This window comes from Pseudomonas turukhanskensis (assembly GCF_027922365.1).
Lineage (GTDB): Bacteria > Pseudomonadota > Gammaproteobacteria > Pseudomonadales > Pseudomonadaceae > Aquipseudomonas > Aquipseudomonas turukhanskensis.
The window spans coordinates 1-56617 of the sequence record NZ_BSFN01000023.1; the positions used below are offsets into that span (position 1 = coordinate 1).

Genomic DNA, 56617 nt, shown 5'->3' on the forward strand with positions numbered 1-56617 from the left:
TATGGCCTAAGGGTGTGCCCGGCTTTCAAACCCTCCCCCGATGATCAGTCGGAGACTATCTCCTCTTTCGAGGAGGAGTCGAGATACAAGGGTGTGCGTTGCGCACCATTGCGATCCCCGGAGAAATCGCCCGGTGGGCGGAGCACACCCTACGTCGAGGTAGGGCTTAAGCGGTCGGTTTGCCGGCGAGAACGCGCAGAATCGCGTTCAGCAACACGCCATACAACGGCACAAACAGCAGCAGGCTGATGGTGAGTTTTACCCCGTAGTCGACCGTGGCGATTTCTACCCAGTGCTCGGCCATAAACGGGTTGCTGCTGTGCCAGAAGGCCACGGCAAAGAACACGAAGGTGTCCAGAAGGTTGCCGAAAATGGTCGATACCGTTGGCGCAATCCACCATTGGCGCAAACGCCGCAGACGGTCGAACACCTGGATATCGAGAATCTGCCCGAAGGCGTAGGCCAGGAAGCTGGCCAGGGAAATGCGCAGCACAAACTCATTGAAGTGCAGCAACGCATCGACGCCGCGAAAGCTGGCTTCCTGGAACAGCACCGAGACGATGTACGACACCAGCAGCGCCGGCACCATCACCTGGGCGATGACCAGGCGTGCCGGGCCCTTGCCGAGCAGGCGTACGGTGAGGTCGGTGGCCAGGAAAATAAACGGGAAGCTGAACGCGCCCCAGGTGGTATGCCAGCCGAACAGGGTGATGGGCAACTGCACCAGGTAGTTGCTGGCAATGATGATCAGGATATGGAACAGCACAAGGAACGTCAGCGCCACGCGGCGACGTTCGGGAGTAATCAGGGACATGGCAGGGCCTTTTTGATCGATGGGGTTAGGGAACCCATGGAAACGGCGCGCATTCTACCTGTTGCGGGCAAACAAAGTCACAGTGCTCTGCCCCCCTCTCCCGCGTGCGGGAGAGGGGCCGGGGGTGAGGGCAAACAGGCAGCCGGTATCCCCGCCGGTGATATCGCCGTCTGGATTAAGGCTAGCGAATATCCTTGTGATCAATCTCCACCGTATGCCCCGGCCCCAGTTCCAGCAGCACGTAAAACCCGCCGTCGGGGCGGGCGAAGGTAAAGCTGGAGTCGTCCCCCAACTTGCCGGCCAGCAGCGTGTTGTCGTCATAGCCGACGACGTCCAGAGTGGCGCCGGGCAGGGCGGTGCCATCGGACATTCCGCCATTGCAACGGATTTGTTCGCCACCGATGGCCTGGCACTGGCAATACAAACCGTGGGCCGTTACCTGAGTGCTGGCGGCCAGGGCCAAGGTGGCGAGCACGAGGGAGAAAACACGGTTCATGGGCGAGCTCCGGGTTGGCGTTCAAGCCAGCTGATCAGCGAGGGCGAGGCGTTGGCCAGGGGGATGGCGGTGTGGTGCACGCTGCCGTCCCAGCCTTCGACGGTCAGCCACAGGTCGCTGGCGGCCGTGGTGTTCTGGGGTACGACTACTTCGGCCATCAGCCGGTACGGGCTGCCGGACAGCAAGGCGCCGGCGGTGCGCAGGTTGCGGGGTTTGCCAATGCGCAGGTAAGCGGCCTTCACCTTGGGCAGGCAGGCTTCGCATAGGGCTACGGCGAACTCCTTCATATTGCCGGCTTTGCCTTCAGCCTCGGGGTCGCCCACATGCCATTCGGCCACTCGAGCGCTCCAGGGGCCGACTGTGAACTCACCAATCTCGCGCTCACCCAAACCGAGGGTGCCGCGGAACATCGCCGCGTTCTCGAAGTACGCCGGCATAAAGCCCAGGGGAATCGCCAGCATGGCGATATTCAGGTGGAAGCGGTACCTGTGCCACAAGCGCTGGGCGGTGGTCTGCGGTGCTGCGATGGCCTTGCTCATGGCTGACCCTCCGAAACAATTGTCGCGGCGTGCTGCGGTTTCACCCGCTGCGCGCGCCTGGTCAGGTTGGCGGTGGCCTGCACCGTGCGTTTACTCCAGATCAGCAGGCCGCTGAGCACCATCATGCTCAGCACCAGGCCGAAGAAGGCCCAGATCAGCTTGATCCACAGGCCACCGAAATCGCCGGTGTGCAGCGGGCGCATCGACTCGGTGACGAACTCCAGCGTGCTGCGATTACTCAGCAGATTGGCGCCGGCTACCGCGCCGGTGTAGGGGTTGATTTCGGCGGTCTGGAACATCAGCGGGTACCAGCCACGGCCGCCGATGCCGTAGTGGCTGAAAGCGTCTTCGGGCAGGGTAATAAAGCTCACCTCCAGGCCGGGAATCTTCTCGGCGGCAATGGCGGTGATCTGGTCCAGGCCCAGGCGCGGCGGCGCCAGACCGTCGGCGGTTATCGGCACCTCGTGGCGTGCAACGAAGGAGGGCGGGCCTTCGGTGGAAATCGAGATATGGAAGTCCGACAGCAGCGCCTCGATCAGAAACCAGGTGCCGGTGATGGAGATCACCGCGATAAACCAGATCGACCAGATGCCGCTCAGGCGATGGAAGTCGCCCCAGAAAACCCGCGCGCCCTGGGTAACGCGCAGGCGCGGGGTAAAAAAGCCTTTCCAGAAGCGCTTGTAGACCACCAGGCCCGTGATCAACGACACCAATAGCGGCAGGCCCAGCAACGACACCAAATACCAGCCCCAGCTGTAGCCATTGGTAAACGGCACCAGCCACCAGCCATGCAAGGCGCGGGTAAAGGCGCTGAAGTCGAAGGTGGGGCTTACGCCCTGAATCGCGCCGCTGTAGGGGTTGATGTACAGCCGATAGCTGCCGCCGCCCGGCTCGCTGACGCTGGCCGTGAGGGCGAAGTGCGATTCTTCCGGGCTTGATAGCCATTCCACCGCCAACTCTGGGCGTTCTTTGTGGATGGCGGCCAGCACCTGGCCATAGCTCAGCGGTTGGGCATCGTCATCGGGTTGGCTGGCACGAATTTCCGGGTTGGCCAGCCAGACAATCTCCTGACTGACTACCGCCAGGGTGCCAGTGACACACACGATCAGCAGGAAAAACCAGATGGGCAAGGCCAGCCAGCTGTGCACAAGGAACCAGGTTTTGGCGCGGTTTTTCTTAGACATGGGTTTGGACATAAACAAGAGGGCTTAAATAGCGAAATAAACCAGCGCAAAGGCAGGCGCGCAGGACAAGGCGAGGCGAAACTTTTCCAGGTTTCAACGTCTCTACCTACAAGACGGATAGCTGCGGCAAAACCCGCACCGGCAGATGCAAGGAAATGTTTCCAGCAAGCGGCTGCGACGGCCAGGGCAAAAAAATCACCGCTCGTGCAAATTCTTTTGCGGTTTTTTGTCTGCTCATCCGTCTTGTTAGTAAGGCGCCAAATTTTCAACGAGCGCCGTGGTCAAGGAGTTGCACATGAACACACTGATTCAACCGGGCCAGGGCAGGGCAGCTCCGGGTCTGGCAAGCGTGCAAGGCGGCTGCGCCGAGGTGGCGTCGGCAACTGTCTCAAACGCGGAGGTGCGGATATGAACCAACCACAGATGCTGCGCTTGAGTGGCTTGCCTGCTCAGCATGGCAACCAGCGTTTCAAACGAATTCTCGGTGCGGTCGGCCTCAAGTGCAGCCAGCCGCGGTTAAAAATTCTCGACGTGTTGTGCGAATGCAGCGAAACCGGCGAAGCCCTGACCCTGCAGCAAATGCATGCGCGGTTAACCGATGCCGACGTGCCTATTTCCCAGCTGTGCCTGAGCCAGGCGTTGCGCCGGATGTGGCAGGGTGGGTTGGTGTGGCGCAATGAAGCGCATGCGTATGCGCTGGTGCCGGGTGTGTTGGATATGGCGGAGCAGCGCCGGGCGGGCTAGCGCTTGTAGGGTGTGCTGTGCGCACCATTGCGGTGTATGCAAGATCGCTTGGTGCGCATAGCACACCCTACAAAAGCGCAACAAAAGGCGAGTCGTTGTTTGAGCCATAAAAAAAAGGGATGCCATTGGCATCCCTTTTTCACATCCGAAGATTTAAACGAGCGGCTTGCTCTCGTTTTTGTCTTCTTCTTTTTCAGCTTCGGTTTTCTCGGCGGCTTCTTCCGGCGCAGCCACTTCTGCGGCGCTGGTTTCTTCTACCTTGATTTCTTCGACGCTAACTTCTTCAGCGATCACAGCCGGCTCAGCCACTTGCACTGGAGCGGGTTCAGCCGCGTCTTCCTGCTTGGCCTTTTCGGCTTCAACGGTGTGCTCTACATCGGCAACCGCGTGGGCGGTAACGCCAACTGGTTCAGCAGCAACCACCGCTTCAACCACGGCAGCTGAGGCTTCTTCAGCTTCCTTGGCCAGGCGCTCGGCTTCACGCTGACGGCGACGCACTTCACGTGGGTCGTTCGGCGCGCGGCCATTGCTCGCTACAACCGGAGCAGGCTCGGCCACCACTTCAGCAACCACGGCGACTTCAGCAACTTCCACAACCGGAGTTGGCTCAGCAACAACCGGTGCAGCTTCAACCACGGCTTCTGGAGCCGGCGAGGCTTCAACAGCCGGAGCAGCTTCAACCACAGCCGGTGCTTCTTCGAAAGCAGGCGCAGCCTCTACAACAGCCGGTGCTTCGACGGCAGGGCTGGTTTCGGCAACGGGTTCAGCAACAACAGCTTCAATCGCAGGGGCAGCTGGTTCGTTGTACTCACCTACCGGCGCGGCCACGGGCTCGCTGGCAGGCTGGCTTTCAACGGTCTCGCTGGCCTGGGTTTGGGCAACGATTTCGCTCACGACTGCGGCGGTGGTTGCCGCAACAGCAATGGTAGCTTCGGCGTTGGCTGCTGGAGTTTCGGCGTTGCCGGTGGACTCTTCGCTGCTGCCTTCTTCGCTGCCTTCGATAATGTTGCCGTTGGCATCGCGTTGACGCTCACGACGGTTGCTGCGACGACGCTGACCACGGGAACGGCGACGTGGACGATCACCGCCCTCGGCGTTCTCTTGCTCTTCGTCGTGCTGCTCTTCGGCGTTCAGCAGTTCTTCTTCATTGCCATTGGCATCGGCAACTGGGCGCAGTTGACGCTCTTCACGCGGGGCGCGTGGTTGACGCTCTTCGCGCGGCTTGCGCTCGGCACGCTCTTCGCTCGGGGCTTCCTGGCCCTGGGCGCCCAGCGGCTCACGCAGTTCGCGTTGCGGGCGGTCTTCACGTGGGGCGCGATCTTCACGCGGTGCACGTGGCTCGCGTGGTTTGCGTTCTTCACGCGGAGCACGTGGCGCACGTTCTTCGCGCGGGGCACGTTCTTCACGTGGCGCTGCATCTTCACGCGGCTCGCGGGCTTCACGAGGGGCGCGCTCTTCACGCGGCTCGCGCGGTGCACGTTCTTCACGTGGGCCACGGTCTTCGCGCGGTTTGCGCTCTTCGCTGTCGCGACGACCACCACGGTTGCGATTCTGCTGACGACCGTTACGACGCTCGTCGCTGCGCTGTGGGCGCTCGCTGGTGGTTTTCTTCTCGACCACGACTGGCTTTTCTTCTTCCTTGCCGGCGAACAGGCTGACCAGCGACTTCACCAGGCCTTTGAACAGGCTTGGTTCGGCTGCCGGGGCAGGTTGTTCGGCAGCAGCGGCCGGAGTCGGCGCAGCGCGTTGCGGGGTGGCCTTGATGGCGGCTTCCTGGCGAACCAGGGTGCGGGTAGCGGTGGTTTGTGCCACTTCCTCCACTTCGGCGGCAGCCATTTCGTAGCTCGACTGCGAGGTCTGGGCTTCCGGGCTGTCGTCACGGATACGCTGCACTTCGAAGTGCGGGGTTTCCAGGTGGTCGTTCGGCAGAATCACGATACGGGCACGAGTACGCAGTTCGATCTTGGTGATCGAGTTACGTTTTTCGTTGAGCAGGAACGCAGCAACCGGAATCGGCACCTGGGCGCGTACTTCGGCGGTGCGGTCTTTCAGGGCTTCTTCTTCAATCAGACGCAGAATGGCCAGCGACAGCGATTCCACATCACGGATGATGCCTTGACCGTTGCAGCGTGGGCAGACAATGCCGCTGCCTTCAGCCAGGGAAGGGCGCAGACGCTGACGGGACATTTCCAGCAAGCCGAAACGCGAGATGCGGCCTACTTGAACGCGGGCACGGTCGGCTTCCAGGCTTTCGCGGACTTTTTCTTCCACGGCGCGCTGGTTCTTGGCCGGGGTCATGTCGATGAAGTCGATCACGATCAGGCCGCCGATATCACGCAGGCGCAGTTGGCGGGCAATTTCTTCGGCCGCTTCGAGGTTGGTTTGCAGCGCGGTTTCTTCGATATCGCTGCCTTTGGTGGCGCGCGCCGAGTTGATGTCGATGGACACCAGGGCTTCGGTCGGGTCGATAACGATGGAGCCACCGGACGGCAGCTTCACTTCACGCTGAAACGCGGTTTCGATCTGGCTTTCGATCTGGAAACGGTTGAACAGCGGCACGCTGTCTTCGTACAGCTTGATCTTGCTGGCGTACTGCGGCATCACCTGGCGGATAAAGCTCAGGGCTTCTTCCTGGGCTTCAACGCTGTCGACCAGTACTTCGCCGATGTCCTGGCGCAGGTAGTCGCGGATGGCGCGGATGATGACGTTGCTTTCCTGGTAGATCAGGAAAGGGGCCGCGCGGTCCAGGGACGCTTCTTTGATGGCGCTCCACAGTTGCAGCAGGTAATCGAGGTCCCACTGCATTTCTTCGCTGCTACGGCCAAGGCCGGCAGTGCGCACGATCAGGCCCATGTCGCTAGGAGCAACCAGACCGTTCAGTGCTTCACGCAGTTCGTTACGCTCTTCGCCTTCGATGCGGCGTGAGATGCCACCGGCGCGAGGGTTGTTGGGCATCAGTACCAGGTAGCGACCAGCCAGGCTGATGAAAGTGGTGAGGGCGGCGCCCTTGTTACCACGTTCTTCTTTTTCGACCTGAACGATAACTTCCTGGCCTTCGCTCAACACTTCTTTGATGTTGACGCGGCCTTCAGGGGCTTTCTTGAAGTATTCGCGGGAAATTTCTTTGAGGGGCAAGAAGCCGTGGCGTTCGGAGCCGAAATCAACAAAAGCGGCTTCAAGGCTAGGTTCGATGCGGGTGATTTTGCCTTTGTAGATGTTGGCTTTTTTCTGCTCACGGGCACCCGATTCAATATCGAGGTCGTAGAGTTTCTGGCCATCTACCAGCGCGACACGCAACTCTTCAGGTTGAGTTGCGTTAATCAGCATTCTTTTCATGTAGTACCGTCGGTTTCCGGGCTGCCGGAAACGGCGTTCGGCACACACGACTCTCAGGGTCGGTGTCAGGGCTCGTCAGAAACGGTTGTAAGTCGTTCCATGTCTAACAACGCCAGCCAACGGGGCTGGGGTGGCGACGGACGTCTCCTGCTTGCTGTAGTGAAACAAGCACTTGGTCAGGAGGAGGAATCAACCAGCGGTAGCGGACGAGATAACACGTCTTCTAAAGCTACGCCTGCCGCGGTTGTGCATCTCCACCCTACACGTATCGCTGAAAATCGGGTGCCGCTCGCAGAATCTGCAGCGGGTTGGCATTTACCGCTAACTCCCCCGAGGGTAGCCAGCGCGTCATGGCTCAAGGCGTTATTTCCGGGATGTTCGTGGCCCTTTTCAGCCATCTATCGTTGAACAATCCCGTCGGACGGCCTTACGTCCTGAATCACGTTGCACACGGAAGGGGCTTGCAAATTGGCAAACGTCCACAACCGGGCCACTTTTGGCGGCGTTCGGGACTATAGCAGCAATGATTAAGTGCTTCAAATCAATAAAAAATTGTTATCATCGCGGCCATGACAGAACCCACCCCTCCGACCTCCGGCGTCCAGTTGCTCGAGGTTGAACCGGAACTTGCCGGCCAACGAATCGATAATTTTCTCCGCACTCGTCTCAAAGGTGTGCCCAAGACCTTGATTTACCGAATTTTGCGTAAAGGCGAAGTTCGCGTGAACAAGGGGCGGATCAAACCCGAGTACAAGTTGCAGGCCGGCGACATCGTGCGCGTGCCGCCGCTGCGCCTGTCCGAGCCGGACGAAGAAGTGCCGCTGGCCCAGGGCCTGCTCGAACGCCTCGAAGCCTCGATCGTTTTCGAAGACAAAGCCCTTATCGTCATCAACAAGCCGGCGGGTATCGCCGTGCATGGCGGCAGCGGCCTGAATTACGGCGTGATTGAAGCGTTTCGCCAGCTGCGTCCGGATTGCAAGGACCTTGAGCTTGTGCACCGTTTGGATCGCGATACCTCCGGCCTGCTGATGATCGCCAAAAAACGCAGCATGCTTCGCCATCTGCACGAAGCACTCCGCAAAGACGGCGTGGACAAGCGCTATATGGCGTTGGTACGCGGCCATTGGGCGACGGCCAAGAAGCAAGTGAACGCGCCGTTGCTCAAAAGCAACCTGCGCTCGGGCGAGCGCATGGTGGAGATCAATGAAGAGGGCAAAGAAGCGCTGACCTTGTTCCGCGTGCTGCGCCGCTTTGGCGAGTTCGCCACGTTAGTTGAAGCCAAGCCAGTAACCGGTCGTACGCACCAGATTCGCGTGCACGCCAAACATGCCGGGCATTGCATCGCTGGTGACCCCAAGTATGGCGACGATGATTTCACCGCTGAAATCCGTGGGCTGGGCGGCAAGCGTCTGTTCCTGCACGCCTATGAGTTGCATGTGCCACTGCCCGAAGGCGGTGTGTTGAAGGTTGAAGCGCCGGTGGATGATATGTGGCGCAAGACGGTGGAGCGTTTGAGTGCGGGCTGATTACGATCTGTTGATTTTTGACTGGGACGGCACGCTGGTTAATTCCATTGGTCGCATCGTCGCCGCGCTGCACATGGCAGCGCGCGAGTGCGATCTGCCGCCGCGCAGTGATACCGAACTCAAAGCCATTATTGGTCTGGGGTTGCCGGAAGTGGTGGTCGCTCTATATCCCGACCTTGATGACGTCGAGCTGGCGCACCGCTATTGCCGTGCGTACAGCGAGCAATATCTGTTGCTGGAGGGCACGCCTTCCCAGCTATTCCCTGGCGTCGCTGAGTCGATGGCGGCCTTTCGTGCCGCGGGCTACCAGTTGGCGGTGGCGACCGGCAAGGGTCGTCACGGGCTGAACCGGGTGTTGGCGGACCAGGGCTGGAGTGAGTTCTTCGATATCACCCGCTGTGCCGATGAAACGGCGAGCAAGCCTGAGCCGTTGATGCTTGAGCAGATCATCGAGTTCTGTGGCGTATCGGCTGACCGCGCCCTGATGGTCGGCGACTCCGTCTTCGATTTGCAGATGGCGCGCAACGCCGGCATGGACTCCGTGGCGGTGGGGTATGGCGCGCAATCGCTGGAGACGTTGAAAACCTGTGGTCCGCGCTTGATGGTCGAACATTTTTCCGAGTTGCGCGCCTGGCTCGAAGCGCGCGCGGCTCAACCAATGCTAGGGATAAGTGAACATGTCGAACGAGTCGAATGACGACAAAAGCTGGAAGTTGCTGGAAAAGACCCTGCTCGCCAGTGTGCAGGAGCAGCGCCGGTCACGTCGCTGGGGCATTTTTTTCAAGGTTCTGACCTTTATCTACCTATTTGGCGCGATTGCGGTGTTTTCGCCGGCGCTGAATTTCTCCAAGAATGCATCGCGCGGCGCCGCCCATACGGCGGTGATCGAAATCAACGGCATGATCGCCGACAAGGAAGCGGCCAGCGCGGACAACGTCGTCGGCAGCCTGCGTGCGGCCTTTGAGGACAAGAGCACCAAAGGTGTGGTGCTGCGCATCAACAGCCCGGGCGGCAGCCCGGTGCAGTCGGGCTATATCTACGATGAGATTCGTCGGTTGCGTGCTGAGCATGCGGACATCAAGGTGTATGCCGTGATTTCCGATCTGGGTGCTTCGGGTGCCTATTACATCGCCAGCGCGGCGGACGCGATCTACGCCGACAAGGCCAGTCTGGTGGGTTCCATTGGTGTGACGGCGGCGACCTTCGGTTTTGTCGGCACCATGGAAAAGCTGGGTGTGGATCGCCGGGTGTACACCTCGGGTGAGCACAAGGCGTTTCTCGATCCGTTCCAGCCGCAGAAGGCGGATGAAACCGAATTCTGGCAAAGCGTGCTCAACACCACGCACAAGCAGTTTATTGCCGCCGTCAAGCAAGGTCGGGGTGATCGCCTGAAGGATGCTGAGCATCCCGAGCTGTTTTCCGGCCTGATCTGGACCGGCGAGCAGGCTCTGGAACTGGGGCTGGTTGATGGTCTGGGCAGCACCAGTTCGGTGGCGCGTGATGTGATCGGCGAGAAAGAGCTGGTGGATTACACCGTGCAGGAATCGCCATTTGATCGTTTCGCCAAAAAGATCGGCGCCAGCGTGGCCGAGCATGCAGCGATGTGGATGGGCTTTTCGGGGCCGACCCTGCGCTGATCGAGGTGGTGTCAAAAGGCCCGGCTAATGCCGGGCTTTTTGTTGGCGCTATATAAAGGCGGGGTTTTACGGAATCTCCACGCCTTCGCGCAGCAACATATCCACCAGGCGAATCAGCGGCAAGCCGACCAGGCTGGTGGCATCGCTGCCCTCGGTGGCGCGAAACAGGCTGACGCCCAGGCCTTCGGCCTTGAAGCTGCCGGCGCAGTCATAAGGTTTCTCGGCGTGTAGATAGCGCGCGATGCGCTCACTGCTCAGCTCACGAAAGTGCACGGTGAACGGCACACAGTCGACTTGGCAGTGGCCGCTCGTCGTGTTGAGTAGGGTCAAACCGGTCAGAAATGTCACGCTGGTGCTGCTGGCATTGCTTAGCTGGCGATGGGCGCGCTCAAAATCATGGGGTTTGCCGAGAATCTGCTCGCCCAGCACGGCGACCTGGTCGGAGCCGATGATCAGATGCTGCGGATAGGCGGCGCAGAGGGCGCGGGCTTTTTGTTCGGCCAGGCGGCGTACCAGCGCTTGGGCTGATTCGCCCGGCAGGCGGCTTTCGTCGATATCCGGGCTCGCGCATGTGAAGGGTAGGCGCAAGCGGCTCAACAATTCGCGGCGATAGGCGGAGCTCGAGGCCAGGAGTAGAGGCAACATATTGATTCCTTTATAGTCGCTGGCGATTCTAACCAGCGTGCTGCTTGGCGCCCAGGCAGAATTTCCCTTTGACAGAGGCAGGGTGCATCCCTAGAATGCTGCGCCTATGTTGAATGGCCCGATTCCTCCTCACGTTGATCCGCGCAAACTGGCTGATCGTGGTGCCACCCTTGAAGGTGAGCTGCCCCTAGCCGATTTGCAGCGTCTCTGCGACCCGCTTGCCGACAATGTCGGTGTCGTCCGTGCGAAGTTTGTTTTCGAACGCGATGAGCGCAGATCGCCAGTGATGCACAGCACGATCGACGTTGAGGTCAAGATGGTTTGTCAGCGTTGTCTGGAGCTGGTCGCCCTGCCTATCCACAGCGAGTGTAGTTACGCTGTGGTGAAAGAAGGTGCGAATACCCAGTCTGTGCCGCAAGGCTACGACGTGCTGGAATTGGGTGAGGATCCATTGGATCTGCCGGCGTTGATCGAGGAGGAGCTGTTGCTCGCCTTGCCCATCGTCCCTCTGCATGATCCAGAAGATTGCCAGCAACCGGCGGGCCTTGAAGAGCCTGAACCGAGCGAGGACGAGGTATCGCGGTCCAACCCGTTCAGTGTATTGGCACAGTTAAAGCGTGACCCAAACGTTTAGGAGTTAATTAATTATGGCTGTTCAGCAGAACAAAAAATCCCGCTCCGCTCGCGACATGCGCCGTTCCCACGACGCTCTCGAGTCTGCAACTCTGTCGGTTGAGAAGAGCACCGGTGAAGTTCACCTGCGTCACCACGTATCGCCAGAAGGCGTATACCGTGGCCGTAAAGTGATCGACAAGGGCGCTGACGAGTAACTCTTGTCCGCTCCGATCATCGCGATTGACGCAATGGGTGGGGACTTCGGTCCCCACAGCATTGTTCCAGCCTGCATTGCTTGCCTGGCTGAATTCCCTTCGTTGCACCTGGTCCTTGTCGGCCAAATCTCCTTACTGAACGAACTGATTGCCCGCCACTCCGGTGTCGATCGCGCGCGTCTGCATCTTGAGCAGGCCAGCGAAGTGATCGCCATGGATGATCGTCCCGCGCAGGCCCTGCGCAGCAAACCCGATTCCTCGATGCGCGTAGCGCTGGAACTGGTACGCGACGGTCGCGCTCAAGCCTGCGTCAGCTCGGGCAATACCGGCGCCCTGATGGCGCTGTCCCGCTATTTGCTGAAGACCCTGCCTGGCATCGATCGCCCCGCGATGATGACGGCTATTCCCACCGAGCGTGGCCATTGCCAATTGCTGGATCTGGGCGCCAACGTCGATTGCAGCGCCGAGCATCTCTACCAGTTCGCCGTGATGGGCTCAGTTGCGGCTGAAGCGCTGGGTGTAGCGCGGCCGCGCATCGCGCTGTTGAATGTCGGCACTGAGGATGTAAAAGGCAATCAGCAAGTCAAATTGGCGGCCAGCTTGCTGCAGCCGGTCAGTGAGTTGAATTACATCGGGTTTATCGAAGGTGATGGCCTGTATCGTGGCGAAGCGGACGTGGTGGTGTGCGACGGGTTTGTGGGAAATATTCTGCTCAAGTCCAGCGAGGGCCTAGCGTCGATGATTTCGGCGCGCATGGAGGCGCTGTTCAAGCAGAACCTCGGCTCGCGGTTGATTGGCTCCCTTGCATTGGCGGTACTGAAGCGTTTGCAGGGTGAATTGGCGCCAGCACGGCATAACGGTGCCAGTTTTCTTGGCTTGCAAGCCATTGTGGTTAAGAGTCATGGCGCGGCGAGGCCGGAAGGTTTTCAGAGCGCTATTCGCCGGGCGGTCATGGAAGTACGCGAAGATCTACCGCAACGCTTGCACGGCCGTCTCGAACATCTGTTGCTGTAATGCGTGTGCCGCCGATGTGACTGCATTCGGTGGCCTGTCATCCAACTGTCAGTTTGTTGCGCTCGACTGACTCGAGCGTGATCCTCCCGACGATAAGACCATTAGGGACCGTTCACATGTCTGCATCCCTCGCATTCGTCTTCCCAGGCCAAGGCTCACAGTCTCTGGGAATGCTTGCCGAGCACGGCGCACAGCACAAGCTGGTGCTTGATACCTTCGCCGAAGCGTCTGACGCTTTGGGTTACGACCTATGGGCGCTGACCCAGGCAGGTCCCGAAGAAACCCTGAATCAAACCGATAAAACCCAGCCAGCCATTCTCGCTGCCTCCATCGCGTTGTGGCGGCTGTGGCTGGCCGAGTCTGGCGCCCGCCCGGCATTCGTTGCTGGTCATAGTCTGGGCGAGTACTCGGCGCTGGTCGCCGCTGGCAGCCTGGGTTTTGCTGACGCGGTAAAACTGGTGGAGCGCCGCGGCCAACTGATGCAAAAAGCCGTGCCGGCCGGGCAGGGTGGTATGGCCGCGATTCTCGGCTTGGAAGATGCTGATGTGCTGGCCGCTTGTGCTGAGGCGGCGCAGGGCGATGTCGTCAGTGCGGTGAACTTCAACGCGCCGGGCCAGGTGGTAATCGCCGGCTCAGCCGCTGCCGTTGAGCGTGCTATCGAAGCCTGCAAAGCTCGCGGCGCCAAACGCGCCATGCCGTTGCCGGTGAGCGTGCCGTCGCATTGCGCGTTGATGCGCCCTGCGGCTGAGCAATTTGCTGAATCGGTAACTGCCATTGACTGGCAAGCGCCGCAAATTGCCCTGGTGCAGAACGTCAGCGCTGCGGTGGTCGAGGACCTCGAGGTGCTCAAGCGCGACCTGCTTGCCCAGCTCTACAACCCGGTTCGTTGGGTTGAGTCCATTGTGCGGTTGTCGGAATCGGGAGTAACCAGTCTGGTGGAGTGTGGCCCTGGCAAGGTGCTATCCGGTCTGAACAAGCGCTGCGTCAAAGGCATCAACACTTACAATCTCGACACCCCAGACGCCTATGCCGCCACCCGCGCGGCCCTGGCCTGATTAGGAGAAGCTTCCATGAGTCTGCAAGGAAAGGTTGCGCTGGTTACCGGCGCCAGTCGTGGTATTGGCCAGGCCATTGCCCTCGAATTGGGCCGCCAGGGCGCCACTGTCGTGGGTACCGCTACGTCCGCCTCGGGTGCGGAAAACATCACCCAGTACTTCAAGGCTACCAACATCGAAGGCGCAGGTTTTGTGCTGGACGTAGGCAGTGATGAGTCGGTAACCAGCGTGCTGGAAGCCATTTCGCAGCAGTTTGGTGCGCCACTGGTCGTAGTAAACAACGCTGGCATCACCCGCGATAACCTGATGCTGCGCATGAAAGATGAAGAGTGGCACGACGTCATCAACACCAACCTCAGCAGCCTGTACCGGGTCACCAAGGCTGTTTTGCGCGGCATGACCAAAGCCCGCTGGGGCAGAATTATCAATATCGGTTCGGTTGTGGGCGCCATGGGCAACGCCGGGCAGGTAAACTACGCGGCAGCCAAGGCCGGGCTGGAAGGTTTCAGCCGTGCCCTGGCGCGTGAAGTAGGTTCGCGGGCGATTACCGTTAACTCGGTGGCGCCAGGTTTTATCGATACCGATATGACCCGCGAGCTGCCCGAAGCGCAGCGTGAAGCGCTTCAGGCACAGATTCCGCTGGGTCGTCTGGGCCAGGCAGAAGAGATCGCCAATGTGGTTTCTTTCCTGGCTTCCGATGGCGCAGCTTACGTGACCGGGGCTACTATTCCCGTGAATGGCGGAATGTATATGAGTTGAATGTGACGTGGCCCTGCGGAAAACTGTCATACGAGCTGTCTAAAATCCGTTATAAAGCTGCAATTGGTTTATAGACATATCGTTGGAGTGATCCAGAGGGGCTACGGCATTCAGCTTGAAATGCGCAAAACCCTTTCTATACACTGACACAGACCAGCTGCCTGGATTTGTTCATTAGGAGTGAAAACAAGGTATGAGCACCATCGAAGAACGCGTCAAGAAAATCGTTGCCGAGCAACTGGGCGTCAAAGAAGAAGAAGTGACCAACAGCGCTTCCTTCGTTGAAGACCTGGGTGCCGACTCCCTTGACACCGTTGAACTGGTGATGGCTCTGGAAGAGGAATTCGAAACCGAAATCCCGGACGAGCAAGCCGAAAAAATCACCACCGTTCAGGAAGCTATCGATTACGTTACCGCTCACGCGTAATAACCCGTAATCGTCGACTCCCGACATGGAAAAACCGCACTGCCCACAAGGCGTGCGGTTTTTCTTTAAGCGCCTGTCGAGCGCTGTATAAAACGCATAAGAGGAGATTGCTGTGTCGCGTAGACGCGTCGTGGTCACCGGTATGGGCATGTTGTCGCCCCTGGGTACCGATGTTCCAAGCAGCTGGCAGGGTATTTTGGCCGGCCAAAGTGGTATTGGCCTAATCGAGCACACTGACCTTTCGGCCTTCACCACCCGCATCGGTGGTTCGGTGAAAGGCTTCAACGTCGAGGAGTATCTCTCGGCCAAAGACGCTCGCAAAATCGACCTGTTCATTCAGTACGGCCTTGCCGCCAGCTTTCAGGCTGTGCGTGACGCCGGGCTGGAAGTCACCGACGCCAACCGTGAACGCATTGGCGTGGCCATGGGTTCGGGCATTGGCGGTCTGACCAATATCGAAAACAACTGCAAAGCCCTGATCGAACAAGGCCCGCGGCGCATTTCGCCGTTCTTTGTGCCTGGCTCGATCATCAATATGATTTCCGGTTTTCTGTCGATCCATCTTGGTCTGCAGGGCCCCAACTACGCCATTGCCACCGCGTGCACCACCGGTACGCACTGCATCGGCATGGCCGCGCGCAACATCGCTTACGGCGAAGCGGACGTGATGATTGCCGGCGGCGCCGAAATGGCCGCCTGTGGCCTGGGCATTGGTGGTTTCGCCGCTGCCCGCGCGATGTCTACCCGCAATGACGATCCGACCCGCGCCAGCCGTCCTTGGGACAAAGGCCGCGACGGTTTCGTGCTGGCCGACGGTTCTGGCGCCCTGGTGCTGGAAGAGCTGGAACACGCCAAGGCGCGCGGCGCGCGCATCTATGCCGAGCTGATCGGTTTTGGCATGAGCGGCGACGCCTACCACATGACCTCGCCACCCGAAGACGGTGCCGGCGCTGCACGTTGCATCAAAAATGCCCTGCGCGATGCCAATGTGAACCCGGACCAGGTGCAATATATCAACGCCCACGGCACCTCGACGCCAACCGGCGACCTGGCTGAAGCCCAGGCGGTGAAGACAGTGTTCGGCGACCACGCGTATAAGCTGGCCGTGAGCTCTACCAAGTCCATGACCGGTCACCTGCTCGGTGCTGCCGGTGCGGTCGAGGCGATTTTCAGCGTGCTGGCTATCCGCGATCAGGTAGCACCGCCGACCATCAACCTGGAAGAGCCTGACGAAGGCTGCGACCTCGACTTCGTGGCCAACGAAGCGCGTAGCATGCCGATTGATGTTGTCGTGTCCAACTCGTTCGGTTTTGGCGGTACCAACGGCTCCCTGGTGTTCCGCCGGTTCGCCGAGTAATGCTGAGCTGGGTGGATGGTCGCCCGGCGCAGGCCGCGTCCCTCACGGATCGCGGCCTGGCTTATGGCGATGGGCTGTTTGAAACCATCGGCATCAAAGGCGGCCAACCCCAGCTGTTCGACCGTCATCTGGCCCGTCTTGCCGAGGGCTGTCAGCGTCTATCCATTCCTGCCGATCTGGCGTTGATACGCGCCGAGCTGTTGGCGTTCGCCGCCGAAGTCGGGGAGGGCGTGGCCAAGTTGATGCTTACCCGGGGTGACGGCTTGCGTGGTTATGCAGCGCCGGCCTCGGCAACTGCGCGCCGAATTCTCCTGGCCTCGCCATTTCCCGCTTACGCTGCCGCTAATGCGGAGCAGGGCGTGCGCCTGTTTCCCTGCGCCACCCGCCTGGCCGAACAGCCGTTGCTGGCAGGGCTCAAACACCTCAATCGCCTGGAGCAGGTGCTGGCCCGCGGCGAGTGGCGAGACAGCGACCACGCTGAAGGCCTGATGCTGGACGTATCCGGCCGCGTGATCGAAGGCGTTTTCAGCAATCTGTTTATCGTCCGCGATGGTCAGTTGATCACGCCCGAACTCGATCGCTGCGGAGTTGCCGGCGTGATGCGCGCCGAGCTTCTGGCGCAGGCCAAAACCCTCGCTATCCCGCTGTCGATTCAGCCCCTCAGCCTGGAGCAACTGCTGGCCGCCGATGAAGTCTTCGTCTGCAACAGCCTCTACGGCGTGTGGCCGGTCACCGCGCTGCAAGGCCACCGCTGGCCCGTTGGGCCGCTCACCCGTAAACTGCAAAGCATTGCCCGCGACCTACTGGACTGCTAATTCGTGATTCGTAAATTACTGCTGCTATTGGAAGGCGGAGTGCTGCTGGCTGGCCTGCTGCTGGCGATCTTCGTATGGCAGCAAAACGGCGCGCTTAAACAGCCGCTGAATGTGCCCGCCGGTTATGTGATGGAAGTGCCGGCTGGTGCCACCCCGGGTGGTGTGCTCAATCGGCTGGAAAGCGAAGGGGTATTGCACGATGCGTTCTGGCTGCGCCTGTACTGGCGCTTCAACTTGTCCGGTCAGGCGCTGCACAGCGGCGAATACCAGCTCAACCCTGGCGCCACCGCGCAAGACATGCTGACCCTCTGGCAGCGCGGCGACGTGGTGCAATACAGCCTAACGCTGGTGGAAGGCTGGAGCTTCCGCCAAGTGCGCGCTGCGCTGGCCAAGCAGGTCAAACTCGAACAGACCATTACCGACCTTACAGATGCCCAGATCATGGAGCGCATTGGTCAGCCCGGCGTATTTCCCGAAGGCCGTTTCTTTCCCGACACCTACCGCTACGTGCGCGGCATGAGCGACGTCGACCTGCTCAAGCAAGCCTTTGCCCGTCTGGCCGCGGTGCTGGACGAAGAGTGGCAGAAGCGCGACGCCAACCTGCCGTACAAGGAAGCCTACGACGCGCTGATCATGGCCTCGATGATCGAAAAGGAAACCGGCGTACCCCAGGAGCGTGGACAGATTGCCGGGGTGTTTGTGCGCCGTCTGCAACAGGGCATGCAATTGCAGACCGATCCCACCGTTATCTACGGCCTCGGCGAGCGCTACACCGGCAAACTGACCCGCGCCCACCTGCGCGAAGCTACGCCCTATAACACCTATGTGATCGCCGGCATGCCGCCCACGCCGATTGCCATGGTTGGCCGCGAAGCCATTCATGCGGCTGTGCACCCGGTCGACGGCAAGAGCCTGTATTTTGTCGCCCGTGGTGACGGCAGCCATGTATTCTCCGACGACCTCGACGCCCACAACCAAGCTGTTCGCGAGTTTCAACTCAAGCGACGCGCCGATTACCGCTCCAGCCCGGCGCCTGTGCCGGCTGTGCAATAAGCATTAAGGGACCGCCTGTGACTGGCCTGTTTATTACCCTCGAAGGCCCGGAAGGCGCCGGCAAAAGCACCAACCGCGAATACCTGGCCGAGCACCTGCGTGCCCAGGGCCTGGACGTGGTGCTGAGCCGCGAACCGGGTGGCACGCCGCTGGCCGAGCGCATTCGCGAATTGCTATTGGCGCCGAGCGACGAGCCGATGGCCGCCGATACCGAACTGCTGCTGGTGTTCGCCGCCCGCGCCCAGCACTTGGCGCAGGTCATCCGCCCGGCGTTGGCACGGGGCGCCGTAGTGTTATGTGATCGATTTACCGATGCTACCTACGCCTACCAGGGCGGTGGTCGTGGTCTGTCGCAGGAGCGCATCGCCACGCTGGAAAGCTTTGTCCAAGGCGAATTGCGCCCTGATCTGACACTGATCTTCGACTTGCCCGTCGAGGTCGGCCTGGCCCGTGCCAGCGCCCGTGGCCGTCTGGACCGTTTTGAACAAGAGGGGCGGGCGTTCTTTGACGCCGTGCGTCAAGCCTATCTACAACGGGCCGAAGCCGATCCACAGCGTTACCGCGTGGTAGATGCCGCGCAGTCGCTTGCTGAAGTGCAGGTGCAACTGGACGCTCTGTTGCCGGAATTGCTGGAGCGCGCCCGTGGCTGAAGTCTTCCCCTGGCAGGCAGCGCTCTGGCAAACCCTGGCCGGCCGTGCGCAACATGCCCACGCCTATCTGCTGCATGGTCCGGCCGGTATCGGCAAGCGTGCCATGGCGGAAAACCTTATGGCGGCGCTGCTGTGCCGTTCGCCGCAGGACCTCAAAGCCTGTGGTCAGTGCAAATCCTGCTTGCTGTTGGCAGCCGGCACGCACCCGGACAATTTCGTTCTGGAGCCTGAAGAAGCCGATAAAGCCATCAAGGTCGACCAGGTTCGAGAGCTGGTGAGTTTTGTGGTGCAGACCGCGCAGATGGGCGGACGCAAAGTGGTGCTGGTCGAACCGGCCGAATCCATGAATCTCAACGCCGCCAACGCGCTGCTGAAAAGTCTGGAAGAGCCGTCCGGCGATACCGTGCTCCTACTGGTTTGTCACCAGCCCAGCCGCCTGCTGCCCACGGTGAAAAGCCGCTGCGTACAACAAGCTTGCCCATTGCCCAGCGAGGCGCAGAGTTTGGCCTGGCTGGCGACCGCGCTCCCGCAAAGCAGCGAAGAGGAGCGTGTCGAGTTGCTGACCCTGGCTGCCGGCTCGCCACTCAACGCCGTCAAGCTCAACGCCCAGGGCGTGCGCGAACAGCGGGCCCAGGTGGTCGATGGCGTAAAGAAATTGCTGAAACAGCAGGTTGCCGCCAGCCAATTGGCCGAAGGCTGGAACAGTATTCCGCTGCTGCAATTGTTCGATTGGTTCTGCGAATGGGCGCAACTGACGCTGCGTTACCAACTCACGAAGGACGAAGAGGGGCTGGGCCTGGCCGATATGCGCAAGGTCGTGCAGTACCTGGCCGACAAGTCGGGGCAGGGCAAAGTGTTGGCGATTCAGGAGTGGTTGCTGGCGCAACGGCAAAAAGTGTTGGGCAAAGCCAACTTGAATCGTGTTTTGCTACTCGAAGCACTCCTTGTGCAGTGGGCAAGTCTGCCCGGACAAGGCTAGAATCAGCCCTTGAATCAGTAAGCTAGGAATGCAGCATGAGCATGCCACCGAATCTTGGCCCGCGTAACGGAATCCTGTCCCTGACGATCAAGGACAAATCCGTGCTCTATGCCGCATACATGCCCTTTATCAAAAACGGCGGTTTGTTCATCCCCACCAACAAAAGCTACAAGTTGGGCGACGAGGTGTTCATGCTGCTGAACCTGATGGACGAACCGGAAAAAATCCCGGTCGCCGGCAAAGTCGTCTGGATCACTCCCAAAGGTGCGCAAGGCAACCGCGCAGCCGGTGTAGGTGTGCAGTTCAACGACGGCGACAACACCGCCCGCAACAAGATCGAAACCTACCTGGCCGGTGCACTGACCTCCGATCGCCCAACCCACACGATGTAAGCCCGCCGCACATGCTTGTCGACTCCCACTGTCACCTCGATCGCCTGGACCTCGCCGTTCACGGCGGCTCTCTGGATGCCGCACTGGACGCCGCGCGCGCCCGGGGTGTCGGCCATTTTCTGTGCATAGGCGTCAGCGCCGATAACGCCGCCGCCGTCAAAGGCCTGGCCGAGCGTTACGCCGACGTTGACTGCTCGGTAGGCGTGCACCCGCTTGACCTCGAACCCGGCGCCGCCCCCGCGCTGGACTGGCTGCTGGGCGAACTCAACCACCCACGTGTGGTGGCCATCGGCGAAACCGGCCTGGACTACCACTACGAACCCGAAGCCGCCGAGTTGCAGCGCGAAGCCTTCCGCCTGCACCTTGAGGCCGCCAAAATCACTGGCAAGCCCGTCATCGTCCACACCCGAGAAGCCCGCGCCGACACATTGGAACTGTTGCGCGACGCCGCACTGCCAACTGCCGGCGTGTTGCACTGCTTCACCGAAGACTGGCCGATGGCCAAGGCCGCGCTGGACCTGGGCTTCTACATTTCCCTATCCGGTATCGTCACCTTCCGCAACGCCGACGCACTGCGCGAAGTCGCCCGCCAGGTTCCGGCCGACCGGCTGTTAGTCGAAACCGACGCACCGTATCTCGCCCCGATTCCCTTCCGCGGCAAACCCAACCTGCCGCAATACGTCCGCGAAGTCGCCGAATTCCTCGCCCAGCACCGCGGCGTCGACTACGAAGCCTTTGCCGCACAGACCACCGAAAACTTCAAACGCCTGTTCCCGCTGGCGCATGTAGCCAGTTAACGGCCGTTACCCTTTAGTGCGACTCGGCGGATATCCGCTTTGCGGATATTCGCCCTACGCCTAACCAGCGTATCGGAAAAATCGGCCGGCGAGCCTCGGAGTGCCAAACGCTCGAGGCTAAAGCCTCTCCTGCAAAGACCGATCTCTGGCCAGCGAAGCGAAGCCGCTCTTGATCTTGATCTTCCCGGCGTACTTGAGAATTCGGATTTTTGAGCGTCGCGAGCGAAGGTCAGGCAAGGCGGAGGTAGGGCGAGAAAGCGGAGTTGGCTCTAGCCAATGAGCATTTCGATCCCTGCCGCCAACGCAGCATGGCCGAGCGCAGCAGCTCAAAAACCGAATTCAAAAAAAACCCGGAGTCTGGGGGTGACTCCGGGTTAAGACCATTAGGAGTAAATCAAGGTACGCAGTCCACGGTACCTTGGCTGGCGGGACACTTGGGGGAGATGCCCCCTCCAGTACTCTCAAGTATTGGTTAACTTCCCCAATCCGCCAGTGCAGCCGCCCCGTTGCTTAAACGGATTTGGAATACTGGCGCAGCTGTTGAGTTCTCAGCCAGCAACCGCCTGTGCAAGCAAGGCCAACGTCTCGTCGATCACCCGCTTCTCGGTATAAAAATGCGGCGACAGACGGATGCCTTTTCCGCGCGGAATGCACACCACGTTCGCCTCTTTCAGCCGCTGATACAGCGCCTGAGTATCCTGGCCCTCCACGCTAAACGTAATAATGCCCGCCCGTCGCAGCGGATTGAGCGGCGTATGCAGCACCACGCCTTCAATGGCGCCAAGCCCATCCTGCAGCCACTGGACGCGCTCCTCGATCAGCTCGGCCACTTGCGCCATGCCCACGTCTTCCAGCAACGACAGGCTGGCTTCCAGCGCCATGGCCCCAAGCATATTCGGGCTGCCGCATTCAAAGCGCCGCGCGCTGCGGGCCGGTTCCCAGTCGGTGCGGGTGTAATCACCCATGCGTTCCAGCATATGCCAGCCGTATTCATGCAATTTCAGCTGTTCACGCAGCTCGGCGCGGCAGTAGAAAACCCCTAGACCTTCCGGCCCTAGCAGCCATTTATGACCGTCCGCCATGGCGAAGTCGCATTGGTTGGCTTGCACATCGAACGGCTGCGCGCCCAGCTGCTGGATGGCATCCACGCAAAACAGCACATCGCGCTGACGGCAGCCGTGACCTAGCTTGTTCAGGTCCAGGCGCAGGCCACTGGCAAACTGTACGGCGCTGATGGCCATCAGGCGGGTATGCGGGCCACAGGCATTGAGCAGGTTCTGCTCCGGGTCCGGGCCGCTGAGGCTTACCTGCACCACTTCCACGCCAAGAGGTGCCAGGGCTTCCCAGACGATCCGGTTGGAGGGAAATTCTTCGTCGCTGATGATGATTTGCTGGCCTGGTTGCCAGTCCAGACCAAATGCCACGAACGACAATGCTTCAGAGGTATTTTTTACCAGCGCGATATCGTCGGTCGACGGGGCGTTGAGCAAGCGCATCAGGCGTTCGCGTAGGCGCTGCTCCAGATTCATCCAGTTCGCATAGTCTCGCGCGCCGAGTAAAACGTTCTCTTCGGCGAACTGCGCCACCGCCAGCGAGGCCCGTCGTGGCCAGGGTGCTACGGCGGCGTGATTGAGATAGCGCAGCTCGGGATCTTGCTTAAACTCGTCATGAAAGGCGTACATGGTCTGATGATCCGTGCAATTTGGCACTAAATAGGCATAATACGCGGCTTCGATTTTTGACCGCCGCAGTCTCTTCCTATGCAGAAAGAACCCCGAAAGATCCGTGAATTTCGCCGCCGCGAGCAAGAGATTCTCGATGTCGCGCTGAAACTCTTCCTTGAACAGGGTGAGGATAGCGTCACGGTCGAGATGATCGCCGACGCCGTGGGTATTGGCAAAGGCACTATCTACAAGCACTTCAAATCCAAGGCCGAGGTTTACCTGCGCCTGATGCTCGACTACGAGCGCGATTTGAATGAATTGCTGCATTCGGCAGACGTCGACCGCGACAAGGAAGCGCTGTCGCGCGCCTACTTTGAATTCCGCATGCGCGATCCGCAGCGCTACCGCTTGTTCGACCGCCTGGAAGAGAAGGTGGTCAAGGGCAATCAGGTGCCGGAAATGGTCGAGCAACTGCACAAGATCCGTGCCTCCAACTTCGAGCGCCTGACCTTGCTGATCAAAGGCCGCATCGCCGAAGGCAAGCTCGAAGACGTGCCGCCGTACTTCCACTACTGCGCCGCCTGGGCCTTGGTACACGGCGCTGTTGCGCTGTACCACTCGCCGTTCTGGAGCAACGTATTGGAAGACCAGGAAGGCTTCTTCCAATTCCTGATGGACATCGGCGTGCGCATGGGCAACAAGCGCAAACGCGACGGCGAGACCCCCGCCATTTGAGCCCATTCAGTCAGCCTATTTCGCCTACCAGCGTATGCGAATTGGCTGACTGCGGGCATATACTGCGGCGTATTCCTCGTCGGAGTTATCCATGATCGTCGACCGCCAGGGCAGACGTTTCCGCAATCTGCGAATCAGCCTGACCGCCGCCTGCAACTACGCCTGCACCTACTGCGTGCCGGACGGCAAACGTCTGGTCGCGGCACAGGACGAGTTGTCGGCCGAGGCCTTGGTGCGCGGTGTCGCCTACCTGATCGAGGCGGCGGGCATCGAACAGCTGCGCATTACCGGCGGTGAGCCCCTGGTCAGCCCCAAGCTCGAAGCCTTGTTGCATGGTGTCAGCACTTTGGGTTTGCGCGATATCAGCCTGACCACCAACGGGCAGTTGCTGACGAAGAAACTTCCGGTGCTGCTGAATGCCGGCATCCGCCGACTCAACGTTTCCCTGGATACCCTCGACGCCACCGCGTTTCGCCGTATCGCCCGTGGCGGTGATCTGGCGACCGTGCTGGACGGCCTGGAGCAGGCGCGTGCGGCGGGTATCAAGATCAAGCTGAACATGGTGCCGCTGCGCGGCCAGAACATCGATCAGGTACTGCCACTGCTGGACTACTGCCTGGAACGCGGCTTCGAGCTGCGCTTTATCGAGCTGATGCGCATGGGCCACCTGGCGCGCGACGGCAACAGCTTTCAGCAGCAATTCATCAGCATGCCCGCGCTGCTCGAGCTGATCGGCGAACGCTACGAATACCAGCAGGCCGACGCGCCGCTCGACGCTACCGCGCTGCGCTACGAAATTCCCGGCCACGGCCATTTTGGCGTGATCGCCAACGAAAGCGTGCCGTTCTGCCGTACCTGCTCGCGCCTGCGCTTGTCCTCGACAGGCTGGCTGCATGGTTGCCTGTCGTCGAGTAATCGCCACTATGTGGGCGACCTGCTGGAAAAACCTCGCCATCAGGCGCTGCCCGCTTTGCAAGGGCTGCTGATGAAAGCGCTGGGTGACAAGCAAGAAGTCGCCTTTTCGGGCGGCGTTACCGTGATGAAAATCATCGGCGGCTAACCATCAGCCTTTTCCACCTCCATTCAAGAGTCGTTGTGCATGGGCGCTCAGTCTTTCCCTATTAGCTATATAGAACCGGTATTCCGCCCGCCGAGCGAAGCCCATTCCCTGATTCTGCCGGTGACCAACGGCTGCTCGTGGAACAAGTGCGGCTTTTGCGAGATGTACACGCCTGAGCAAAAGAAGTTTCGTGCGCGGGATGAGGCTGACGTGCTGGAGGAGATTCGCCGCTGCGGCGAACAGCTGATTGTGCAGCGCATATTCCTGGCCGATGGCGATGCGCTCGTGCTGCCGACACGGCGTCTGCTCACGATCCTGCGCGCCATCCGTGAACATATGCCCGAAGTCGACCGTGTTTCGAGCTACTGCCTGCCGCGCAACCTGCGCAAAAAATCGGTTGAAGAACTGAAGGAATTGGCTGATGCCGGCCTGAGAATGGCCTATGTCGGCGCCGAGTCGGGGGATGATGAGGTGCTGGCGCGAGTGAACAAGGGCGAGACCTTCGAGTCTAGCCTTAGCGCGCTGGATAAGCTCGGACAGGCCGGCATCACTCGCTCGGTGATGATCCTCAATGGTTTGGGCGGTACGACCCTGAGCGAGCAGCACGCCGACAATTCAGCGCGTTTGATGAGCGAAGCGCAGCCGGAGTTTCTCTCGACGCTGGTGGTGAGCTTCCCCCAGGGCGAGGCGCGTTTTCGCCAAGGGTTTGCCGATTATCAGCCGCTGAGCCAGCACCAGTTGTTTGTCGAGGTCGAGCGCTTGCTGCAAGGGCTGGAATTGAACAACACGGTATTTCGCAGCGACCATGCCTCCAATTACCTGGTGCTCAAGGGCAATTTGGGTGCCGATAAGGCGCGCTTGCTGGCGCAGGTTCGTCAGGCCATCGAGCAACCGCAGCAGGCGCGTTTGCGCCAGGAATGGCAACGCGGCCTGTGAGCTGGCGCGGAAGCTGCAAGACCCGCGTTGTTCGCCGGTTTTCCGTCACCGGCATGCGGAGATTCACCATGCGTAGCCTGATTGTGCTGCTGACGCTGCTGGCCCTTGGGGGCTGCATGAAAGTCAGCGATATGACCGATGGCGTTCTCAATCAGATGAGCGATGCCGGTTTTCTTGACCATAGCGACATTCGTCGGTCGAGCCCGTGGCGTTTGCAGCCCGATTCCTTCATCTATATAGCCCAGGGCCATTTTGTACCGCCGGGCGGTCATACACCGCGCCCGAACGTTGTGGCGGAACAGGCGTTCGATGGCTTTGTCGAATATTTTCCCATGGTGCGTCGCGCCAGAGCGCCGGCCGGGCTGGATGAGTCATTGAGCCAGGCCCGCGCGGCCGGGGCGAATTACCTGCTGTATGCACACTTCGCCAATGCCGATGACCGCATTGGTACGCAAGAAGAGTGGGAAGATCAGGAAGCGCTGGACCGCCTGGGCGTAGACCACAGTGTGATTCAGGTGATGTTGATCGAGACCAACACCCGCTACCTGGTGGACACCGTAAGAGTTCGCAGTCGTGGCGGTTTTCTGACGTTATACGACAATAAGCCCGACGATCTGCTCGGGCCACCCATGCAGGAATACGCGCGACGCCTGCTGGGTTTGAATGAATAAAAGGAGAGGGCATGACTGATCCAGGCAAGGCGGGCGACCTGCTCGGGCAAATTCCCAAAAGCAAAGGCCTGCCGCCGGTGCACCTGTGGAACCCTGATTTCTGCGGCGATATCGACATGCGCATCGCCCGCGACGGCACCTGGTATTACCTGGGTACGCCTATTGGCCGCAAGCCCATGGTGCGGCTGTTCTCCACCATCATTCGCCGCGACGGCGATAACTACTTTCTGATTACTCCGGTAGAAAAGGTTGGCATCAAGGTCGACGACGCACCCTTTGTCGCCGTGAGCGTCGAGGTGGAAGGCGAGGGCGAGGCTCAGGTGTTGCGCTTTACCACCAATGTTGAAGATATGGCCGAAGCCGGGCCCGAGCATCCGCTGCGCTTTGTGATCGACCCGGTTACCCAGGAGCCGGCGCCTTACGTGCATATCCGCACCAACCTTGAGGCGCTGATACATCGCAATGTGTTTTACCAACTGGTTGAGCTGGCCGTGCCGCGTGAGATTGATGGCCAGAGCTGGCTGGGGTTGTGGAGTGGTGGCGAGTTTTTCCCGATAGCGCCGCAGCCGGATTGATTCGGCGAATAGGTGACGATTGCGCCATCGCTTTTGGCTTTTGGGGTGTATGCCTCACGCAAATCAAGATCGAGCGAGCTAGAGTCGGGCAAGGCAAAGTTGTTTTTTGAAGCGCAGTTGGCTGTAGCCAATGAGCATTCAAAAAAACAGCTTTAAAGCCGCCCGGCCGATGCGCAGCTGATCGGCAGGTAATAAAAAAGGCTCCCGAAGGAGCCTTTTTTATTACCCAACTGAATCACATATTGGGGTAGTTCGGACCGCCAGCGCCTTCAGGCGCCACCCAGTTGATGTTCTGGGACGGGTCCTTGATGTCGCAGGTTTTGCAGTGCACGCAGTTCTGCGCGTTGATCTGGAACTTCTTCTCGCCGCTTTCCTGCGTGACGATCTCGTACACGCCAGCTGGGCAATAACGCTGCGCAGGCTCGTCATAGAGCGGCAGGTTTTTCAGCAGCGGAATGCTCGGGTCGATCAGCTTCAGGTGGCAGGGTTGTTCCTCTTCATGGTTGGTGTTGGAGAGGAATACCGAGCTGAGCTTGTCGAAGCTGAGTTTGCCGTCCGGTTTCGGGTAGGCGATCTTTTTCGCTTCGGCGGCCGGCTTCAGGCAGGCGTAATCCGGCTTGGTGTCGTGCAGGGTGAACGGGATCTTGCCGCCGAAAATGTTCTGGTCGACGAAGTTGAACGCGCCACCCAGCAGCGGGCCGAACTTGTGCAGCGCCGGGCCGAAGTTACGGCTGCGGAACAGCTCGTCGTACAGCCAGCTGGCTTTGAAGGACTCGACGTAGCCATTGAGCAGGTCGCCGCCTTCGCTGCCGGCGAACAGCGCATCGGCTACGGCGTCAGCAGCGAGCATGCCGGACTTCATCGCGGTGTGGCTGCCTTTGATCTTGGCGAAGTTCAGGGTGCCGAGGTCGCAACCGATCAGTGCGCCGCCATTGAATACCATCTTCGGCAGCGAGTTGAGGCCGCCTTTGCAGATGGCGCGAGCGCCGTAGGAAACGCGTTTGCCGCCTTCCAGATACTGTTTGATTACCGGGTGATGCTTGTAGCGCTGGAACTCATCGAACGGCGACAGGTGCGGGTTGGCGTAGGACAGGTCGACGATCAGACCGACCACCACCTGATTGTTTTCCAGGTGATAGAGGAACGAACCACCGGTGTTTTCGGTGCCTACGATGTCCAGCGGCCAGCCGGCGGTGTGCACCACCAGGCCTTGCTCGTGCTTGGACGGGTCGATGTCCCAGATTTCCTTGATGCCAATGCCGTAGTGCTGGGCGTCGGCGTCGCTGTCCAGGTTGTACTTCTTGATCAGTTGCTTGCCGATATGGCCACGGCAGCCTTCGGCGAACAGGGTGTACTTGCCGCGCAGTTCCATGCCGGGGGTGTACACGCCTTCTTTAGGATGGCCTTCACGGTCAACGCCCAGATCGCCGGTCAGAATGCCGGTGACCACGCCGTTCTCGTTGATCAGCGCTTCCTGAGCGGCGAAGCCTGGGTAGACTTCCACGCCCAGGTTTTCAGCCTGCTGGGCCAGCCAGCGGCACAGGTTGCCGAGGGAGATAATGTAGTTGCCTTCGTTGTGCATGGTTTTCGGCACAAACAGGTCAGGCACTTTCGAAGCGCTGGTCTCGTTCTTGAGGACATAAATGTCGTCACGCTTGACCGGGGTGTTCAGCGGGGCGCCGAGCTCTTTCCAGTCCGGGAACAGTTCGTTCAGGGCGCGGGGTTCGAAGACAGCACCGGAGAGGATGTGGGCGCCGACCTCGGAGCCTTTCTCGACCACGCAAACGCTGATTTCTTTACCCGCTTCAGCGGCTTTCTGCTTCAGTCGGCAGGCGGCGGACAGGCCAGCTGGGCCGGCGCCAACGATGACGACGTCGAACTCCATAAATTCGCGTTCCACAGGCTATCTCCTACTCAGGCTCTATCTATGTTTTATTTGAGGATCGGGCTCGTTCCGTAAGCCATGTCGGCGCATTATATCCACGGACCCCGACGGGTCCAATACAAACGTTTGTTTGAATTTTCAAATAGGCTGCTAGAATCAGGTTTACACGGCTTAAAGTGGCCATTTTGTCGTATTGACCCGTTTGGGTGATACGGTCAAGATACGGGCGGTTTTGCGCTAGCCGTGCTGTAGGCTGACCGTCGGTTCCGGCCGACGAGCATCGCCCGCCATTGTTTATTGGCGACTTCTTATTCACCGGAGAGTAACGAGGAATCAATGAAGGTTCTTGTAGCTGTCAAACGAGTGGTTGACTACAACGTCAAGGTCCGAGTCAAAGCGGACAACTCCGGCGTTGATCTCGCCAACGTCAAAATGTCGATGAATCCCTTCTGCGAAATCGCCGTAGAAGAAGCCGTCCGCCTGAAAGAAAAAGGCGTGGCTACCGAGATCGTCGTGGTTTCCATCGGCCCGAACACGGCTCAAGAGCAACTGCGCACCGCGCTGGCTCTGGGTGCTGACCGCGCCATTCTGGTCGACACTGCGGAAGAGCTGAACTCGCTCGCCGTGGCCAAGCTGCTCAAGGCTGTAGTCGATAAAGAGCAGCCTTCGCTGGTCATCCTCGGCAAACAAGCCATCGACAGCGACAACAACCAGACCGGCCAGATGCTGGCTGCCCTGAGCGGCTACGCCCAAGGCACCTTCGCCTCCAAGGTTGAAGTGGCTGGCGACAAGGTCAACGTAACCCGCGAAATCGACGGCGGTCTGCAGACCGTTGCGCTTAACCTGCCGGCTATCGTGACCACCGACCTGCGCCTGAACGAACCGCGCTACGCGTCGCTGCCGAACATCATGAAAGCCAAGAAGAAGCCGCTGGAAGTTGTTACTCCAGACGCTTTGGGCGTCTCCACCTCGTCCACCGTCAAAACCTTGAAAGTAGAAGCGCCGGCTGCTCGCAGCGCGGGTATCAAGGTCAAGTCGGTTGCTGAACTGGTCGAGAAACTGAAGAACGAGGCGAAGGTAATCTAAATGACTATCCTGGTTATCGCTGAACACACCAATTCCGCCCTGGCACCTGCCACCCTGAACACTGTGGCTGCTGCTGCAAAAATCGGTGGTGACATTCACGTGCTGGTTGCAGGCAGCAATGCCGGCGCCGCTGCTGAAGCTGCTGCCAAGATCGCTGGCGTTTCGAAAGTGCTGGTAGCCGACAACGCTGCCTACGCTAACCAACTGCCGGAAAACGTCGCACCGCTGATCGCAGACCTTGGCAAGAGCTACAGCCACATCCTGGCTAGCGCTACGTCCAACGGCAAAAACATCCTGCCGCGCGTTGCCGCTGCACTGGACGTTGATCAGATCTCCGAGATCATCTCGGTAGAAAGCGCCGACACCTTCAAGCGTCCGATCTACGCCGGTAACGCCATCGCTACCGTGCAGTCTTCGGCTGCCGTGAAAGTGATCACCGTGCGTTCCACCGGTTTCGATCCGGTTGCTGCTGAAGGCGGTTCCGCTGCTGTTGAAGCAGTTAGCGGCCCGAGCGACGCTGGTAAGTCGTCCTTTGTTGGCGAAGAGCTGGCCAAGTCCGACCGTCCTGAGCTGACCGCTGCCAAAATCGTCGTTTCCGGCGGTCGTGGCATGCAGAACGGTGACAACTTCAAACACCTCTACGCACTGGCCGACAAACTCGGCGCTGCCGTGGGTGCTTCGCGCGCCGCTGTCGACGCCGGTTTCGTACCGAACGACATGCAGGTTGGCCAGACCGGCAAGATCGTCGCACCGCAGCTGTACATTGCGGTCGGTATCTCCGGTGCCATCCAGCACTTGGCGGGTATGAAGGACTCCAAAGTCATCGTCGCCATCAACAAAGACGAAGAAGCGCCGATCTTCCAGGTTGCCGATTACGGTCTGGTTGCGGACTTGTTCGAAGCTGTACCTGAGCTGGAAAAACTGGTTTAAGCCCAGCGCTTCCCGCCCAAGAAAAACCCGCTCAGTGAGCGGGTTTTTTTATGCCTTACGATTTCATCAAACTCGAACCGTAGGATGGGTAGAGCAAAGCAGAACCCATCGTTACGCGAATCGAAGGGGTTCGCCTATGGCTCGCCTCATCCTACGATCTAGCCTTTCACGCTGTTCAAAAAGTCCTGGTAATGCCCGGCTGTTTCTTCAGGCCGCTCAATCATCGGCACATGCCCACAGTTCTTCATGATCACCACCGTCGGGTTCTTCAGCAGCGGCTTCATCACATCAATGCTGGATACATCGAGCGTGCGATCCTTGTCGCCCCACAACAGCAGGGTAGGGGCCTGGATTTTCGGCAGTTCCGGTTCCAATGGAATCGGGCGCGCGAGCAGTTGGCTGAATATCTTGGCGTTTTGCTCACTTCTGGCGCTTGCCTGCTCCGCCATGTAGCGCCGCACGTTGGCAGGCACTTTCGGCGGTTCAACAAATACGAAGCTTACCAACCTGTCAAAACCCTCCGCGTCGCGGGCAACCAGCGGGTTGGGTTCGCCGCGTTGCAGAATTTCGTAGAGCTCGCTTTTAACCGGTGAGGTCACGCCGCTGTTGTCGAACAGCGCAAGGGAGCGCACTTGCTCAGGGTGACGCGAGGCCAACAGTGCAGCGATTTGCCCGCCCATGGAGTTGCCGACTACGTGCACTTTGCCCACGCCCAGCGTTTCTACAAACGACGACACTCGCTCGGCCTGAGTCCCCACGTCGTAACTGGCATCGGGTTTGCTGCTATCACCGAAACCGGGCAGGTCGAGGGCAATCACGTTGTAGCGTTTGGTGAAGAACTTGGAAAAGCGCACCCAATTGTCTTTGTTGGCGCCGAAGCCGTGAATCATCAGCAGGGTTTCACCGTCTGCCGGGCCTCCGTGGTAGTAGTGAATGCTCAGGTCGCCCACCATGACCTGCTCATTGCTCAAGCCGGCCCCTTGGCGTTCGGCAAATTGCGCAGTAGCCATCAACGCAGCCGGGGAGAAATAGAGCAGGGCGGCAATTGCTGCCACACAGATCGCAAAGCCAACCAGTAGTTTTTTCATGGGCCGTCCTTATCGCCAATAATTATTTCAATTCGTCTAAGCTAGCATGACGCTGTGTATTGTCAGCTTCTCGCGCCTGCAATCCAAACCATCGTTCTGTTCGGGAAATCCGTTAATGCAGATACGCCACTTTATCGCGCTGTTGTTGCTGCTCGCCGGTGTTCCGGGCTTGAGCGCTGCCGCTGGAAAGTGTGAACGCCTGGTGGCTACGGGCAACCCCGAATACCCCCCTTATTTATGGCGCGACCCGGCCAACCCCAAAGTGCTGATTGGCGCCAACGCCGATCTGCTCAAGCAATTGGGCAGCGAGTTGGGCGTAGCCATCGACGTGATCTACACCGGCCCCTGGTCACGGGCGCAGGAAGATGTGCGCACCGGCCGGGTCGACATGATCGCCGGCGCGTTCCTGACGCTGCCGCGCCTGGAAACCATGGACTACATCCATCCCGCCTTCCTCGAAACCGCCAGCGTGGTCTGGGTCAAGCGCGGCAAAGGTTTCCCGTACAACCAGTGGGAAGACCTGCGCCTGCACACCGGCGGCACCCTGGTGAACAACAGTTTTGGCCAGGCCTTCGATCACTACGCCAAAGACAACCTCAACCTCGAAACCGTGCCGAGCCTCACTCAGGCTTACCAAAAGCTGCTGCTCGAACGCACCGACTACGTTCTTTACGAGCGCTACCCCGGCTTGGCCTTGGCCGAAACCCTGGGCATGACCGCCGACCTCGAAGCGCTGGAACCGCCGATCTCCAGTGAAGGTCTGTACCTCACGCTGTCGTTCAACTCCGCCTGCAACGAGCCCTGGCTGCGCGGACAACTGGCGAAAAAGATGACAGAATTGGCCGCCTCTGGCGTGCCGGAAACCCTGCTGCAACGCAACCTCGAGCTATGGAAAACGCAGCAGTTACAACCGGCAACTCCCCCGAAACAGTAGGAATTTTTCGTGATTCAAAGACGCATACTGGCAACCAGCCTGGTCGTGATGGCCCTGGTCGGTTGTACCAAAGACCCCGCGCCCAACGAGCAAATGCGCCTGACTGAACAGGCCGTCGAGCAAGCCAAGGCAGTAGGCGCCGACGAGCAGATCCCGGAAATGGTGCTGGCTGAGCAGAAGCTGGCCCGGGCGCAAAAGAACATGAATGAAGAAGACTACAAACGCGCCCGCATGTTTGCCGAGCAGGCTGAACTGGACGCGCGCCTGGCCGAAGGCCGTGCGCTGACCAGCAAGAGCGAAAAGCAGCTGGCCGACCTCAACGCCCGCATCAAGCGTCTCCACAAGCAACTGGGGGAGATGCCATGAACGCCAATTCCATGCGCCTGACCCTGGCCCTGCTGGCCGTTTCGCTGCTCGCCGGCTGTGCCACTCAGCCCGATGCCGAACAAAGCCTGGAAGCAGCGCGTGACAGCTTCCAGAAAGTCAAAGAAGACACCGACGCGCTGCGCTATGCCCCCCGTGATGTGATCCGCGCTGGCGACTCGCTGTCGCGTGCCGATCGCCTGTCCACTTACTGGGGCAGCGACGCTGATGTCGAGCACTACGCCTACCTCAGCCAGCGCTACAGCGCGATTGCCACCGAGCACACCAAGCTCAGCATCAACCAGGAGCGCCAGGCCAAGCTGCAACTGGAAATCGAGCGTCTGCAACTGAACCTGCGTGAAGCCAAGCTGGTGAGCGTGCAGCAGCAAGGCAAGTGGCTCGAAGAGCAGATCAACCTGGCCACCACCGAGACCGACCGCGGCCTGGTGCTGACCCTGGGCGACGTGCTGTTTGACCCGGCCGACAGCGAGCTCAAACCCGCCGCCAACCGCACCCTGCTCAAGCTCACTCAGTTCCTGCAACTCAACCCACGGCGCGTGGTGCGGGTTGAGGGTTACACCGACAACCGCGGCAGCAGCGAGGAAAACCTCACCCTGTCCAAAGCCCGCGCCCAGGCCGTGGCCGATACCATGATCGACCTCGGTATCGACGAGAAGCGCATTCAGGTAGTGGGGTACGGTGCCGATTTCCCGGTCACCGAAAACGCCTCCAATCGTGGCCGCGCGCAAAATCGCCGGGTGGAAATCGTGTTCTCCGATGACCAAGGCAAGCTGGGGTCGGATCGCTAGAGCGCCCTTCGCTTTAGAAAAGCCCCGGTTGCCGCAAGCACCGGGGCTTTTTATTCCTGTTCTGTATGCAAAACAAAAACCCCAACTGTGCCGGTTCAGTTCTAAACTGTTTCGCTACTGTATCGGTGTTCGCGTACAACCCAGGAAAGCCGCCATGACCAGTCTGTTGCTCTATCAACGTATCGCCCAGCAATTGGCTGAGGATATTCGCCGTGGCGTTTACCAGCCGGGCGAGCGCGTGCCGTCGGTGCGCAAGATGAGCTCACAGCTGAACGTCAGCCATGCCACAGTATTGCAGGCCTACGCCAATCTCGAAGACCAGGGCCTGATCCGCGCGCGGCCGCAGTCGGGTTTCTACGTGCACCAAACGCCGGCCCTGACCGCTGCCACCCCCGATATCGCGCGGGTAGAGCGCCCAGGCCTGGTCACCCGCAGCTCCATCATTCATCAAGTACTTACCGAAGCACGCCGCGAAGGCGTGTTCCCCTTCGGCGCTGCGGTGCCGCACGTGGACTACCTGCCGGTGCGCGCATTGCACCAGCAGTTGGCCAAGGTCACCCGCTTTCAAAGCCCGCGCGCCTTCAGCTATATGTTCAGCCCAGGCTTCGAGCCGCTGCGCCGTCAGGTGGCCATTCGTATGCGCGATGCCGGCGTGGTGGTGGACCCGGCAGAAGTGGTGATCACCCACGGCTGCGTTGATGCCCTGCAGATGTCGCTGCGCGTGCTGACCAAACCGGGCGACCTGATTGCCACCGAGTCACCCACCTATTACGGCTTGCTGCAATTGGCCGACCTGCTGGGCCTGAAAGTCATCGAAATTCCCAGCGACCCTGGCACCGGCATCAGCCTTGAAGCGCTGCAACTGGCCGCCAGCCAATGGCCGATCAAAGCACTGGTGCTCACCGCGCGCCTGAGCAACCCACTGGGCGGCACCATTCCCGAAGACCGGCAGAAACAACTGCTGCGTCAGGCCCGCGAGTTCGATTTTCATATCGTTGAAGACGATATTTACGGCGAGTTGCTGTTCGAACAAGGCCCGACCAAAGCCTTGAAGTCGCACGATAGAGAAGGGCGCGTACTGTACTGCTCCAGCTTCTCGAAAACCCTCTCGCCGGGCGTGCGGGTCGGCTGGATCATCGCCAGCAAATACCAGGACGACATCCAGCGCTTGCAAACCTTCACCACCCATTCGGCGTGCAGCGTCACGCAGATGGGCGTGGCGGCCTACCTGGAAAACGGCGGCTACGACCGGCACCTGCGCTACATCCGCCACGAATACCGCAAAAACCTCAGCGCCTTTCAACTGGCCGTGCAGCAGTACTTTCCCGAAGGCACCCAGATCACCCGGCCCAAGGGCGGCTTTATTCTCTGGGTCAGCCTGCCGCGCCGGGTAAACACCAAAGACCTGCACGTGCGCGCCCTGCAACAAGGCATCAGCATCGCGCCGGGGCTGATCTTCAGTAATACCGAGCAGTTCAACCACTGCGTGCGGTTGAACTGCGGGATACCGTGGAACCGGGAATCGGAGCGGGCGATCATGACGCTTGGGATGTTGGCGAATCAGTTGTGCCAGGAGACGCCGAATCTGCTGTAAACCACGCTCGACTCAGCATTCTGGATTCCCGCCTACGCGGGAATGACGGAGTTTCTACAACTATCACCGTCATCCCTGCGCAGGCAGGGATCCAGAATCTCGGCACTTTTCACATTCTCGAGAATTTTCTCACCCCCGCTTAACCCCAACCGCAAAACCCCTCCGTCTACCTGAGCGAATGGCCCCCCAGGAGACGCCCCCATGGCTCACTATCTCGTTCTATCCCGCTTGCCCCTGTTCTACGGTTTCGCCGGTGGTCTGGCCCTGGCGCTCAGCGCCTGCTCGGTGAAGGAATCGGACGCCGTTGCCGCGAAACCCCCGGCTGCCCCCGAGCCGCTCAGTTATTCCCGCGACGTGCTGGCCGAGCAGGCCGCGCCCGCCGAACTTAGAAAAAGTACCCCCGTGGCCGGCAGCGTAATGCCCGCCCCACGCATTGCAGTCGCCCCCATGGCCGACACCCAGGCACCGGGTTACCAGGACGTCTACCGCGAGCAGTATCAAAAGCTAGCCGACAACCCGATCCACGCCGTCGCCCAGGACCCGGTGTCCACCTTCAGCATCGACGTCGACACCGGCAGTTACGCCAACGTACGTCGCTTTCTCAACCGTGGCCAACTGCCGCCCGAAGAAGCAGTGCGGTTGGAAGAATTGGTGAACTACTTCCCCTATAGCTACCCGCCGGCCAGTGGCGACACCCCCTTCGGCGTCAGCACCGAGCTCGCGGTTACGCCGTGGAACCCCAATAGCCGGCTGCTAAAAGTCGCCATCAAAGCCTCGGAGCTGCAAAGCCAGGCCATGCCGCCGGCCAATCTGGTGTTTCTGGTGGATGTCTCCGGTTCCATGGACCGCCCCGATGGCTTGCCGCTGGTGCAGAGCACGCTGAAGTTGCTGGTGGACCAATTGCGCGCCGAAGACAAGGTGTCGCTGGTGGTGTACGCCGGCGAATCACGGGTGGTACTGGCGCCGACGCCGGGCAGCGAAAAAGCCAAGATCCGCGCCGCCATCGAGCAGTTGCAGGCCGGCGGTTCCACGGCAGGGGAGTCGGGCATTCAGCTGGCGTATCAGCAGGCGCAGCAAGGCTTTGTCGCCCACGGCATCAACCGTATCCTGCTGGCCACCGATGGTGACTTCAACGTCGGCATCAGCGACTTCGACAGCCTGAAAAAACTCGCCGAAGACAAACGCCAGACCGGCGTGTCGCTCACCACCCTGGGCTTTGGCACCGACAACTACAACGAGCAGTTGATGGAGCAACTGGCCGATGCCGGCAACGGCAACTACGCCTATATCGACAACCTGCGCGAAGCCCGCAAGGTGCTGGTGCAGCAACTGAGTTCGACGTTGGTGACGGTGGCCAAAGACGTGAAAATCCAAGTGGAATTCAACCCCGCGCACGTCAGCGAATACCTTTTGCTCGGCTATGAAAACCGCGCGTTGAAACGCGAAGATTTCAGCAACGACAAAGTGGATGCCGGCGAGATTGGCGCGGGCCACACCGTAACGGCGTTGTACGAAATCGTGCCGGCGGGCAACAAAGGCTGGCTGGAGCCGCTGCGTTACCAACAGGCCGATGCCAAGCGCGCCGCATCCAGTGAAATGGCCCTGCTGCGCATTCGCTACAAAGCCCCGGAGCAGGCGCAAAGCCGGTTGCTGGAAGTGCCGATTGCTGCCGACGCCAAGGCGCCGGCCATCAGCGAAGCCAGCGCCGACCTGCGCTTTGCCGCCGCGGTAGCGGCCTTTGCCCAACAGCTCAAAGGTGGCCAATACACCCAAGGCTTCGACCTGGCTGCCAGCGCCGAATTAGCCCGTGGCGCCAAGGGTGACGACCGCTTCGGGCTGCGTGCCGAGTTCGTGCAACTGGTGGAACTGGCGCAGAGCCTGCACACTGCGGCCAATCCGTCTTCCACCCCTAAAGCCTCAACAACCATGGCCAAGGTCGACTAGCGTGACAGCCGCTCCTTCTCCCTCCACGTTACTGCCGAGCGACGCCGAGCTGTTGCGTCGCTACCGGCAGGGCGATAGCCAGGCGTTTGCGGTGCTCTACGGCCGCCATCGCCTGGGGCTGTTCCGTTTTCTCTGTGGCCTGTGCAACGACGCCGCATTGGCCGAAGAAATATTCCAGGAAACCTGGATGAGCCTGATCCGCAGCGAATCGCAGCAGCGCGAGGCGGTGCAGTTCACCACCTGGCTGTACCAGATCGCCCGCAACCGTTTAATCGACCATTGGCGCAAGCACGGCAAGCGCCAATACCTGCAAGACGAGTACGACGAACAGCTGCACGCCGAGGTCGACAGCCAGCCCAACCCGGAGCAGCAGCTCAGCCTGACCCGTGATCAACAGCGTCTGCAGGCAGCGCTGGACGATCTGCCGGCTGAGCAGCGTGAAGTGTTCCTGCTGCGCGCCCACGGTGACCTGGACCTGGGCGAAATCGCCGCGCTGACGCAAACCCCGGCGGAAACGGTAAAAAGCCGCCTGCGCTACGCATTGAGCAAGTTACGACGGTTGCTGACGGACCCGGCCACCGCCGACGAGGTATCCCCATGACACACGACCCACGCGAAAGCGCTGCGCTAGAACAGCAGATGCTCGAGCACTACCGCCGCCACAGCGAACAGGTGCCGCCGCCCGAGCTGGATGCGCGCATTCTGGCCGCCGCCCAGGCGCACGCGGCGAACCAGCAGCGACCGGCAGCCAAGGCATCAGCTTTGAGCCGCCTGCATGGCTGGTGGTTTGGCGGCAGCCAGCGTGCGCGCTGGTCCATGGCTTTTGCCAGCATTGCCACCCTGGGTATTGGTGTGGGGCTGGCCACGCGCACCATGGAGCAAGCGCCAGAGCAGCAATACGACGCCGCGCCGATGGCCTTGTCTGTACCGGCTCCGGCCATGGCGCCGATGGCGGAAAAGAAGGCCAGCGAGGAAGTGGCACGTCCCCGCGCCGAGATGCGCAAACAGGCGCCAGCCGTTGTCAGCGGCCAATTGAATGAGCAAATGGGCAAGCTGGAAGCCACGCCCCCTGCGGCGGCTGCGCCCTTTGCCGACGCTGTTGCACCGGCTGCGCCGCCCGTTCTGGCGCGCAAAGCCCAGGCCGACGCCAGCCATGACCAGGCGCAGTTGCAGCGCAGCCTGCAGCAGATTCTGCAGCTGCAACGCAGCGGCCACACCGCGCTTGCCGAGCAGCAATTGCATACTTTGCAACAACTCTACCCACAACAGGATCTACGCGAGCAGTTGCAACGTTTACAGCATGAACGTGGTCAGCAGTAGAAGGGCAGCAGAACCTGTTGCCCGGAATGCGCGCTTGCCAGTGATGGCTGAGCGCGCGAGCATGTTGGCCTCTGTAGAGTTCGACTACTGCACCATGATGACTATTCGATCCGTTGGTTTGTTGCTGGCCCTTTTGGTAGTGGGCGCCTGTGACAAAGACCCGACCCCGCCCAAAACGCCGCCGGCGCCGCAAGCGCCGACCGTGACCCAAGCCCCTGCGCCAGTGGCCACGCCCAGCGAACCCGCCAAACCCGAGCCCAAACCGGCAGCGGTGAAAACCGCCAAGCCCTTCGAGCCACTGGTGAAAAGCGAGCTGAAGCCGCTGCCCGAACCGCCGGCTGCAAAGCCCGCCACCACACCGGCAGAAAAGCCCGCCGTTCAAGTGCGCGCGCCACAACCGCCGGACAAGATTCAGCGGCTGCAAGTGGCCAAACCGCAAACCCCGGCCCAGAAAAAAGCCAGCGACGCGGTAAAACAGGCCAAGATCGACAAGCCCAAATTGAACCTGCACCTACCCAAAGATGCCGTGCAGAAATTGCAGCCGGAAGTGGCTGCGTTTGGCGCCAGTGAGCCTGCGCCAAACAAAGAAGAGACCCCGGCTCTACTGCCGCAGATGTTTGCGGAGAAGCCCGGTGCGCAAAGCCCATTTGAAGTGGGCGGGCGGGTCATTACCAACGAACATAGCCGCGATCAGAACAAGGATGCGGGGTTGCTGGATACGGTGGATGGGGCGGAGTTGCAGTTCAAGTTTCGCCACTAAAGAGCCCCTCACCCCCAGCCCCTCTCGCCTGTCCGGCCGACCTAGCGGGCGAGGGGAGCCGACCTGGATGCGGTCTGATCCCCTCGCCCCCCTGGGGGAGAGGGTTAGGGTGAGGGGGTAATTGCAGACGCTGCGGTTCCCCGTTAAAACCGATGCACCCCCGCCTGAATCGCCTCATACACCGCCCCATCCAACACCTCGAACTGGCCGCTGCCCGGTAACCGCACATACAGCGGGTCAGTCACCAGCTGCGGGTTATAGGCCGCGGTTTTCAAATCATTCTTTTTGTACTTGAACGTCCCGGTGGTCTCCACCTCGCGCAGCAAGCGCACAAACTGCGGCGCGGCGTACGCCGGCAGCTCTCGGTCCAAATGTGCCGCCAATTCGCTGCAATCGAGCTGCAACCCCGGCGCCAGGCGCAGCGCCGCCATGCCGCAGCGGCCATTGGTTCCGGGAATTTCCACGCCGTACACCACGGCATCTTCAATTCCGGCAAAGCTGCCCAAGGCATTCTCCACTTCCGTGGTGGACACGTTTTCACCCTTCCAGCGGAACGTATCGCCCAGCCGATCCACGAACTGGGTGTGCTTGAAGCCGATATCGCGCATCAGGTCGCCGGTGTTGAACCAGGCGTCGCCCTTCTTGAACACATTGCGCAGAATCACCGCTTCGCTTTTGGCCGGGTCGGTGTAGCCGTCAAACGGCCACTTGGCGCTGATCTCGGTAATCAGCAAGCCCGGCTCGCCCTTGTCGGCCTTTTGCAGAAAGTTCTTCTTGGTGCGCAGCGGCCGGTCGTTTTCCAGGTCGTAGCGCACGATGGCGTAAGTGGCCGGGGAATAGCCGACGGTATTGTCGAAGTTGAATACGTTGGTAAAGCCGATATTGCCCTCGCTCGAGGCATAGAACTCGGTGATGCGCTCGATGCCGAAACGCTGTTTGAACTCGCCCCAGATTGAGGGCCGCAGGCCGTTGCCGATCATGCAGGTCAGGGTGTTGTTCAGCTCTTGCGGGCACGCCGGCTGGTTCAGCAGGTAGCGGCACAGTTCGCCGATATAACCAAAACAGGTGGCCTGGTAGTGCTGCACGTCTTTCCAGAAGGCGCTGGCGGAAAAGCGCCGGCGCAGGGCGATGGCCGCGCCACCGGCCAGGGCCGCGCTCCAGCACACGGTTACGGCGTTGTTGTGGTAGCAGGGCAGGGTCAGGTAGAGCACGTCCCGCTCATTGAGGCCCAAGCCCGAATGGCCGAAGCCGCCGTAGGCCTTGATCCACTTGCCGTGGCTCATGATCGAGGCCTTGGGCAGGCCGGTGGTACCGGAGGTGTAAATCAGAAAGCACGGGTCTTTGAGGCGCACCTTGGCGCTGTCGGGCAGGTTGTCGTGGCGCTCGCTCCAGGCCAGGTCCATCAAATCCTGCCAGCCATCCGGTGCGGCGCTGGGGGTGTTAAGGCTGTCGCCATCGCTCAGCCAGTAACAGTGTTGGTCGCTGCCGTGCACTTGCTCGCGCACGGCTTCAAAGGGTTCGCGCAGCTCTTCACCAATCACAAAATGACTGGGCGTTACCAGATTAAGGCTGTGCACCAGCACCTGGCCGCGCTGGGTGGTATTGACCAACGCACCCACCGCGCCGAGCTTGGCCAGAGCGGCCAGCAGCAACAGCACTTCAATGCGGTTTTCCAACATCACCGCTACCACACTGCCATGCACTACGCCTTGCTTTTGCAGCGCGCGCGCCAGGCGGTTGGCCCAGGCGTTGAACTGCGCGTAGCTCAGCTGACGGTGTTCTTCGAGCACCGCCGGGCGCTCGCCATACAGGTCGGCGGCACGCTCCAAGGCCCAAGCCAACGAGAGATTCTTTTCGCGGTTGCGGATGCCGGCGTAATACAGCCCACGCAACATACGCGGCACGCGGCTGAAGGTGGCGGGCAGGTGAGCGATAAAACGGATAGGGGTAATCAGATCGGCTTGGCTCATGTTCGCGTCGTTATGCTTTTTGTCGGGAACGAGCCTTCACTCTAGAACGGCTGCGCCAGAGGCACTATGGCCCTGGCGCAGGCAAAGCCGGGCAGATGGGCAAACCCATCACTCCACAAACAGGTCCTGAATCAGCGGACCGCCAGCGGGGTCGAAGCGGTAGTGCTCGAACTCGCTTTGGCCCTGCTCACGCAGGATGTCCTCATCAATCAGCAGGCGCCCGGTAATGGCCCGGCCGCTGCTGGCGAGAATGGCATGCGCGGCATCGGCCATGATCGCCGGCACCCGCGCACGCTTGAACGCCTCACGGCTGCCCAGCTCGAACTCGATGGCGGCGGTGGCAATCATGGTTTTGGGCCACAGCGAATTGACGCTGATGCCGTACTTGGCAAATTCCTCGCTCATGCCCAGCGTCAGCATGCTCATGCCGTACTTGGTCACGGTGTAGGGGCCGTGTTGGGCGAACCATTTGCTGTCCATGTTCAGTGGCGGCGACAGGTTGAGGATATGGCCCTTGCTCTGCTTCAGGTACGGCAGGGCGGCCTGGCTGCAGACCATCACGGCGCGGGTGTTGATCTGAAACAGCAGGTCAAAACGCTTGGGTGGCAGGTGCTCCACGCCTACCAGCTTGATGGCGCCTGCGTTGTTTACCAGCGCATCGATACCGCCGAAGTGTTCGGCAGCCTTCGCCATGGCGGCTTTTACCGCCTCTTCGTCACGCACATCCAATTGCAGGGCCAGGGCTTTGCCACCGGCGGCTTCGACTTCGGCGGCCACCGAGTGAATGGTGCCCTCAAGCTTGGCGTGGGCCTCGGCGCTTTTGGCAGCGATGACGATATTGGCGCCATCGGCGGCGGCCTTCAGGGCAATTTCACGGCCAATGCCGCGGCTGGCGCCGGAGATAAACAGGGTTTTGCCGGACAGGGACATAAGGTGAATCTCCAAGGGTTTTTATTGTTTTTAAATCGCTTGTTTTGATGAATCCGGGATGTCACAGAGCTCTTCACACAAACACCCGTCGTCCCCGCCTGCGCGGGGATGACGGTGGTTGGCAGTCAGGTCAGTGGGTCTGCCTCGATTTCCACCAACACCTGCCGACCCTTCACCTGGTCGCCCTTGTTGGCCTGCACCCGCCGCACCACGCCGTCACTGGCCGCTTTGAGCGGATGCTCCATCTTCATCGCCTCCAGCACCACCAGCAGTTGCCCTTTGCTGACGCGCTCGCCCTCGCTAACCAGCACCTCGACAATCGCCCCATCCATCGGCGCCTTGATCACCCCCGAGGCTGCCGCACCGGCTGCGCTGACCGGCTCATGGGTGACGTCGTGCAGCTCCAGGTTGCCGTTATGGCCATACAGCCACAGCTGCTGGCCAGCGTGATAATAGGCCAGGCGCTGGCGCACACCGTCGATGTTCACGCTGGCCCAACGGCCGTCGTGACTCAGCAATTGCAGGTCCAGTTGCTGTTCGCCTACGCTGGCCAACAGGCGCGGTTGCGGGCCCGATTGCTGCACCGCCAGCTCCACCGGGTATTTGGTCTCGCCATGCTTGAGCACAAACCGCCATGGCGCATTGCCGGCGTTACGCCAACCCGCCAGTTCCGGCTGATGCGCCCGCGCCTCGGCGCCGGCCTGGTAGAGCAGGGCGGCAGCGCTGGCCAGTTCAAAGGCGCTGGGCGGCTGCGGGCTCAGGCTTTCATCGGCCTGGAAGTGCTCGGCAATAAACGCGGTGGTGGCGTTGCCCGCGGCAAATTCCTCATGGGCCAGCAGGTTGGCGAGAAAGCGCTGATTGCCGTTTACACCCAGCAGCACACAGTCTTCCACCGCCCGCACCAGCTTGCGCCGAGCTTCGTCGCGGGTGGCGCCGTAGGCGATGACCTTGGCCAGCATAGGGTCGTAGAACGGCGTGATGCGCTGACCTTCCACCAGGCCATGGTCGATGCGAATGCCGTCCAGCAGCGCCGGCTCCCAGCGCAGCACGGCGCCGGTTTGCGGCAGAAAGTTATTGGCCGCGTCCTCGGCATACAGCCGCACTTCCATGGCATGGCCAGTCAGCTGAATTTTATCCTGAGGCAATGGCAAGGGTTGGCCAGCGGCGACTTGCAGCTGCCAGGCCACCAGGTCTTGCCCGGTAATCAGCTCGGTAACCGGGTGCTCCACTTGCAGACGGGTGTTCATCTCCAGAAAGAAGAACTCACCGCTTGGGTCGAGCAGAAATTCCACAGTGCCGGCACCGACATAATTCACCGACGCCGCCGCTTTTACCGCCGCCTCGCCCATGGCCTGACGCAGCGCAGGCGTCATCACCGGGCAGGGCGCCTCTTCGACCACCTTCTGATGGCGCCGCTGCACCGAGCAGTCGCGCTCGCCGAGGTAAACGATGTGGCCGTGCTGGTCGCCGAACACCTGAATTTCCACATGCCGGGGTTGCAGCACAGCGCGTTCCAGAATCAGCTCGCCGGAGCCAAAAGCGTTTTGCGCCTCCGAGCGCGCAGTGCGGATCTGCGCCAACAACTCACCCGCCTCATGCACCAGACGCATGCCGCGCCCACCGCCACCGGCGCTGGCCTTGATCATCAGCGGGTAACCGATGCGCTCGGCTTCGCCGGCCAGCACCTCGTCGTCCTGCTCAGCGCCTTCGTAACCGGGAATGCACGGCACCCCAGCGGCCAGCATGGCGATTTTCGACAGGCGCTTGCTGCCCATCAGGTGAATGGCTTCTACAGTGGGGCCGATAAACACGATGCCGGCCGCTTCGCAGGCCTGGGCAAAGGCGGCGTTTTCCGAGAGAAAGCCGTAGCCGGGGTGCACCGCATCGGCACCGGTTTTTTGCGCGGCGGCGATGATGGCCTCGATCGACAGGTACGACTGATTGACCTGCGCCGGGCCTATGCACACGGCCTGGTCGGCCAGTTGCACATGACGGGCGTCGGCGTCGGCTTCGCTGTACACGGCCACGGTGCGGTAGCCCAGGGCGTGGGCAGTGCGCATGACCCGGCAAGCGATTTCGCCGCGGTTGGCAATAAGGATTTTGTTAAAGGCTGGCATGGGCTAGTGGGCTCCTGTTTTTATTGTGGTTGCAGCTTGCCCTCACCCCCGTCCCCTCTCCCGCACGCGGGAGAGGGGAGACAAGCGGTTCCCTCTCCCCTTGTGGGAGAGGGCTAGGGTGAGGGGTAAAAGCGGTCACACCGCCCACCCAGGCTTACGCTTCTGCATAAACGCCATCGTCCCTTCCACCCCTTCCTCACCCACCACAGCGGCGGCAAACAACCCGGCAGCCTCGTCGAGTAAGGTGTTTAAAGGCTCGTTTTCAGTCGCCAACAGCAGCGCTTTGGTCGCCGCATTGGCGCCCGGCGCGCATTGGCGAACCTGTTCCAACACCTGCGCCAAACGTTCCTCCACCTCGGCCTCGGCAAAATGCACCAGGCCCAGGCGCAACGCCTCTGCACCATCAAACCGCGCCGCCGTAAGCGCCAGACGCCGGGTCTGCGTGAGCCCGATGCGCTTGACCACAAACGGCGCAATTTGCGCGGGAATGATCCCCAGGCTGGTTTCCGGCAAACCGAATTTGGCGCCGCTCTGCGCAATGGCGATATCCGACACACAGGCCAGGCCAAACCCACCGCCCAGCACCGCGCCTTCAAGCACGGCAATCAGCACCTGCGGGGCGTTCTGCGCATCTTCCAGCAAGGCCCCGAAGGCGCGGTTGAGGTGGCGGTAGGCGTCTTCACCGTCGGTTTGCGCACGGGCGCGGGCGCCGGCCATGTCCTTGATATCGCCACCGGCACAGAAATGCCCGCCGGCACCACGCAGCACCAGGGCGCGGATGCTGGCATCGGCGGCGCTGGTGCGCAGCACGGCGCGTAGTTCTTCCACCATGGCAAGGCTCATGGCATTGCGCACGTCCGGCCGGTTAAGGGTGATGGTGAGCACGCCTTGGGCGCGCTCCAGCAGCAAGGTGGTGACGGCGGGTAAGGTCATGGCTCAGCCCTTCTTCTTGCCTGGCAGGGTGCCCATCAGCTTGGCGATGATGCCCAGCATGATTTCGTCGGCACCGCCGCCAATGGACACCAGGCGCACGTCGCGATACGCGCGGGCCACCGGGTTGTCCCACATGTAACCCATGCCGCCCCAATATTGCAGGCAGCTGTCCGTTACTTCGCGGCCCAGGCGCCCGGCCTTGAGCTTGGCCATGGAGGCCAGTTTGGTCACGTCGCGGCCTTTGATGTACTGCTCGGTGGCCTGGTAAACCAGAGCGCGCAGGCATTCGATTTCGGTGGCCAGCTCACCCATGCGGAAGTGGATGACCTGGTTGTCGATCAGCGGCTGGCCGAAGGTTTTGCGCTCTTTGCAGTACTCGATGGTGGCGTCCACGCAGTACTCCAGGCCCTTGATCATATTGGCCGCGCCAAACAGGCGCTCTTCCTGAAACTGCAGCATCTGCATCATAAAACCGGCGCCTTCGTGGCCGATGCGGTTGCGCTGCGGCACGCGCACGTCGTCGAAGAACACCTGGGCGGTTTCCGAGCTGCGCATGCCGAGTTTGTCCAGGTGCGGCGACACGCTGATGCCCTTGGTGGTCATCGGCACCACAATCAGCGATTTATTGACGTGCGGCTTGTCGTCCGAGGTGTTGGCCAACAGGCACATAAAGTCGGCCGAGGGCGAGTTGGTGATCCACATCTTGCTGCCGTTGATCACGTAATCGTCGCCGTCTTTACGGGCGGTGGTTTTAAGCCCGGCTACATCGGAGCCGGCGCCGACTTCCGACACGCCAATGCAACCGACCGCTTCGCCGGTGATGGCCGGGCGCAGAAATTCGTCGCGCAATTCATCGGAACCAAAGCGCGCCAGCGCCGGGGTGCACATATCGGTCTGCACGCCAATGGACATCGGAATGCCGCCGCACTGGATGGTGCCGAACTCTTCAGCTGCAACGATGGAGTAGCTGTAATCCAGCCCCATGCCCCCGAATTTTTCCGGCTTGGAAATGCCCAGCAGACCGAGCTCGCCGGCCTTCTTGAAAATGTCGTGGATCGGGAAACGCCCGGCCTTTTCCCATTCATCAACGTGCGGGTTGATTTCCTTGTCGACAAAGTTGCGCACCGTGCGGCGAAGTTCTTCGTGTTCCTGGGTGATGATCATTTTTTTTGTTCTCCTCAGAAAATCGGTGATTCGGTCAAATCGTAGGTTGGGTGGAGCGCAGCGAAGCCCAACATTGGCGGCGTTCCGGGTTGTTGGGCTTCGCGTTGCTCAACCCAACCTACGGTCGATACGTTAAAACCGTGCCACACCAAAGGTATTGGCCTTCAAAGGCCGCACCTCGGCTTCGGCACAGATATCCAGCAGAAAACCCAGCAGCTTGCGCGTATCGCGCGGGTCAATCAGGCCGTCGTCCCACAGGCTGGCGGTGCCATAGAGCGCGGTGGATTGGCTGTCGAGTTTTTGCGCGGTCACGGTTTCCAGCATGTCGAGCATTTTCGGGTCGGCTTCCTTGCCTTCCTTAAGGTGTTTTTCTTCGGTGACGATGCGCAGCACCTTGCCGGCCTGGGCGCCGCCCATTACCGCCGTGCGGCTGTTGGGCCAGGCGAAGATAAAACGTGGGTCCAGGCCACGGCCGCACATGGCGTAGTTGCCGGCGCCGTACGAGCCGCCGACCACGATGGTCAACTTGGGCACTCGGGCATTGGCCACCGCCTGAATCAGCTTGGAGCCGTGCTTGATCACGCCGTGCTGTTCCGACTCGGTGCCGACCATAAAACCGGTGGTGTTATGAAAGAACAGAATCGGCGTATTGCTCTGGTCGCACAGCTGAATAAATTGCGCCGCCTTGGCCGCCCCCTTGGGCGTAATCGGGCCGTTGTTGCCGATAAACCCACAGGCCAGGCCTTCGATTTTCAGCTGGCCGCAAATGGTCTGGTTATCGAACTCGGGTTTGAAATCCAGGTACTCCGAGCCGTCGGCAATACGGGCGATGATCTCGCGCACGTCGTACGGTTTTTTCGCGTCGCTGGGGATCAGGCCCAGCAACTCTTCGGCCGGGTACAGCGGCTCGCGCACCGCTTTGCGCGGGCGATGGGGCAGTTGTTCATTCCACGGCAGCATGGCGACGATTTCGCGGGCAATGCGCACGCCGTCGGCATCGTTTTCGGCCAGGTACTCGGCGGTGCCGGCGGTTTGCGCATGCATCTCGGCGCCGCCCAGTTCTTCATCGGTGGCCACTTCGCCGGTAGCGGCTTTAAGCAGCGGCGGGCCGGCGAGAAACATCTTGGCCTTGCCGCGCACCACCACGGTGTAATCCGACAACCCCGGCTGGTACGCGCCGCCGGCCGTGCTGGAACCATGCACCACGGTAACCTGCGGCAACCCCATGGCCGACATGCGCGCCTGGTTGGCAAAACCGCGCGCGCCTTCCACGAAAATATCCGCCGCGTAGTTAAGGTTGGCGCCGCCGCTTTCGGCCAGGGTGACCACCGGCAATTTGTTCTCGAAGGCAATCTGTTGCAGGCGCAGGGTCTTTTTCAGGCCGCTGGGGGAAATGGTACCGCCCTTGATCGCGCTGTTGCTGGCGTTCACCAGGCAGCGCACGCCGGCAATATAACCAATGCCGGAAATGATGCCGCCACCGGCCTGGGTGCCGTCCTTGTCGTCATGCAACTTGTAGCCGGCAAGCGAAGCCAGCTCCAGAAACGGCGCGCCGGGGTCGAGCAGCAAATTCAGGCGTTCGCGCGGCAGCAGCTGGCCGCGTTTGTCGAACTTGGCTTTGGCCTCGGCCGCCTTGTCCAACACCTTCTGTTCCACCTCGCGAAAGGCGGCAATGGTGGCCAGCATGGCCTCGCGGTTGCGGGCGTAGTCGGCGCTGTGCACGTCCAGTTCGGATTGAATCACCGGCATGACTTACTCCTTGTTGTCCGCAGGTTTGAGCACGTCCGGCACATAGGCACGGTGAAAGCCGTTGTACGACTCGCTGTTCTTCGCCTTGCCCAGGCTCCAGGCACGGCTGCCCTGGCTGGCGGCGCCGTCGATACGGATGGTGTTGCCGCTGATGAAATTGGCGCCGGGGGTGAGCAGAAACACGATGGCCGAGGCCACTTCCGATTCAGTGCCGATGCGTTGCAGGGGCACATGGTCCTTGAGCGAGCGGATCATGGTTTTCATCGAGTCGGGGTAGGTGTCCATGCCGCTGGACGCAATCCAGCCTGGCGCCACGGCATTGACCCGCACACCGGCGTGGCCCCATTCCACGGCGGCGGTTTTGGTGAAGTTTTCCATGCCAGCGCGGGCGGTGCCGGAGTGGCCCATGCCGGGCATGCCGCCCCACATGTCGGCGAGCATATTGACGATGCTGCCGCCCTGTTTGCTCATGCACTGGGTAAACACTTCGCGGGCCACCAGAAAGCCGCCCACCAGGTTGGTGCGCACCACCGTTTCGAAACCTTTCTGATTGATCGACACCAGTGGGGCCGGGTACTGGCCGCCGGCATTGTTCACCAGATGGTGGATCTGGCCGTGCTCGGCCAGCACCTCGGCGACCATGGCTTTAACCACCTCTTCCTCACGGATATCGGCCGCTTTCCAACTGGCGCTGCCGCCATCGGCGACGATTTCGGCGGTGGTCGCTTCGAGTTTTTCCCACTTGCGCCCCACCAACACCACGTGGGCGCCGAGGGCGGCGAGCTCATGGGCAGTGCAACGGCCAATGCCACTGCCGCCGCCGGTGACCATGATGGTTTGGCCCTGGAAGAGGGTGGGTTTGTAGATGGAGTCGTAGCTCATGTGCGGCTCTCTCGCTTTTTTGTTTTTTACCCGCATGTCCACCTTCTACTCCGTCATTCCAGCGCAGGCTGGAATCCAGAATGGTGCGGCGTACACATCTGTAAGTACCGCGCCTGGGTTCCAGCCTGCGCTGGAACGACGGCGTTAGTTGGCCAATTTCTCCGCCAACGCCTTGGGCACCGGCACCGGAAACTCCAGCAACTGCTGCGCAAACGCCTTGCCCTGCGGGTCGATACGCAAACTCGCCACGCCGCCGCCGCCCAGCGCGTTCTCCAGCAAAAAATTCAGCCCATGGCAGCCCGGCAAATACCATCGGCTGATTTGCCCGTGCACGGGGTCAAGCACATGGCCCATCCAGTCGGCCACTGCTTCCACACTCAACGCGGCGGCAATCCACGGCAGGTACTCCGCCTCGCGGGCCATAACGCCGATATTGCTGTGGTTGCCCTTGTCGCCGGAGCGCGCCACGGCCAGTTTGATCAGCGGCACGCTGGCATCGGCGTCGCCTTCGGGCAGCGGCGCTTGCTGGTTTTCACGCAGGCTGGCGAAGTCAAAGGCATCAACTTCGGGCAGGGCAACCGGGTGGCGTTCGCCATTGAGCTCGACCGAGAGCGTGCAGGCGGTTTTATCCACCAGAAAGGAAAACAGGCGAATCACCGGGTACACGGTAGGGCGGCCGCCGACAATGCCAGTCAGCCCCGGCGCCATGCCGGTAGCAGCCTGGGCAATCTCGCGGGAGAACAGCACCAGGGCTTCTTTCTTGGCATGCCGTACGGCCAGCTTCACCACTACTTCGCGGCTGTCCTGGCGCTGGCCGTGAGGGCCGTAGGTGGCCTCGCTGCCGAGCAGTTCAATGTTGGTTTCCACATAACCGGGCCAGCCACGGTCGGCAAACATCTCGGCGGTTTTGCGGATGATGGCCGTGCTTACCCGTTGGGCTTTTTTCACCGCATCCATGCCGGCGATCAGGCAACTGGCGGTGCAGCGGAAACCGTCGGGGTAGGTGGCAGACACCTTGTAGTGGTCGGTAGGCGGCAAGCCCTTGGCGCCGCGCACCTCCACGCGGTTTTCGCCCACTTCGCTGAGCTGCACCTGGGTGAAATCGCACACCACATCCGGCAGCAGGTAAGCGCGCGGGTCGCCGATTTCATACAGCATCTGCTCGCCCACGGTAAACGGCGTAACCAGGCCGCCGGTGCCCGCCGGCTTGCTGACGATAAAGTCGCCGCCTGCGTGCACTTCAATCAGCGGAAAGCCGATGTGCTCATAGTCCGGCACGCTTTCCCAGTCAGTGAAATTGCCGCCGGTGCACTGCGCGCCGCACTCGATGATATGGCCGGCGAGGGCGGCCTGGGCGAGCTTGTCGTAGTCCTGCCAGCTCCAGCCAAACTCATGCACCAGGGCGGCGCTGACCACCGCGCTGTCGACCACCCGGCCGGTGATCACGATGTCGGCGCCCAAGGCCAGCGCCTCCACAATGCCCGGCGCGCCGAGGTAAGCGTTTACCGATACACACATGGGCGGCAGCGGGTTGCCCGTGAACATTTCGCGGGTGCCGGCCTTGTTCAGTTCCGGCAGTTTGCTTTGCAGGTTATCGCCATGCAGCACAGCAATTTTCAGCGATACCCCGGCTTTCTCGCAGGCCGCCGCCAAGGCCGCCGCGCAGGCCTGCGGATTGACGCCGCCGGCATTGCTGATCACGCGGATTTTCTTGCTCGCCAGGGTGGGCAGCAGCGGGGCGAGCACCTCGATAAAGTCGCCGGCATAACCTTGCTCGGGGTTCTTCATGCGCGCGCCGGCCATGATCGACATGGTGATTTCGGCCAGGTAGTCGAACACCAAGTAATCCAGTTCGCTGCCGTTTACCAACTGCGCGGCGGCAGTGGACGTGTCGCCCCAGAAGGCGGAAGCGCAGCCGATGCGTACGGTTTTTGTCATTGGAATTAAGTCCGTTGGCCGATCGATGTGCTGACCATACCAAGCAAGCGCTTGGTTATGGAAGTGGCAACTTCACCTTTCTCAACGAAAGCACGGCCAAGCGCTTGCTTGGTTCGGCTGGCACGCTTAAATTTCACCAATGCCGACAAGCACTTGCCACTTCTAAGGCCGGGCGTCGGGCTAGGGGGAATACGCGTGGACGAGCAACAAGCCCAGAAGGTGATGCGCGCGCTGGTGGACGACGGCCAGGTCACAGACCCGGAAAGCGCCCGCGGCAAGCTACTGCAAACCGCAGCGCACCTGTTTCGCAGCAAAGGATACGACCGCACCACCGTGCGCGATCTGGCCAGCGCGGTGGGCATTCAGTCAGGCAGCATCTTTCACCACTTCAAAAGCAAAGACGAAATTCTGCGCTCGGTGATGGAAGAAACCATCCTCTACAACACCGCCCTTATGACCGCCGCCCTGGCCGATGCCAGCGACGTGCGCGAACGCGTGCTGGCGCTGATCCGCTGCGAACTGCAATCCATCATGGGCGGCACCGGCGAAGCGATGGCCGTGCTCGTCTACGAATGGCGCTCGCTCTCAGAAGAAGGCCAGGCCTACATCCTCAACCTGCGCGACACCTACGAGCAGATCTGGCTGCAAGTGCTAGGCGAAGCCAAGGCAGCGGGCTACTTCAAAGGCGACCCGTTTGTGCAACGCCGGTTTCTGACCGGGGCGCTGTCGTGGAGTACCACGTGGTTTCGCGCAGAAGGGCCAATGAGTCTGGATGAGTTGGCGGAAGAGGCGTTGAGTTTGGTGATCAAAGCTTAGTTGCCGCTGCTGAACAACAATCAAAAGCTCAAGGAAAAGCCTCTCCTGCATAGAGCCTCGACTCCCTGTAAGAGAGGCTTCAGCCTCGATTGGGCGGGCCTGGAAAAGTGCATATGGCTGATCCCGCGTATTACAAGCTCAAGGCTACATAACCGCCCCCACCACTTAGAGCAGGCCGCGCAAAAAGCACGCGGCCTGTTCCGACGCCTTATTCCACAGGGCGGGTGGCGTCTACCAGGGCTTCTGCCATCTCGGTGAGGTATTGCAGGACGGTGGCGTGTTTGTCGAGATCGGTGGTGTCACGGATCACGATCAGGTGCTTGATGCAGTCCAACAGAATGGCCGATTGCTCCAGCGCATCACTGACGGGAACGCCAGCGTTGACCGAAAAAAGCGGCAAGCCGTCGGGTACACAGAAGGTGCTGGTTTTGGTTACTGCGGTTTCGTGGTTCATGAGGTTTTACCTTTGAAGGAGTTTATCTGCCTCCGTTCGCGGTCAAACGAATTAGGTGGCAGCTGTACATGGGTTGACCGACCGGTAACTCCCAAACCCGGCACACCCGAAGGTGTCCCACGTACAGCCGCCATAGCTGAAAGTCGAGGCACAAAAAAAGCGCCAGCTTCCAGATGGGACGGGGCGCTTTTGCGCCGGAGCTAAGAAGTCGAGCGGTCAAACCCGGTCGTTGATTTGGCAACGACGAAACGACTATAGGCCCAGCGGCAGCACGCGAATAGGTTACAGGCGTAGACGCGTTGCGTGGGATGTTTGTAATTTTTCAAGCGCCTGGCGGCTGTAGCGAATGCCTGTTTCCCGCTCTCCTACGCGTGGCCGAGATCGACTGCGGGTGAGGAGGGCGTCCGATTCGGTGGTGTTGCTTTTGATCTCGTCAGGTGTGCATAGCAGATGAGCAAACGCCGATTTTTGTAGGGTGTGCTCCGCGCACCAGGCGATGGTTGTATGTACGCCGTGGTGCGCACAACACACCCTACGAGGCGACGTTGCCTCTTGTCGTTTGCCATTGACCAGCCCCCGCTTATTTAGGTTTACTGTATACACATACAGTAATTTCCTACTGAGCTGCACCATGCTTCCTACCCCACTCTCTCTTGCCGACGCTGCCGTGGCAGGCAATGTCGTCTCTTTGGAATCCTTGCTCGACCGCCGTCGCGTGTGGAAGGGCCGGGCCATGCCGCAGCAGGCGGGGCATATCGCCACCGGCCACGCGACGCTGGATGCGCTGTTGCCCACGGGTGGCTGGCCGGAAGCGGCGTTGAGCGAAATTCTGCTGAATGCCCCGGGTGTCGGGGAGTTGCAGTTGCTTTGGCCGACCCTGGCGCGGCTGACGGCGGCCGGTGAGCGGGTGGTGTTGGTGGCGCCGCCGGGCATTCCGTACCCGAGTGCCTGGCTGGCGGCCGGTGTCGACCTGCGCTGGCTGAGCATTATTCAAACCAGCGGCCGCGATGCGTTGTGGGCGACCGAACAATGCCTGCGCTCGGGCAGTTGCGGTGCGGTGTTGAGTTGGCCGCAGCAGGCCGATGACCGCTCGCTGCGCCGCCTGCAGGTGGCTGCCGAAACGGGGCAAACCCTGGCCTTCGCTTACCGCCCGCTCAAGGAGGCTGTTAACCCGTCGCCCGCCGCGCTGCGCATTGCCATCGACACCCAGCCGGCGCAGTTGCGGGTGCTCAAGTGCCGGGGCGGGTTGGCGCCGGCCATGCCCGTGCCGCTGGCGCGCTGACCATGCGCTGGGTGTGCATTGTGTTGCCGCAGTTGGCTCTGGATGCCGTATTGCGCGCCAGCAGCGAGCCCGAGGCGCCGCTGGCGCTGATTACCGGCACGGCGCAGCGCCGCGTGGTGCAGGCGGTGAACGACGCCGCCCGCGAGCTGGGCTTGCAGGCGGGGCAGAGCCTGACCACGGCCCTGGCCCTGAGCCGCGATTTCACCCAGGTGGAATACGACCACGGCGCCATCGCCCGCTGGCATCAGTTTCTGGCGGCCTGGGCGTATTCCTTCAGTTCCCAGGTGAGCCTGCGTTACCCGCGCGCTTTGTTGCTGGAGATTGAGTCCAGCCTGGCGCTGTTCGGGCCCTGGCCGCGTTTTGAGGCGCGTTTGCGCAGCGAGCTTACGGCGCTTGGGTTTCGCCATCGCCTGGTGGCGGCGCCCAACCCGGTGGCCGCGCGCATGCTCGCCAATGCTTACGACGGCCTGGCGGTCAGCGATAGCCAGATGCTGCACGAGGTGCTGGCGCGCATGCCGCTCAATCGCCTGGGCCTGGACAGCAAAACCGCCAGCGCCCTGGCGCGCATGGGCTTGCGTACTGTGCAGCAGGTGCTGGCGCTGCCTCGCCATACCCTGGCCAAACGCTTTGACGCCGGGCTGTTGCTGCACCTGGATACCTTGCTCGGGCAACGCGCGGTGGCGCTGGAGTGTTACCAGCCGCCGGAGCAGTTTGAGGTGCGCATCGAGCTGAATTTTGATGTGGAGTCGAACCAGGCGCTGCTGTTTCCCCTGCGCCGGCTGACGGCGGACCTGGCCGCTTTTCTCGCCGGGCGCGACAGCGGCGTATTGGGGTTTGTGGTGCACCTGGAGCATGTGGACGGTAGCCGCAGCCAGGTGGACGTCGGCCTGCTCAGCGCCGAGCGCGAACCGAACATGTTGTTCGACCTGGCCCGTGGCCGCCTGGAGCGGCTGCTGGTGCAGTCGCCGGTGCGCGCGGTGAGTTTGCAGGCCAAGGATTTGCCGGCCTTTGTGCCCGAGCACCGCGAGCTGTTTGATGAGCGCCCGCAGCAGTCGGTGCCCTGGCAGCAGTTGCGCGAACGCCTGCGTGCGCGCCTGGGCGATGAGGCGGTGCAGGGCATTCAGGCCCACGCCGACCACCGCCCCGAGTGCGCCTGGCAGGCCACGGCCGGCAGCAAGCCGCCGCTGTTGGGCGACAGTCCCCCTCGGCCCGGTTGGTTGCTGAGCGAGGCCCAGGCGCTGCGTGAACGGGCGCCGCAGATTCTGGCGGGGCCGGAGCGCATCGAGTCTGGCTGGTGGGACGGCGGCGATGTTCGCCGCGATTACTACCTGTTGCTCACCCGCAGCGGCCAGCGCGTGTGGGCTTACCGCACGGTGAGCCAGGACGAACCGGGGCCTTTTATGGTCCACGGCTGGTTCTCGTGAGCGCGGCGTACGCCGAACTGCACTGCCTGAGCAATTTCAGTTTTCAGCGCGGTGCATCGAGTGCCACCGAGCTGTTCGAGCGCGCCAAGCGCCACGGTTATCAGGCCCTGGCGATTACCGATGAATGCACCCTGGCCGGCACTGTGCGGGCCTGGCAGGCGAGCAAGGACGCCGACCTGCCGCTGATTGTCGGCAGCGAAATGGCGCTGGAGGACGGCCCGCGCCTGGTGCTGCTGGTGGAAAACCTCACCGGCTACCAGCACCTGTGCCGGCTGATTACCCAAGGCCGGCGGCGCAGTGAAAAGGGCCAGTACCGGTTGCTGCGTGAGGACTTTGCCGCGCCGCTGGAGGGCCTGTGCGCGCTGTGGCTGGCGGACCTGGCTGGCGATGTGAACGAGCAGGGCGCCTGGCTGCGCTCGCTATTTCCCCACACCTTGTGGCTGGCGGTGGAGCTGCACCACGGCGCCGACGATGACCGGCGCCTGCAACAGTTGCTGGCCCTGGCCGAACGCCTGGCCATTCCTGCCGTGGCCGCGGGCGATGTGCATATGCACGCCCGTGGCCGCCGCGCCCTGCAGGACACCATGACCGCCATCCGCCATCACTGCACGGTGGCCGAGGCGGGGCTGCGGTTGTTTGCCAATGGCGAGCGGCATTTGCGCCCGCTGGAAACGCTGGCGCATTTGTATCCGCCGGCATTGCTGGCCGAAACACTGACCATTGCCGCGCGCTGCACCTTCACCTTGGCTGAGCTGAAGTATCAGTACCCCCACGAGCTGGTGCCGGCCGGCCACACGGCTACGTCTTGGCTACGGCACCTGACGGAGGAGGGCATGCAGTGGCGCTGGCCCGAGGGTATTCCGCAAAAGGCGACGGACCTGGTGGAGCGCGAGTTGGCGCTGATTGCCGAGCTGGGGTACGAGAGTTATTTCCTTACGGTGCACGACATTGTCCGTTTCGCCCGCAGCCAGGAAATTCTCTGCCAGGGCCGTGGCTCGGCGGCCAACTCGGCGGTGTGTTTTTCCTTGGGCATCACCGAAATAGACCCGGCGCGGATGAATATGCTGTTCGAGCGCTTTCTCTCCAAAGAGCGCAACGAGCCGCCGGATATCGATGTGGACTTCGAGCACGACCGCCGTGAAGAAGTGCTGCAGTACATTTTTACCCGCTACGGCCGGGGCCGCGCGGCGCTCACGGCCGTGGCCAGCACCTACCACGGTGCCGGCGCGGTACGTGATGTCGGCCGCGCCCTGGGGTTGCCGCCGGATCAGATCAATGCCCTGGCCGACTGTTGCGGGCGCTGGAGCAAGGACGGCCCGCCGTTGGATGACCTGCGTGAAGCCGGCTTCGACCCGACCCTGCCCGAGCTGCGCCGGGTGCTGGCGCTGACCGCCGAGCTGATTGGCTTTCCCCGGCATTTGTCCCAACACCCCGGTGGTTTCGTGATTTCCGAGCAGCCGTTGCACATGTTGGTGCCGGTGGAAAACGCGGCCATGGCCGAGCGCACCATCATTCAATGGGACAAGGACGACCTTGACCTGGTGGGCTTGCTCAA

The 56617-nt window shown here is 61.0% G+C and carries 54 protein-coding genes (1 of these 54 cut by a window edge); 36 read left to right on the top strand and 18 right to left on the bottom strand.

The window, feature by feature from the left end; translation table 11 throughout:
• Window positions 1-166 precede the first annotated feature (166 nt).
• The 4 genes from PKE98_RS23570 to PKE98_RS23585 all read right to left on the bottom strand — a co-directional run bounded on the left by PKE98_RS23570 (window position 167) and on the right by PKE98_RS23585 (window position 3033).
• On the bottom strand, window positions 167-814 hold the full coding sequence (locus PKE98_RS23570; RefSeq protein ID WP_271197866.1) for a 7-cyano-7-deazaguanine/7-aminomethyl-7-deazaguanine transporter: 648 nt from the start codon (window positions 812-814) through the stop codon (window positions 167-169).
• Between the two features lie 181 nt (window positions 815-995).
• Window positions 996-1310, bottom strand: coding sequence for a hypothetical protein (locus PKE98_RS23575; RefSeq protein WP_271197867.1), 315 nt, complete (start codon window positions 1308-1310; stop codon window positions 996-998).
• The gene (locus PKE98_RS23580; protein WP_271197868.1) at window positions 1307-1849 is read right to left on the bottom strand and encodes a PA2404 family protein; all 543 of its coding nucleotides are present in this window, start codon (window positions 1847-1849) and stop codon (window positions 1307-1309) included. Before PKE98_RS23580 ends, PKE98_RS23575 begins: the two co-directional genes overlap by 4 nt.
• On the bottom strand, window positions 1846-3033 hold the full coding sequence (locus PKE98_RS23585) for a PepSY-associated TM helix domain-containing protein (RefSeq protein WP_271197869.1): 1188 nt from the start codon (window positions 3031-3033) through the stop codon (window positions 1846-1848). Before PKE98_RS23585 ends, PKE98_RS23580 begins: the two co-directional genes overlap by 4 nt.
• 408 nt (window positions 3034-3441) lie before the next feature.
• Here PKE98_RS23585 and PKE98_RS23590 point away from each other — a divergent pair, with 408 nt between their 5' ends.
• On the top strand, window positions 3442-3777 hold the full coding sequence (locus PKE98_RS23590; protein WP_271197870.1) for a hypothetical protein: 336 nt from the start codon (window positions 3442-3444) through the stop codon (window positions 3775-3777).
• A gap of 153 nt (window positions 3778-3930) precedes the next feature.
• On the opposite strand, the gene rne is transcribed toward PKE98_RS23590, so the two are convergent.
• Window positions 3931-7113 carry a ribonuclease E gene (gene rne / locus PKE98_RS23595; protein WP_271197871.1) on the bottom strand — a complete coding sequence of 1061 codons (3183 nt, stop codon included), beginning with the start codon at window positions 7111-7113 and terminating at the stop codon, window positions 3931-3933.
• 569 nt (window positions 7114-7682) lie between these two features.
• Here rne and rluC point away from each other — a divergent pair.
• Genes rluC through sppA form a run of 3 tightly spaced genes read left to right on the top strand, consistent with a single transcriptional unit; the run spans window position 7683 to window position 10276 of the window.
• A complete protein-coding gene (rluC, locus tag PKE98_RS23600; protein ID WP_271197872.1) occupies window positions 7683-8639 on the top strand; it encodes a 23S rRNA pseudouridine(955/2504/2580) synthase RluC in 957 nt (318 codons plus the stop codon).
• Entirely contained in the window at window positions 8629-9336 is a 708-nt protein-coding gene (locus PKE98_RS23605) for an HAD-IA family hydrolase (protein ID WP_271197873.1), read from the top strand. The genes rluC and PKE98_RS23605 overlap by 11 nt, the downstream gene beginning before the upstream one ends.
• Entirely contained in the window at window positions 9317-10276 is a 960-nt protein-coding gene (gene sppA, locus PKE98_RS23610) for a signal peptide peptidase SppA (protein WP_271197874.1), read from the top strand. The genes PKE98_RS23605 and sppA overlap by 20 nt, the downstream gene beginning before the upstream one ends.
• 66 nt (window positions 10277-10342) lie before the next feature.
• Here the strand turns inward: sppA and PKE98_RS23615 are convergent, their stop codons facing one another.
• On the bottom strand, window positions 10343-10921 hold the full coding sequence (locus PKE98_RS23615; RefSeq protein ID WP_271197875.1) for a Maf family protein: 579 nt from the start codon (window positions 10919-10921) through the stop codon (window positions 10343-10345).
• A 106-nt stretch (window positions 10922-11027) separates the two neighbouring features.
• Here PKE98_RS23615 and PKE98_RS23620 point away from each other — a divergent pair, with 106 nt between their 5' ends.
• The 13 genes from PKE98_RS23620 (at window position 11028) to PKE98_RS23680 (ending at window position 21049) form a co-directional block, all read left to right on the top strand.
• Window positions 11028-11555 carry a YceD family protein gene (locus tag PKE98_RS23620; protein ID WP_271197876.1) on the top strand — a complete coding sequence of 176 codons (528 nt, stop codon included), beginning with the start codon at window positions 11028-11030 and terminating at the stop codon, window positions 11553-11555.
• A gap of 13 nt (window positions 11556-11568) precedes the next feature.
• Window positions 11569-11751, top strand: a complete 183-nt coding sequence (gene rpmF / locus PKE98_RS23625) for a 50S ribosomal protein L32 (protein WP_271197877.1) — start codon at window positions 11569-11571, stop codon at window positions 11749-11751.
• A gap of 3 nt (window positions 11752-11754) precedes the next feature.
• Entirely contained in the window at window positions 11755-12765 is a 1011-nt protein-coding gene (gene plsX, locus PKE98_RS23630; protein WP_271197878.1) for a phosphate acyltransferase PlsX, read from the top strand.
• Between the two features lie 116 nt (window positions 12766-12881).
• Complete coding sequence (fabD, locus tag PKE98_RS23635; RefSeq protein ID WP_271197879.1) at window positions 12882-13820, top strand: ACP S-malonyltransferase; 939 nt, start codon at window positions 12882-12884, stop codon at window positions 13818-13820.
• A gap of 15 nt (window positions 13821-13835) precedes the next feature.
• Complete coding sequence (fabG, locus tag PKE98_RS23640) at window positions 13836-14579, top strand: 3-oxoacyl-ACP reductase FabG (protein WP_271197880.1); 744 nt, start codon at window positions 13836-13838, stop codon at window positions 14577-14579.
• Between the two features lie 193 nt (window positions 14580-14772).
• Window positions 14773-15006: an acyl carrier protein gene (gene acpP / locus PKE98_RS23645; protein WP_058066290.1), complete on the top strand. Its 234-nt coding sequence runs from the start codon at window positions 14773-14775 to the stop codon at window positions 15004-15006.
• Between the two features lie 112 nt (window positions 15007-15118).
• Window positions 15119-16363, top strand: coding sequence for a beta-ketoacyl-ACP synthase II (fabF, locus tag PKE98_RS23650; protein ID WP_271197881.1), 1245 nt, complete (start codon window positions 15119-15121; stop codon window positions 16361-16363).
• Window positions 16363-17178 (top strand): aminodeoxychorismate lyase, encoded by an 816-nt coding sequence (pabC, locus tag PKE98_RS23655; RefSeq protein WP_271197882.1) that lies wholly within the window; start codon window positions 16363-16365, stop codon window positions 17176-17178. Before fabF ends, pabC begins: the two co-directional genes overlap by 1 nt.
• 3 nt (window positions 17179-17181) lie before the next feature.
• Window positions 17182-18231, top strand: coding sequence for an endolytic transglycosylase MltG (mltG, locus tag PKE98_RS23660; protein WP_271197883.1), 1050 nt, complete (start codon window positions 17182-17184; stop codon window positions 18229-18231).
• Window positions 18232-18248: 17 nt separating this feature from the next.
• The gene (tmk, locus tag PKE98_RS23665) at window positions 18249-18881 is read left to right on the top strand and encodes a dTMP kinase (RefSeq protein ID WP_271197884.1); all 633 of its coding nucleotides are present in this window, start codon (window positions 18249-18251) and stop codon (window positions 18879-18881) included.
• Complete coding sequence (locus tag PKE98_RS23670) at window positions 18874-19860, top strand: DNA polymerase III subunit delta' (RefSeq protein WP_271197885.1); 987 nt, start codon at window positions 18874-18876, stop codon at window positions 19858-19860. Before tmk ends, PKE98_RS23670 begins: the two co-directional genes overlap by 8 nt.
• 35 nt (window positions 19861-19895) lie before the next feature.
• Window positions 19896-20252: a PilZ domain-containing protein gene (locus PKE98_RS23675; protein WP_108097397.1), complete on the top strand. Its 357-nt coding sequence runs from the start codon at window positions 19896-19898 to the stop codon at window positions 20250-20252.
• Between the two features lie 11 nt (window positions 20253-20263).
• A complete protein-coding gene (locus tag PKE98_RS23680) occupies window positions 20264-21049 on the top strand; it encodes a TatD family hydrolase (protein ID WP_271197886.1) in 786 nt (261 codons plus the stop codon).
• 548 nt (window positions 21050-21597) lie between these two features.
• Here PKE98_RS23680 and PKE98_RS23685 read toward each other — a convergent pair.
• Window positions 21598-22731 carry an aminotransferase class V-fold PLP-dependent enzyme gene (locus tag PKE98_RS23685; RefSeq protein WP_271197887.1) on the bottom strand — a complete coding sequence of 378 codons (1134 nt, stop codon included), beginning with the start codon at window positions 22729-22731 and terminating at the stop codon, window positions 21598-21600.
• Window positions 22732-22809: 78 nt separating this feature from the next.
• On the opposite strand from PKE98_RS23685, the gene PKE98_RS23690 reads away from it, so the two are divergent.
• The 5 genes from PKE98_RS23690 to PKE98_RS23710 all read left to right on the top strand — a co-directional run bounded on the left by PKE98_RS23690 (window position 22810) and on the right by PKE98_RS23710 (window position 26690).
• A complete protein-coding gene (locus PKE98_RS23690) occupies window positions 22810-23448 on the top strand; it encodes a TetR/AcrR family transcriptional regulator (RefSeq protein ID WP_271197888.1) in 639 nt (212 codons plus the stop codon).
• A 91-nt stretch (window positions 23449-23539) separates the two neighbouring features.
• Complete coding sequence (locus PKE98_RS23695; protein WP_271197889.1) at window positions 23540-24508, top strand: GTP 3',8-cyclase MoaA; 969 nt, start codon at window positions 23540-23542, stop codon at window positions 24506-24508.
• Between the two features lie 39 nt (window positions 24509-24547).
• On the top strand, window positions 24548-25444 hold the full coding sequence (locus PKE98_RS23700; RefSeq protein WP_271197890.1) for a radical SAM protein: 897 nt from the start codon (window positions 24548-24550) through the stop codon (window positions 25442-25444).
• Between the two features lie 68 nt (window positions 25445-25512).
• Window positions 25513-26115: a DUF4823 domain-containing protein gene (locus PKE98_RS23705; protein ID WP_271197891.1), complete on the top strand. Its 603-nt coding sequence runs from the start codon at window positions 25513-25515 to the stop codon at window positions 26113-26115.
• Between the two features lie 11 nt (window positions 26116-26126).
• Entirely contained in the window at window positions 26127-26690 is a 564-nt protein-coding gene (locus PKE98_RS23710) for a DUF1285 domain-containing protein (protein ID WP_271197892.1), read from the top strand.
• A gap of 235 nt (window positions 26691-26925) precedes the next feature.
• Here PKE98_RS23710 and PKE98_RS23715 read toward each other — a convergent pair whose 3' ends face one another.
• Complete coding sequence (locus PKE98_RS23715) at window positions 26926-28590, bottom strand: electron transfer flavoprotein-ubiquinone oxidoreductase (protein ID WP_271197893.1); 1665 nt, start codon at window positions 28588-28590, stop codon at window positions 26926-26928.
• Between the two features lie 321 nt (window positions 28591-28911).
• On the opposite strand from PKE98_RS23715, the gene PKE98_RS23720 reads away from it, so the two are divergent.
• Window positions 28912-29661 carry an electron transfer flavoprotein subunit beta/FixA family protein gene (locus tag PKE98_RS23720; RefSeq protein ID WP_271197894.1) on the top strand — a complete coding sequence of 250 codons (750 nt, stop codon included), beginning with the start codon at window positions 28912-28914 and terminating at the stop codon, window positions 29659-29661.
• Window positions 29662-30591: an electron transfer flavoprotein subunit alpha/FixB family protein gene (locus tag PKE98_RS23725; protein ID WP_271197895.1), complete on the top strand. Its 930-nt coding sequence runs from the start codon at window positions 29662-29664 to the stop codon at window positions 30589-30591.
• 158 nt (window positions 30592-30749) lie between these two features.
• Here PKE98_RS23725 and PKE98_RS23730 read toward each other — a convergent pair whose 3' ends face one another.
• Window positions 30750-31679, bottom strand: coding sequence for an alpha/beta fold hydrolase (locus tag PKE98_RS23730; RefSeq protein ID WP_271197896.1), 930 nt, complete (start codon window positions 31677-31679; stop codon window positions 30750-30752).
• Between the two features lie 115 nt (window positions 31680-31794).
• On the opposite strand from PKE98_RS23730, the gene PKE98_RS23735 reads away from it, so the two are divergent.
• The 8 genes from PKE98_RS23735 to PKE98_RS23770 all read left to right on the top strand — a co-directional run bounded on the left by PKE98_RS23735 (window position 31795) and on the right by PKE98_RS23770 (window position 39403).
• Window positions 31795-32613, top strand: a complete 819-nt coding sequence (locus PKE98_RS23735; RefSeq protein WP_271197897.1) for a substrate-binding periplasmic protein — start codon at window positions 31795-31797, stop codon at window positions 32611-32613.
• 48 nt (window positions 32614-32661) lie between these two features.
• Entirely contained in the window at window positions 32662-32979 is a 318-nt protein-coding gene (locus tag PKE98_RS23740; RefSeq protein ID WP_271197921.1) for a DUF4398 domain-containing protein, read from the top strand.
• Window positions 32976-33785 (top strand): OmpA family protein, encoded by an 810-nt coding sequence (locus tag PKE98_RS23745; protein WP_271197898.1) that lies wholly within the window; start codon window positions 32976-32978, stop codon window positions 33783-33785. The genes PKE98_RS23740 and PKE98_RS23745 overlap by 4 nt, the downstream gene beginning before the upstream one ends.
• A 154-nt stretch (window positions 33786-33939) precedes the next feature.
• Entirely contained in the window at window positions 33940-35379 is a 1440-nt protein-coding gene (locus PKE98_RS23750; RefSeq protein WP_271197899.1) for an aminotransferase-like domain-containing protein, read from the top strand.
• A 201-nt stretch (window positions 35380-35580) separates the two neighbouring features.
• Window positions 35581-37323, top strand: coding sequence for a vWA domain-containing protein (locus tag PKE98_RS23755; protein ID WP_271197900.1), 1743 nt, complete (start codon window positions 35581-35583; stop codon window positions 37321-37323).
• 1 nt (window position 37324) lies between these two features.
• Complete coding sequence (locus PKE98_RS23760) at window positions 37325-37924, top strand: RNA polymerase sigma factor (protein ID WP_271197901.1); 600 nt, start codon at window positions 37325-37327, stop codon at window positions 37922-37924.
• Window positions 37921-38643: a hypothetical protein gene (locus tag PKE98_RS23765; RefSeq protein WP_271197902.1), complete on the top strand. Its 723-nt coding sequence runs from the start codon at window positions 37921-37923 to the stop codon at window positions 38641-38643. Before PKE98_RS23760 ends, PKE98_RS23765 begins: the two co-directional genes overlap by 4 nt.
• Window positions 38644-38704: 61 nt before the next feature.
• Entirely contained in the window at window positions 38705-39403 is a 699-nt protein-coding gene (locus tag PKE98_RS23770) for a hypothetical protein (protein WP_271197903.1), read from the top strand.
• A gap of 143 nt (window positions 39404-39546) precedes the next feature.
• Here PKE98_RS23770 and PKE98_RS23775 read toward each other — a convergent pair whose 3' ends face one another.
• The 8 genes from PKE98_RS23775 to PKE98_RS23810 form a co-directional block, all read right to left on the bottom strand.
• Complete coding sequence (locus tag PKE98_RS23775) at window positions 39547-41373, bottom strand: long-chain-acyl-CoA synthetase (protein WP_271197904.1); 1827 nt, start codon at window positions 41371-41373, stop codon at window positions 39547-39549.
• A gap of 108 nt (window positions 41374-41481) precedes the next feature.
• Window positions 41482-42303 (bottom strand): SDR family oxidoreductase, encoded by an 822-nt coding sequence (locus PKE98_RS23780; RefSeq protein WP_271197905.1) that lies wholly within the window; start codon window positions 42301-42303, stop codon window positions 41482-41484.
• A 125-nt stretch (window positions 42304-42428) separates the two neighbouring features.
• A complete protein-coding gene (locus PKE98_RS23785; protein ID WP_271197906.1) occupies window positions 42429-44420 on the bottom strand; it encodes an acetyl/propionyl/methylcrotonyl-CoA carboxylase subunit alpha in 1992 nt (663 codons plus the stop codon).
• A 135-nt stretch (window positions 44421-44555) separates the two neighbouring features.
• Window positions 44556-45353, bottom strand: coding sequence for an enoyl-CoA hydratase/isomerase family protein (locus tag PKE98_RS23790; protein ID WP_271197907.1), 798 nt, complete (start codon window positions 45351-45353; stop codon window positions 44556-44558).
• Between the two features lie 3 nt (window positions 45354-45356).
• The gene (gene atuD / locus PKE98_RS23795; RefSeq protein WP_271197908.1) at window positions 45357-46517 is read right to left on the bottom strand and encodes a citronellyl-CoA dehydrogenase; all 1161 of its coding nucleotides are present in this window, start codon (window positions 46515-46517) and stop codon (window positions 45357-45359) included.
• A 132-nt stretch (window positions 46518-46649) separates the two neighbouring features.
• Window positions 46650-48266: a geranyl-CoA carboxylase subunit beta gene (gene atuC / locus PKE98_RS23800; RefSeq protein ID WP_271197909.1), complete on the bottom strand. Its 1617-nt coding sequence runs from the start codon at window positions 48264-48266 to the stop codon at window positions 46650-46652.
• A 3-nt stretch (window positions 48267-48269) separates the two neighbouring features.
• A complete protein-coding gene (locus tag PKE98_RS23805; RefSeq protein WP_271197910.1) occupies window positions 48270-49148 on the bottom strand; it encodes an SDR family oxidoreductase in 879 nt (292 codons plus the stop codon).
• Between the two features lie 144 nt (window positions 49149-49292).
• A complete protein-coding gene (locus PKE98_RS23810) occupies window positions 49293-51086 on the bottom strand; it encodes an acyclic terpene utilization AtuA family protein (RefSeq protein ID WP_271197911.1) in 1794 nt (597 codons plus the stop codon).
• A 195-nt stretch (window positions 51087-51281) separates the two neighbouring features.
• Here PKE98_RS23810 and PKE98_RS23815 point away from each other — a divergent pair, with 195 nt between their 5' ends.
• Complete coding sequence (locus PKE98_RS23815; protein ID WP_271197912.1) at window positions 51282-51902, top strand: TetR/AcrR family transcriptional regulator; 621 nt, start codon at window positions 51282-51284, stop codon at window positions 51900-51902.
• A 208-nt stretch (window positions 51903-52110) separates the two neighbouring features.
• Here the strand turns inward: PKE98_RS23815 and PKE98_RS23820 are convergent, their stop codons facing one another.
• Window positions 52111-52356, bottom strand: coding sequence for a DUF3077 domain-containing protein (locus tag PKE98_RS23820; RefSeq protein ID WP_271197913.1), 246 nt, complete (start codon window positions 52354-52356; stop codon window positions 52111-52113).
• 631 nt (window positions 52357-52987) lie between these two features.
• On the opposite strand from PKE98_RS23820, the gene imuA reads away from it, so the two are divergent.
• The 3 genes in view from imuA to PKE98_RS23835 are tightly spaced (at most 2 nt apart) and all read left to right on the top strand, a layout consistent with a single transcriptional unit that may run on beyond the window.
• Window positions 52988-53638, top strand: a complete 651-nt coding sequence (gene imuA, locus PKE98_RS23825) for a translesion DNA synthesis-associated protein ImuA (RefSeq protein ID WP_271197915.1) — start codon at window positions 52988-52990, stop codon at window positions 53636-53638.
• A 2-nt stretch (window positions 53639-53640) separates the two neighbouring features.
• Complete coding sequence (locus tag PKE98_RS23830; RefSeq protein ID WP_271197923.1) at window positions 53641-55062, top strand: Y-family DNA polymerase; 1422 nt, start codon at window positions 53641-53643, stop codon at window positions 55060-55062.
• A protein-coding gene (locus PKE98_RS23835; RefSeq protein ID WP_271197916.1) for an error-prone DNA polymerase crosses the window boundary here: on the top strand, window positions 55059-56617 show its 5' portion. It continues 1525 nt past the right edge of the window; only the first 1559 of its 3084 coding nucleotides appear in the window; its start codon is at window positions 55059-55061; its stop codon lies off the right edge, out of view. Before PKE98_RS23830 ends, PKE98_RS23835 begins: the two co-directional genes overlap by 4 nt.

Bases quoted from the DNA above. Each gene is read 5' to 3' on its own strand.
- PKE98_RS23740 (WP_271197921.1), top strand. From the start codon at position 32,662: ATGGCCCTGGTCGGTTGTACCAAAGACCCCGCGCCCAACGAGCAAATG.
- PKE98_RS23580 (WP_271197868.1), bottom strand. From the start codon at position 1,849: ATGAGCAAGGCCATCGCAGCACCGCAGACCACCGCCCAGCGCTTGTGG.
- PKE98_RS23775 (WP_271197904.1), bottom strand. From the start codon at position 41,373: ATGAGCCAAGCCGATCTGATTACCCCTATCCGTTTTATCGCTCACCTG.
- fabG (WP_271197880.1), top strand. From the start codon at position 13,836: ATGAGTCTGCAAGGAAAGGTTGCGCTGGTTACCGGCGCCAGTCGTGGT.
- acpP (WP_058066290.1), top strand. From the start codon at position 14,773: ATGAGCACCATCGAAGAACGCGTCAAGAAAATCGTTGCCGAGCAACTG.
- PKE98_RS23705 (WP_271197891.1), top strand. From the start codon at position 25,513: ATGCGTAGCCTGATTGTGCTGCTGACGCTGCTGGCCCTTGGGGGCTGC.
- PKE98_RS23730 (WP_271197896.1), bottom strand. From the start codon at position 31,679: ATGAAAAAACTACTGGTTGGCTTTGCGATCTGTGTGGCAGCAATTGCC.
- PKE98_RS23720 (WP_271197894.1), top strand. From the start codon at position 28,912: ATGAAGGTTCTTGTAGCTGTCAAACGAGTGGTTGACTACAACGTCAAG.
- PKE98_RS23570 (WP_271197866.1), bottom strand. From the start codon at position 814: ATGTCCCTGATTACTCCCGAACGTCGCCGCGTGGCGCTGACGTTCCTT.
- rluC (WP_271197872.1), top strand. From the start codon at position 7,683: ATGACAGAACCCACCCCTCCGACCTCCGGCGTCCAGTTGCTCGAGGTT.
- PKE98_RS23810 (WP_271197911.1), bottom strand. From the start codon at position 51,086: ATGACAAAAACCGTACGCATCGGCTGCGCTTCCGCCTTCTGGGGCGAC.
- PKE98_RS23710 (WP_271197892.1), top strand. From the start codon at position 26,127: ATGACTGATCCAGGCAAGGCGGGCGACCTGCTCGGGCAAATTCCCAAA.
- PKE98_RS23780 (WP_271197905.1), bottom strand. From the start codon at position 42,303: ATGTCCCTGTCCGGCAAAACCCTGTTTATCTCCGGCGCCAGCCGCGGC.
- pabC (WP_271197882.1), top strand. From the start codon at position 16,363: ATGCTGAGCTGGGTGGATGGTCGCCCGGCGCAGGCCGCGTCCCTCACG.
- PKE98_RS23750 (WP_271197899.1), top strand. From the start codon at position 33,940: ATGACCAGTCTGTTGCTCTATCAACGTATCGCCCAGCAATTGGCTGAG.
- PKE98_RS23830 (WP_271197923.1), top strand. From the start codon at position 53,641: ATGCGCTGGGTGTGCATTGTGTTGCCGCAGTTGGCTCTGGATGCCGTA.
- fabD (WP_271197879.1), top strand. From the start codon at position 12,882: ATGTCTGCATCCCTCGCATTCGTCTTCCCAGGCCAAGGCTCACAGTCT.
- PKE98_RS23700 (WP_271197890.1), top strand. From the start codon at position 24,548: ATGGGCGCTCAGTCTTTCCCTATTAGCTATATAGAACCGGTATTCCGC.
- PKE98_RS23745 (WP_271197898.1), top strand. From the start codon at position 32,976: ATGAACGCCAATTCCATGCGCCTGACCCTGGCCCTGCTGGCCGTTTCG.
- PKE98_RS23620 (WP_271197876.1), top strand. From the start codon at position 11,028: ATGTTGAATGGCCCGATTCCTCCTCACGTTGATCCGCGCAAACTGGCT.
- rpmF (WP_271197877.1), top strand. From the start codon at position 11,569: ATGGCTGTTCAGCAGAACAAAAAATCCCGCTCCGCTCGCGACATGCGC.
- PKE98_RS23765 (WP_271197902.1), top strand. From the start codon at position 37,921: ATGACACACGACCCACGCGAAAGCGCTGCGCTAGAACAGCAGATGCTC.
- PKE98_RS23695 (WP_271197889.1), top strand. From the start codon at position 23,540: ATGATCGTCGACCGCCAGGGCAGACGTTTCCGCAATCTGCGAATCAGC.
- PKE98_RS23590 (WP_271197870.1), top strand. From the start codon at position 3,442: ATGAACCAACCACAGATGCTGCGCTTGAGTGGCTTGCCTGCTCAGCAT.
- PKE98_RS23725 (WP_271197895.1), top strand. From the start codon at position 29,662: ATGACTATCCTGGTTATCGCTGAACACACCAATTCCGCCCTGGCACCT.
- rne (WP_271197871.1), bottom strand. From the start codon at position 7,113: ATGAAAAGAATGCTGATTAACGCAACTCAACCTGAAGAGTTGCGTGTC.
- PKE98_RS23755 (WP_271197900.1), top strand. From the start codon at position 35,581: ATGGCTCACTATCTCGTTCTATCCCGCTTGCCCCTGTTCTACGGTTTC.
- PKE98_RS23790 (WP_271197907.1), bottom strand. From the start codon at position 45,353: ATGACCTTACCCGCCGTCACCACCTTGCTGCTGGAGCGCGCCCAAGGC.
- PKE98_RS23615 (WP_271197875.1), bottom strand. From the start codon at position 10,921: ATGTTGCCTCTACTCCTGGCCTCGAGCTCCGCCTATCGCCGCGAATTG.
- imuA (WP_271197915.1), top strand. From the start codon at position 52,988: ATGCTTCCTACCCCACTCTCTCTTGCCGACGCTGCCGTGGCAGGCAAT.
- PKE98_RS23685 (WP_271197887.1), bottom strand. From the start codon at position 22,731: ATGTACGCCTTTCATGACGAGTTTAAGCAAGATCCCGAGCTGCGCTAT.
- PKE98_RS23735 (WP_271197897.1), top strand. From the start codon at position 31,795: ATGCAGATACGCCACTTTATCGCGCTGTTGTTGCTGCTCGCCGGTGTT.
- atuC (WP_271197909.1), bottom strand. From the start codon at position 48,266: ATGCCGGTGATTCAATCCGAACTGGACGTGCACAGCGCCGACTACGCC.
- PKE98_RS23785 (WP_271197906.1), bottom strand. From the start codon at position 44,420: ATGCCAGCCTTTAACAAAATCCTTATTGCCAACCGCGGCGAAATCGCT.
- sppA (WP_271197874.1), top strand. From the start codon at position 9,317: ATGTCGAACGAGTCGAATGACGACAAAAGCTGGAAGTTGCTGGAAAAG.
- PKE98_RS23690 (WP_271197888.1), top strand. From the start codon at position 22,810: ATGCAGAAAGAACCCCGAAAGATCCGTGAATTTCGCCGCCGCGAGCAA.
- PKE98_RS23820 (WP_271197913.1), bottom strand. From the start codon at position 52,356: ATGAACCACGAAACCGCAGTAACCAAAACCAGCACCTTCTGTGTACCC.
- PKE98_RS23675 (WP_108097397.1), top strand. From the start codon at position 19,896: ATGAGCATGCCACCGAATCTTGGCCCGCGTAACGGAATCCTGTCCCTG.
- PKE98_RS23585 (WP_271197869.1), bottom strand. From the start codon at position 3,033: ATGTCTAAGAAAAACCGCGCCAAAACCTGGTTCCTTGTGCACAGCTGG.
- PKE98_RS23805 (WP_271197910.1), bottom strand. From the start codon at position 49,148: ATGAGCTACGACTCCATCTACAAACCCACCCTCTTCCAGGGCCAAACC.
- PKE98_RS23680 (WP_271197886.1), top strand. From the start codon at position 20,264: ATGCTTGTCGACTCCCACTGTCACCTCGATCGCCTGGACCTCGCCGTT.
- PKE98_RS23770 (WP_271197903.1), top strand. From the start codon at position 38,705: ATGTTGGCCTCTGTAGAGTTCGACTACTGCACCATGATGACTATTCGA.
- PKE98_RS23575 (WP_271197867.1), bottom strand. From the start codon at position 1,310: ATGAACCGTGTTTTCTCCCTCGTGCTCGCCACCTTGGCCCTGGCCGCC.
- atuD (WP_271197908.1), bottom strand. From the start codon at position 46,517: ATGATCATCACCCAGGAACACGAAGAACTTCGCCGCACGGTGCGCAAC.